The organism is Microbacterium cucumeris (assembly GCF_058349845.2).
Map to the genome: position 1 here is coordinate 224,525 of NZ_JBYRIZ020000001.1, position 55,909 is coordinate 280,433.

Below are 55,909 nucleotides of genomic sequence, written 5' to 3' on the forward strand. Positions count from 1 at the left end.
GACGTTTCATCGAGGGGGAGCGGACGTTCGTCCTCGGGGAGCCGACGGCGCAGCAGAGGCGATACCACGATACGATCCGGCGCGCTCAGCAGGTCGGGCAGGAGACGATCAAGCCCGGCCTCGAGTGCCGCGAGGCCAACCGGCTGTGTCTCGAGGTCATCCGGGAGGCCGGCCTCGGCGAGTTCATCCGCCACCGACAGGGGCACGGCATCGGCCTGGGGATGCACGAGCCTCCCTGGCTGGAGGACGGAGATGCCACGACGTTGGAATCCGGCATGGTCGTGTCCAACGAGCCCGGGATCTACGTGCCGGGGCATGCGGGCTACCGAATCAGCGACAGCATGCTCGTGACCGCCGATGGCGCTGAGGCCCTCACCACCTACCCCCGCAGTCTTGATGACTGCACGATCGCGCTGTGAGCGCTGACGCCTCGAGGAAGGACGCATCATGACAACGACCCCACCGGTCTCTCCGGAGTTCGCCGCCGCGACGAGCGAACACCAGTGGGTGGAGATCAACGGCAATCACCTCGCGGTCGAGGTGCTCGGGCCCGAGGGGGCGCCGGTCATCATCACCCATCACGGCGCGCCGGGACTCGGCTCCCGTGCCGAACCACGGGCGAGCTTCGGTCGGCTGGCCGACGAGTACCGGGTGGTCGTGTTCGACGCCCGCGGCAGCGGGCAGAGCGAGGGGAAGGGCACGTTCAGCCACGAGCAGTGGGCCGCCGACATCGACGGCCTGCGCGCATGGATCGGCGCCGAGAGCGTCATCATGGCCGGAGGGTCTTACGGCGGATTCATGGCGATGGAGTACGCCCTGCGGTATCCCGACCGCGCCCGCGCCGTGGTGCTCCGGGACACCTCGCCGGACAACTCGAACGCCCATCTCGCGCGCGAGAACGCCCTGGCCTCGGACCGCGTCTCGATCGACATGGAGAAGTTCGACCGCATCGACCTCGGACGGGTTCGGGACGATGCGGATCTCAAGGACTGCTGGCGCGAGATCCTGCCCCTGTATGACTTCGTCTACGACCCGGCGGCCGTGGAGCGCAAGGTCGAAGCGACTCCGTATCGTTACGAGGCGCACAACTACGCCTTCTCGGTGAACCTGCCCGCGTACGACCTCAAGCCGCGCCTGCACGAGATCACGGTCCCGACACTCATCACGGTGGGGCGGACGGACTGGATCACGCCAGTATCGTGTAGCCAGGTGATCGCAGATCTCATCCCGAACTCCGAGATGGTGGTGTTCGAGAAGTCCGGGCACTCACCGCAGATCGAGGAGGCAGAGGCGTGGACGAAGACGGTCAGGGAGTTCCTGCACCGAGTGACGCCGCCGACCCGATGAGCAGCGTTCCCCTCGGACGCGAGGTCACCGAACTCGACCGACGCATCGTCGTCGCCCTGCAGCAGGACGGGAGGGCGAGCTGGACCTCGATCGCGGAGTTCGCCGGTGCTTCGGTGTCGACCGTGACACGCCGCGGCCAGCAGCTGCTGGCCGAAGGCGTCGTCCGAGTCGGAATCGTGCCGACGCTGGGCAGCGAAGGACACGTCGAGACCTTCTTCGTCCGCATCAACTGCACACCGGGTTCCCAGCTCTCGGTCGCTGAGAAGCTGATCGAATCGCCTTACGTGCGATTCGTGACGCTGGTCACGGGCAAGTTCGACATCTTCGCGGAAGTGGTGATCCCGGGAGATTCGGCGACCTATGCCCACGTGCTGACCGAACTGCAGGCGATCCCCGGCGTGGAGCGGTGGCGGAGCGACCTGATGATGCACAACTACAAGGTCAGCTTCGACTGGGGTCGCCAGCTCTACGACGCCCACGCGGACGCCACGAGTGATCCGTCCGGGTACATGCCGGCACCGAACACGTGCGACCCGACGCACTTCGATGAGGCCGATCGTGCGATCGTGCGCGAACTGCGGGAGAACGGCCGAGCATCGTTCCTGTCGATCGGCGCCAAGCTCGACATGAACGAGAGCAGTGTGCGGCGCCGCTACGAGCGGATGAAGAACGCGGGCTGCCTGACCACGGTCACCATGGTGCCGGCATCCGCTCTCGGGATGAGCGCCGAGACCCTCCTCATGCTGCGCGTGGAGCCCTCGCGCATCGCTGCCGTGGCGCAGACGCTCGCCCAGCACGTCTCGGTGAGGTTCCTCGCGGCAGCACTGGATGAGAACTCGCTCTACTGCGAGATCATCCTGCCGAGCACTGAATCCCTGCACGACTTCATGACAGGCACCATCGCGCACCTGAAGGGCGTCCGGGGATGGAACGCTTCGATGGAGCTGGTCTTCATGAAGCGGGGTTTCATCGAGACGCCGTGGTGGCGCGCGCAGGTCGCCGCCGGCGTACCGGTGGCGGCGAAGCGCTGACTCCGTCTCAGTGCACGAAGGCCTTCAGGATCACGAAGGCGATCCCGAAGCAGGCGGTCCCCGCGGCTCCGGCGAGGCGGACCGGAAGCGAACTGCCTCGCCGGAGGAACGCGATGTAGCCGAGGAAGGCGAGGATCACGGTCCCCGACCACAGCGCGAGGTCGTTCGCGAGGCCGTCGGGGATCGCCCTCGTCGTCCCGGCCAGAAGGATCGCGGCGGGCACGGCAGCGGAGCTGAGCATCCCGAAGGAGTGCCGCAGGGAGCCGCGCAGTGCCTGACGGACGCCGACGGGGCGTCCGTCCTCGTCGGGTTCCCCGACCCGGGCGACGGTCCCCGCATAGACGTGGGCGGACCAGAACACCAGCACCGTGACCGCGACCGTGATGAGCACCATCGCCGAGGTCTCGCCGTGGGCGGACGACACGGCGACGAGGCCGCTCATCAGAATCGTGCCGTACACGGCTGCTTCTGTGCCGAACCCGGGGCGGAGGACGCGGTGGATCCTCAGCAGATGGTGGTCGGCGTCGGAGCGGGGCGACATGACGTCAGTCTAGGGCGAGGTGCGGCCGAGTCCCGTCGGCGCGATGATTCAATAATTTATGCTTGACTTATATAAGTGCCGATGCAACCATGAGGACATGCACGCGCTCGACGTACTCGGAGACCCGATCCGTCGCCGCATCCTCGAACTGCTCGCGGCGGGGGAGGAGACGGCAGGTGGTCTGGGGACTGTGATCCAGGAGGAGTTCGGCATCAGCCAGCCTGCCGTCTCGCAGCACCTGCGCGTGCTGCGCGAGAACGGGTTCGCGACGGTGCGTCCCGAGGGGACCCGGCGGATGTACGCCGTGAATCCCGCGGGTGTGGCGGCCGCGAATGCCTGGTTGTCGCCGTTCGAGCGCTTCTGGCGCGGGCCGCTGGCTGCGCTGGACACCGAGCTCGCCCGGGGGCCTCTGGAGCGCCGCCGAGACGGGCGGGTCGAACCGAGAGCGGAGGAGTGACGACATGGACATTCAGAAGCAGCTCGACAGCGTCGAGCGAGAACTGCGCACGGAGGAGTTCGCCGGCGCGCCGGCCTACATCCAGAGCATCAGCCAGGCGTACTCCTCGCCGATCGAGGACGTGTGGGATGCCGTGACGAATGCGGACCGCATCGAACGGTGGTTCCTGCCGGTGTCGGGCGAGTTGCGTCAGGGCGGCCGGTACCAGTTCGAGGGGAACGCGGGAGGGCGGATCCTGGCGTGCGATCCGCCGGCGGACGGCCGGGCGGAGTACCGGGTGACATGGGAATACGGCGGCGGGGTGACGTGGCTCACCGTGCGGCTGGCAGCGGTGGAGGCCGGTGGCACCCGCCTGCGTCTCGAGCACGCCGCTCACACGGCCGACGTGCCCACGGAGATGTGGGACGTGTTCGGACCAGGAGCGACCGGGGTCGGCTGGGATCAGGGGCTGTTCGGTCTCGCGCTGCACCTCGGCGCCGTGGACGGGCACCTCGATCCCTCGGAGGCCCAGGCCTGGCAGCTCTCGGAGGAGGGCAAGGCTTTCACTCGCGGCGTGGCCGAAGGGTGGGCGCGAGCGCATGTCGCCTCCGGTGCCGATTCGGCCGTGGCGGCACAGGCGGCGGACGCCACCTACGGGTTCTACACCGGGGAGCAGTGAGCGTCTCCGAAACGACGAAATCCCGCGATCTCTCGCGGGATTCTCGGTGGACCTGAGGGGACTCGAACCCCTGACCCCCTGCATGCCATGCAGGTGCGCTACCAGCTGCGCCACAGGCCCAGATGCCGCCCCGTAGAAGCCCGGGGCAACTTGAAAAGAGTACAACAGAAGCGGCCCCGTGCGCCAATCGGGCGCGGATCTCGGGTGTGTCCGGCCCTCGCCCGGCAGACACCGCTCTGCTACGGTTGCATGCATGTGCTTGGTCTTCTCACGCCTGCGCTCGGAGTAATCCGGCGCACTCCGTCGCGTTTGCCGCGACCTGTCTTACCGACCTTTCCCTGAGGCGGTCGACACGTGATGCCGATGGACCTTCCGCTCCACCGACAGGAAAGCACATGAACAACGCACCGTTCCCTTTCAGCGACCCCCGAAGCACGTTCCTTCTCGTCCACGGTTCCGGCACGAGCTCCCACATGTGGGCGCCGGTGCAACGCGAGCTGGCGCTCCTCGGGAGGCGCTCGTACGCGATCGATCTTCCGGGACACGGTCTGGAGGCGCAGTATCCGGTCGCCTATCAGGCCCCGCAGGATCTCGAAGCACTGCGGATGCATCGGTCGATCCTCGAAGACGTGACTCTCGACGACAACGTCGCCGCGCTGCTCGCGCCTGTCCGTGCGATGCGAGCGCACGGCCCGGTGATCCTCGTGGCGGCCAGCCTCGGGGGAATGACCAGCACGGTGTTCGCGAACCGTCATCCGGATCTCGTGGACGGACTCGCCTACATCTCTGCCTGGGCCTGTGCGTCGAGAGCCAATCCGATCGAGTACATGTCCGAACCCGAGTTCGCCAGGAGCCTGCTTCCGGAGCTGGCCGGCCTGAACATCGAAGTCGACTCCTCGCCCGCGGTCGGGAGAGCGAACTACCGGACGGCGGATGCGGATCTGCTGGAACGGTTGAAGGCGGCGACGATGGCGGACGTCGACGACGACCGGTTCCTGGCGTTCCTGAACCTCATGCAGCCCGACGAGTCGCTGTCCGTCATGCTCGGAAATGCCCGCATTCGGCCGGACGTCTGGGGGCGGATTCCGCACACGTTCGTGCGTCTGCTTCAGGATCGGTCGCTCCCTGTCGAGATGCAGGACCGCCTGATCCGTGAGGCCGATGCGCTCACACCGGAGAATCCGTTCCGTGTGCACTCCCTCGACACGTCGCACGCCGGCTTTCTCTTCCGCAGCGCCGAGGTCGCTCGGTTGCTGATCGGGTCGTGACCAACGGCGGAGGTTCCGGAGTCGCGGGACCTCCGCCGGAACATCCGCGGACCCGCGGGCGTTGGCCACATCGTGGACATCTTCGACAGCATCGTGATCGGCGCGGGACAGGCAGGGCTGTCGGCGTCATATCACCTGCAACGTCTCGGCATCCGGCACCTCGTCCTGGATGCCGACAGCAAGCCCGGAGGCGCCTGGCAGCACCGCTGGGATGCCCTCACGATGACCGATGTCCACGGCGTCGCCGAACTTCCGGGCTCGACTCCGCCGCCGCGTGACGCCCAGCGCGCGAACCGGGCGGTCCCGGCATCCTTCGCCGCCTACGAGCGCCAGCACGGCCTGCCGATCGTCCGCCCCGTGCGGGTCGACCGGGTCACGGATGACGACGGCATCCTCGTCGTCCACGCCGGCGAGCGGACCTGGCGCACCCGCACGATCGTGAACGCGACCGGCACCTGGACCCACCCGTTCCTGCCGCACTACCCGGGGATGGAGACCTTCGTCGGTGAACAGTTGCACACGGTCGACTACCCGGGCCCGGAGCACTTCCGAGGCAAACGGGTGCTCATCGTCGGCGGGGGAGCGTCGGCCGTGCAGTTCCTCGGCGCGCTCGCGCCCCTCACGGACACGATCTGGGCGACCCGCCGTGAACCGGTCTGGCGCACGGACGACTTCACCCCCGAGGCCGGTGCCGCCGCCGTCGCCCTCGTCGAGCGGCGCGTGGCTCAGGGGCTTCCGCCGGAGAGCGTCGTGAGCGTCACGGGTCTCATGCTCCGGGCTCAAGAGCGCGAGGCCGAGCGTCTCGGCGCGTACGCGGCACGCCGCGCGATGTTCTCCCGGATCGAACCGGACGGCGTCCGCTGGGCGGACGGCTCCTTCGAACCCGTCGACGTGATCCTGTGGGCCACCGGTTTCCGTCCCGCCGTCTCGCATCTCGCACCTCTGCACCTGCGCAGCGCGGCCGGCGGCATCCGGCTGGAACGGAACGGCCGCGGCACCACGGCCGTAGCCGACCCCCGCGTGCAGTTGGTCGGCTACGGTCCGTCGGCCAGCACGATCGGCGCCAACCGCGCCGGACGCACCGCGGCGAAGGGCGTTCAGCGGGAGCTGGCCAGGATCGCGGAGAGCGTCCCCGGCTGAGCGGTCCTACGGGCGCATCCGTGATCGGGAGGGGCCGACGCCGATAGCCTGGAAGCGTGTTTCGGATCGTGGTTCTCATCGTCTGGCCCCTGCTCTCGGCCTGGCTGGCCATCTGGGCGGCGGAAGGCCTGTTCGGCGTCGATCAGAGCACCTCGATCCTGCCGTTCAACGACGACGGACCCGGTCCGATCCTGATCGGCGTCGCGTGGGGACTGATCCTCACGATCGGCGGCGGCGTCCTGGGCGTAGGACGCCGCTCCACGCCGCGGGGCGAGACGCGGATCGGCGTCGGCCGGATCGTGGAGGTGGCTCGCACCGGTCTGACGGTCAACGACGTCCCGCAGTACGACATCTTCGTGCGCGTGTCGCCCGTGGACGGCGAGGAGTTCGTCTCCCAGCTGCGGATGCTCGTCCCCGCCACCGATGCGAGCGCACTGCAACCGGGTTCCCCGCTTCCCGTGCGCTACAGCGCGAGCGATCACGATGCGGTCGAGCTCGCCGACATCACCGACCCTCCCGTGCGCGAGGCCATGCTCGACTGGCGCATCGCGCGCGGCCTGATCGACCCGCGGCAGGTGCGTGCTCGGAAGGAGGGGCGGCAGGCCCCGGCATCCGTCCTGTCGGTGCGCCCCACCGGCAGGCGCCGCGAAGGGCAGAGCGAGCTCGCCGTCCGCCTCCTCATCACCCCGGAAGGCGAGACCGGCTGGGAGGCCGACACGACGGTGTTCGTCTATCCGGAGGCCGTCTCGCGCGTGCAGGTCGGCTCACCCGTGTGGGCGCGGTATCTCCGTGACGATCCGCACACCGTCGCCCTGACGATCGAAGAGGAGGCCGCGCGATGAACCTCATGGACACGCTCGTGTGGCTGGTGAACTTCCCCGTGACCCACGGGTACGCAATGGTGTTCATCGCGGGATTCGCGATGCTGGGCCTGCTCTCGCAGGCGACTCGGCCCATCGGAGCACGTTCCCGGCTCTCGACGATCCGCGCGCGGGAAGGCCTCGTGGAATCGGGTTCGGACCGGCGTTCCCGCGTCGTCATCGCCCGCCTCCAGCGCCTCTTCTTCCGCGTGCTCGCCGTCGTGATGGGTGCTGGCCTCGTCCTGGGCATCCTGGGTCTGATCGGCGTCCCGGTGACCTCGGCGTACATCCACGACAACGGCCAGCCGGCCGTCGCGACCGTCGACGGCGACTGGGTGAGGTTCACCACGGCGACGGGCGTGGAGTACACGCTGCCGAACGACTTCTTCACGCCGTCGATGTACCCCGACCGGGACGCCTGGGTGCCCTCAGGCGACATCGTCGTCCGGTACCTGCCCTCGCATCCGCAGGCCTACGTCATCGACACCGAGCAGCTTCCTGAATAGCATCGGAGGCCTCATGTCCCGCATCCTCGTCTTCGGCGGTCACGGCCGCATCGCCCTCCTGCTCGCTCCGCTGCTGGTCGCCCACGGCGACGAGGTCACCGCGGTGATCCGCAATCCCGCCCACGCCGACGAGGTCGCCGCCACGGGCGCGACCCCCGTCGTCTCGGACGTGGAGACAGCGGATGCCGCGACCCTCGCCTCGCTCATCGCCGGCCACGATGCGGTCGTGTGGTCTGCCGGGGCGGGCGGCGGCGATCCGCGCCGCACATACGCAGTGGACCGCGACGCCGCGATCCGAAGCATGGAAGCGGCCGCGTCCGCCGAGGTGCGGCGTTACGTCATGGTGTCGTGGATCGGATCCGCGGCCGATCACGGCGTGGATCCGGAGAGCAGCTTCTTCGCCTACGCGGATGCGAAGTGGGCGGCCGACGCGCACCTGGCGCACACGGACCTGGACTGGACGATCCTGGGTCCGGGCACGCTGACCTTCGACCCGCCCACCGGTCTCATCCAGGTGGACGAGTCGGGGCGCGGATCGGTGGCCAGGGCGGACGTCGCCGCCGTCATCGCCCGGACGCTCGCGGAGCCCGCCACGATCGGGAAGACGATCCGGTTCGGCAACGGTCTGGACGGCACGCCGGCACCGATCGCCGAGGCGCTGCGGGGCTGAGACGCCGGCGGGTCAGACCGGGTCCGCACCCAGCCAGGCCGTCAGGATCCGCTCGCGCAGCACGTTCCCGCGTTCGGCGAATCCGCGCTGGCGGCGCACGTACTCGCTCTTGCCCTCCGGGGTCTCGATGCGCACCGGCGCGATGCCCCAGTCGCTCAGGTCGTAGGGCGCCGCCTGCATGTCGAGCTCCCGGATGTCGCGGGCGAGCTCGAAGCAGTCCAGTAGCAGCTCACCCGGCACGAGGGGGCCGAGCTTCATCGCCCACTTGTAGACGTCCATGCCGGCGTGCAGACAGCCGGGCTGCTCGGCATCCGGCTGGTCCGCCCGCGTGAGCGGAGTGCGGTTGCGCGGGACGGCCTCCGGCGTGAAGAACCGGAAGGCGTCGAAGTGCGTGCACCGCAGTTCGTGCGCGTCGACGACCGCATCCGTCCCGTCCTGGCCGAGCCGCAGCGGAACCGCATGCCGGTGCTCGTCCGCGCGATACACCATCGCCCATTCGTGCAGCCCGAAGCAGCCGAACTGACCGGGCCGTGCGGCGGTGCGCCGCAGCATCCGCTCCACCAGGGCTGCCAACGGCGCCTTCTCGACGGCGAACAGGCCCGCATCCGGCACCGCGGAGCCCGGGGAGCTTCCGGGGGAATACCAGCGCCAGCTCAGACGCTCGGACGCGTCCGCGAGTTCGACACCCGCGCCGGGATGCCAGCGCCGCAGGTGCGACGGCCGGTAGCTGTAATACGTGAACAGGAAGTCCTCGACGGGATGCTTCTCGCTGCGCGCGGCTCGGTCCCGGTGGGCCGCCGTGAGCGCATCCGCCCGATCCCGGTGCGCCTGCTCGCGTGCGCGCCATTCGGCCGGGTGGAGCGCTGCGGACATCAGTGCAGGATCCCCACCTCGCCGAGTCGCTCGCGCAGCCCGGCGCCGTCGGATGCCGACACCCACGGCGCCGCATCCTCGGAGTGGTCGTCCACGGGCGCACGTCCGCCGGCGAGCATGGCCTCGGTGGTGGAGAGCAGGCGGATCGCGACACCGGCGACGGATTCCGGATGCTCCTGCTGGAACTGCGTGTAGATCGCCTCGTCGTGCTGGCCGTCGTCGCCGATCAGCAGCCAGCGCATGGTCGGGAACTCCGCGGCCAGGCGTCGCAGGTTGGTGAGCTTGTGCTCGCGGCCGCTGCGGAACCAGCGGTCGTGCGTCGGCCCCCAGTCCGTGAGCAGCATGGATCCGGCCGGGAACAGATGGCGGCTGAGGAACCGAGTCAACGTGGGGGCGATGTTCCACGCCCCGGTCGACAGGTAGATCATCGGGCACCCGGGGTGCTGGCGCATGATCTGCTCCAGGAGCACCGCCATGCCCGGAACCGGAAGGCGAGCGTGCTCGTCGACGACGAACGAGTTCCACGCGGCGATGAACGGCCGGGGGAGCGCGGTGACCATGACGGTGTCGTCCACGTCGCAGATGACGCCGAAATCGACGCTCTCGTCGACGATGAAAACGGTGCCCTCGACGGGCGGCTGGCCTTCGACCGACATCGTGATCCGCTGCCAGCCCGGTTCCAGGTCCGCCTGGATCACGGTGTCGACGACCCCGCCGCGATCCGCCGCGACGATCTGCGTGCGATCGCCGATCGTGATCTCCACGTTCGAGAAGCCGACCGGGATGCCGACGAAGCTGCGCCAGCCGCGGATGCCGGCGAACTCGCCGTTCGCCTTCCGCCGTTGCGGGGGGACGATGAGCACGCGGCCCACCACGCGGACCCAGCCGGCACCGCCGTATCCGGGGAAGGGCAGGATCGACGCCGTGCGGCCGCGCTTGCGTGCGCGCCCTTCGCGCCACACGTGGAAGCGGTGCTCCAGGCGGGCGAACCAGTGGATCCTGGCCGGGACGGCGGACTGATCGGGCATCCCCCTCAGTCTTTCATGGGCTGACCCGTGCTCCGTTCGGGTTTCTTCCCGGTTCCGTTCATGGGCCGGCCCGTGCTCCGTTCGGGATTCTTCCCGGTTCCGTTCATGGGCTGGCCCGTGCTCCCGCTCTCCGCGGCGGACGAGTCCGCGCCGGCGGGGTGCGCGTGCATGTGCCGCGCCTCCCACGCCCCCAGCGCCTTCTTCCCCAGCAGCACCACGATCAGGAACACGACGATGACGCCGACGAAGATGTAGCCGGCGAAGTGCACGCGGTCGACGAGCTCGCGGAAGCTGCCCGCGGCCAGCGAGGTGACGCTCACGTACGCGGCTGCCCACAGGATGCACGCCGGGGCCGTCCACGCCAGGAAGCGCCGGTAGGAGTATCCGCTCATCCCCACCGTCAACGGCACCAGCGAGTGCAGGACGGGAAGGAACCGCGACAGGAAGATCGCGAGTCCGCCGCGACGGCGCAGGTAGATCTCCGCCCGCACCCAGTGCGCCTCGCCGATCCGCCGCCCCAGCCAGGAGTGCCGGATGTGCGGACCGAGCCATCGGCCGAGGGCGAACCCGATGCTCTCGCCGATGAGGGCTCCGATGACGACCGCGACGCCTAGCGCGATGCCCTCGGGGACGCTCGTGATCCCCATGGAGGCGATGATGACGATGGTGTCGCCGGGGACGATGAGCCCGATGAGGATGCTGGTCTCCAGCAGCACGGCGACGCCCGCGATCAGCGTGCGCGCGACCGGATCGACCGACTGCACGGCATCGAGCAGCCACAGCAGGAAGTCGTCCACGTTGACGAGGATACGCCGAGGCTCCCGGCCCTACGCTGGGAGCGTGCCGCACATCCCCGCCCTCGACGCCCGCGCGCTGTCGGTCGTCGCCGCGCCGGTCGACCTGTTTCCCGGGCTCGAAGCGGGCGGCGGGGACGTCTTCTGGCTGGACGCCGGGGCGGATGCGCGGCAGGGCTGGAGCATCCTCGGAACCGGGACGACGGAGACGGGCGCCGCGGCTCCGGTGTCCGTCCGCATCGATGCGGTGCCCGCGCGCGACGACGTCCGCCCGCCTTTTCTCGGCGGATGGGTCGGCTGGCAGGACTACGAATCCGGCGCAGCTGCGGCCGGCGCGCCGACGGCAGGAGTGGGAACCGGCCAGGGCGGTGCCTGGATGCGCGTGCAGCGGGCGATCGCGTACGACCACGTCGACGACGTCCTGTGGGCCCTCGCCCCGGTCGACGATCTGGATGCCTGGGCCGCCGAGGTCGAGCGCCGCTGCACCGCGGCATCCGGATCCATGCACGGCCCGACCGCCGTCATCGACCGGATGCCGGCGCCGACGGCTCTGGCGCGGCACAGCCCCGACGCCTATGCCGCGCTCATCGAACGATGCCGCGAAGAGATCCGGGCGGGATCCGCGTACCAGCTGTGCCTGACGACCAGGTTCGAGGTCCCGGGTGTGCACGACGCCGTCGCGGTCTATCTGCGACTGCGTGCCGCGACGCCCGCGCACCACGGCGGATTCCTCCGGGTCGGCGGCCGCGTCCTGCTGAGCGCGAGTCCCGAGCAGTTCCTCCTCACCGACCGCGGGCGCGTCATCACTCGGCCGATCAAGGGCACCCGCCCCCGCTCGGCGGACCCGGGGGAGGACGCCGCCCTCGCGGTCGAGCTGCTCGAGAGTGCGAAGGAGCGCGCCGAGAACGTGATGATCGTCGATCTCATGCGCAACGACCTGTCTCAGGTGTGCGCGCCCGGCACGATCCGGGTCGAGGGGCTGTGGGAGGTCGAGAGCTATCCGGCCGTGCACCAGCTGGTGAGCACCGTGAGCGGGGAGCCGGCCCCGCACACGACCGTCGGGGCGCTGCTCGATGCGGCGTTTCCCGCGGGGAGCATGACGGGGGCGCCGAAGCTCTCCGCGATGACGATCCTGCACGGGCTCGAAGACGCTCCGCGCGGTGTGTACAGCGGATGCTTCGGATACGTGGGCCTGGACGGCGCGCTGGATCTCGCCATGGTGATCCGCAGCATCCTCATCGACCGCGAGGGGGCGTACGTCGGCGCCGGCGGCGGCATCACGTGGGGGTCGGAGCCCCGGTCCGAGGTCGCCGAGGTCGCGATCAAGGCACGCGCCCCGCTGGCGGCCCTGGGGGCGCGGCTGCCCGAAGCCTGGCTCGGCGGATGATCCGATAACCTGGAACTTCGCGATTCCGCGCTCCCTGCTTTCCAGATTGGCCGTTCGCTCTTGTCCGAGAACACGTTTGAAGAAGCATCCGCTCTGCCCTCGCCGCACGCCCTCCAGGCGAAGTGGCAGAAGTACTGGGCCGAGAACCAGACGTTCCTCGCCGGCGACCGCGACGACACGCGTCCGCGCAAGTACGTGCTGGCGATGTTCCCGTACCCCTCCGGCGACCTGCACATGGGTCACGCCGAGAACTACCTCTACTCCGACATCGTCGCGCGCTTCTGGCGTCACCGCGGGCACAACGTCCTGAACCCGATCGGGTGGGACTCCTTCGGGCTGCCCGCCGAGAACGCCGCCATCCGTCGCGGAGCCGATCCCCGCGAATGGACCTACAAGAACATCGCGCAGCAGAAGGCCGGCTTCGAGCAGTACGGCGTCTCGTTCGACTGGTCGCGGGTGCTGCACACCTCCGACCCGGACTACTACCGCTGGAACCAGTGGCTGTTCCTGAAGATGCACGAGCGGGGACTCGCGTATCGCAAGAAGAGCCCGGTGAACTGGTGCCCGAACGATCAGACCGTGCTCGCGAACGAACAGGTCGTCGACGGGCGCTGCGAGCGCTGCGGCGCCGAGGTCGTGAAGAAGAAGCTCACGCAGTGGTACTTCAAGATCACCGACTACGCCGACCGTCTGCTGGACGACCTCAACCAGCTCGAGGGCTTCTGGCCGCACAAGGTGCTGCAGATGCAGCGCAACTGGATCGGCCGATCCGTCGGCGCAGACATCGACTTCGTCATCGAAGGACGCTCCGAACCGGTGACGGTGTTCTCGACGCGCCCCGACACGCTGCACGGAGCGACCTTCTTCGTCGTGGCGCCCGATTCGGACCTCGCGTCCGAGATCGCCGCGGAGGCACCGGCCGACGTGCGTCAGCGCTTCGCCGACTACCTGGCCGAGGTGCAGAAGACCACCGACATCGACCGTCAGTCCACGGACCGCCCCAAGACCGGCGTTTTCCTGGAGCGCTACGCGATCAACCCCGTCAACGGCGAGAAGCTGCCGATCTGGGCAGCGGACTACGTGCTCGCCGACTACGGCCACGGCGCGGTCATGGCTGTTCCCGCGCACGATCAGCGAGACCTGGACTTCGCCCGCGCTTTCGATCTGCCGGTCAAGGTCGTCGTGGACACGACCGCACCGGTGACCGGTGCCATGCCTGTGATCGAGGTCGACGAGGACGGCGTCCCGATCGACACCCTGCCGAGCCTCGACGAACAGCACCCTTCGGTCACGGGCACAGCACTGACCGGCGAGGGCCGCCTGATCAACTCGGGTGAGCTGAACGGCCTGTCCAAGCGGAACGCGATCGCGCGGACGATCGAGAAGCTCGAGGCTGCCGGCACCGGCCGTGCGGCGAAGAACTATCGCCTGCGCGACTGGCTGATCTCGCGTCAGCGCTTCTGGGGGACGCCGATCCCCATGCTGCACGCCGAGGACGGGCGCATCATCCCGGTCCCCGAGGACCAGCTGCCCGTGCGCCTGCCCAGCGTCGAGGGGCTGGATCTGTCGCCCAAGGGCGCGTCGCCTCTGGGCGCCGCGGAGAGCTGGGTGCGCACGACCGACCCGGCGACGGGCGACCCGGTGCTGCGCGATCCCGACACCATGGACACGTTCGTCGACAGCTCCTGGTACTTCCTCCGCTTCCTGTCTCCGGGAAACGATGAGGTCGCCTTCGAGCCCGCCGAGGCCGACCGCTGGGCGCCGGTGGACAGCTACATCGGGGGCGTGGAGCACGCGATCCTGCACCTGCTGTATGCACGCTTCATCACGAAGGTGCTGTTCGACATGGGCCTGATCGACTTCACCGAGCCGTTCTCGAGCCTCATCAATCAGGGCATGGTGATCCTCGACGGCGCGAAGATGTCGAAGTCGAAGGGCAACCTCGTCCTGTTCCAGGAGGAGCTGGACGCGCACGGCGCCGACGCGCTGCGTGTCGGTCTGGCGTTCGCCGGACCCGTCGAGGACGACAAGGACTGGGCGGATGTCTCCACGACCGGCGCTCAGAAGTTCCTGGCGCGTGCGCTGCGCATCGCGCACGAGGTCGAGAGCCCGGTCGACGTGATCTTCGCCGGCGGCGACGGCGCGCTCCGCCGCGGCACGCACCGTCTGCTGGCGGATGCGCCCGCGTTGGTGGAGCAGACCAAGTTCAACGTCCTCGTCGCGCGGCTGATGGAGCTCGTGAACCTCACGCGCAAGACGATCGACTCCGGCGGCGGTGCCGCGGACCCGGCCGTGCGCGAAGCGGCGGAGACCATCGCCGTCATGCTCGACCTCATCGCCCCGCACACGGCGGAGGAGATGTGGGAGCTGCTCGGGCACGAGCCCTCCGTCGGGCTCGTTCCGTGGCGTTCGGCGGACCCGGCGCTGCTCGTGGAGGACACGATCACCGCGGTGGTGCAGGTCGGCGGAAAGGTCCGTGCGCAGCTCGAGGTGTCGGCCAAGATCGGTGCCGAGGAGCTCGAGGCGCTCGCGCGCGCGGATGAGCGCGTGATCCGCGCGATCGGCGACAAGGAGATCGTGAAGGTCGTCGTGCGGGCTCCGAAGATCGTCAGCATCGTCGTCAAGGGCTGAGCGAACCTGCCGCGGGTGCGCCGGCGGCACTCGTCCTGCACCGGGGACACCGACGCCCGGGTTCTCCCCGGGTGCCGGCTGAGGGCGGTCCCTGCCCGCTCGCGCGTGCGTAGCGTGGCGGCGTGCCCGAGGAATCCGAACCGCCACCGGCGCGCCGTCCGGCGCGAGGACGCCTCGGCGTCGGTGCGGCCGTGGTGCTCGGACTCGTCGTGGTCTCCGGCGCCGTGGGCCTCGGCATCCTCCGAGGGCAGGCTGCACCCTCGCAGGTGATCGATGTCGCGGACGCCGGGCACGCGACCGTCGCACCCGGCGAGGTGTACGTGCACGTGCTGGGTGAGGTCGCGCATCCGGGGCTGTACGTGCTGGAGCAGGGCGCCAGGGTGGCCGACGCCCTCGCCGCAGCGGGCGGGACGACGGATGACGCAGATCTGGGCGCCGTGAACCTCGCGCGACTGCTCGCGGACGGAGAGCAGATCCTCGTCCCTCGGATCGGCGCGGCGGGGGAGACCTCGCCGCCCGCCGGCAACGGCAACGGCAACGGCACCGGCGCCCTGATCGATCTCAACACGGCCGATCAGACCGCGCTGGAGACCCTGCCGAGGATCGGACCGGCCCTCGCGGAGCGCATCATCCAGTGGCGCGACGAGAACGGCCGCTTCGCCTCCGTGGACGATCTCCTCGCCGTGCCGGGCATCGGGGAGAAGCTCCTCGCCGGGCTGCGTGACAAGGTGCGGGTATGACCGGCCGGGACCTGCGGCTGGTCCCGATCGCCCTTGCGGCGTGGGCGACCGCGCTGTGCTGTGCCTTCCTGCCCGGCGCCGCCTGGCCGTGGTGCGCTGCCGCGGCGGTCGGCTCGATCCTGCTCGTTCTGGCGGGTTCGCGGGGTGCCCGCTGGGCGCCTCTGGCGGCGCTCGTGTGCGCGGTCGGGGCGGCGGTCGCCCTGTCCTGCGCTCTGGCGACGCCGTCCCGGGAGGCGGTTCAGGAGCTGGACGGACGCGTCGTCGCGGTCGTGGCCGACATCAGCTCGTCCTCGTCGACGGGCGCCGACGGACGGCTCTGGTTCGATTCGCAGACCGTGCTGATCGGTCCGCCGGACGCGCCGGAAACGACGTCGGTACCCGTCCGGATCGGTGTTGACGGGCTGGACGGCGCCGATCTCGGGGCTCGGGTGCGCATCGTCGGTGAGGCGATGGCGACGGATGCCGCGGAGAGGGCGGTTCTCGTCGTCTTCGCGAGTTCCGCCGAGGTGGTGACACCGGCCGCGGGCGTCTTCGCGGTCGCCGCCGCGACGCGTGCGGACTTCGTCGAGCGTGCCGTCCGACTGCCCGAGCCGGGAGCGGGGCTCCTGCCCGGACTCGCGGTCGGGGACACGCGCGCCGTGGCGCCGGAGCTCGATGCGGCGATGCTCACGAGCGGGCTGTCGCACCTCACCGCGGTCTCCGGCGCCAACTGCGCCATCGTGGTCGGGGCGGCCTTCTTCGTCGTGGCGCTGTGCGGTGGCGGTCGTCTGCTGCGCGTCGTCGTGGCGCTCTCCGCGCTCGGGGCGTTCGTCGTGCTGGTGACACCCGAACCCAGTGTGATCCGTGCGGCGACCATGGCGGGCCTGGCCATGCTCACGGTGGTGCTCGGCCACCCGAGCGCCGGGGTGAGCGTGCTGTGCCTCGCGGTGACCGGCATCCTGATCGCCGATCCGTGGCTCTCCGCGACGCCCGGATTCGCACTGTCCGCGGCGGCCACGGCCGCTCTGATCCTGCTGGCTCCGCCCCTCGCACGCGGCCTCGAGCGGTGGCTGCCGCATCCGCTCGCGCTGGCCCTCGCGATCCCGGTGGCCGCCCAGTTGGCCTGCGGTCCGATCATCGCGCTGTTCGCCGAACAGCAGTCGCTCGTCGGGATCGTCGCGAACATGGTCGCCGCTCCGGCTGCTCCCATCGCCACCGTCATCGGGCTGCTCGCCTGCCTGGCCGCGCCGCTGCCGGCGCTGGCGGACCTGCTCGCGGCATCCGCCTGGCTCCCCGCCGCCTGGATCGCCGCGACCGCGACCACCACAGCTGCGCTGCCCGGCGCGGAGGTGCTCGTGGTGCCCGGAGTGTTCACGGCTCTGCTCGTTCTCGTCGTGAGCGCGGCCGTCGCCGTCGTGCTCTGGCGGCGCCGCACGGGCGCATCCCCTCCGCGGCTCCTGCGACGCGCAGCGGGCGGTGTCCTGGCGCTCGTCCTGGCGCTGGGCGGCGCGCGCGTGGCGCTGGACGGACCCCTCGCCGCCGTGCAGACCCCGGCCGGATGGTCGATCGCGGCGTGCGATGTGGGGCAGGGGGATGCGCTCGTGGTGCGCTCCGAGGGTCGGATCGCCCTGATCGACACCGGTCCCGAGCCCGACCCGCTCACCCGCTGTCTGGGGGCGCTCGGTGTCGACCGCATCGATCTCCTCGTGCTCACGCACTTCGACCTGGACCACGCCGGTGGTGCGCGGGCTCTGATCGAGCGGGTTTCGACCGTTCTGCACGGTCCGGTCGGCGAGCAGGCCGACGATCAGCTGCTCGCCCGGTTCGAGGCCGCCGGCGCCGAACTCGTCGAGGCCGCCGCCGGACAGCGCGGCTCACTCGGCGATGCACAGTGGAGGGTTCTCTGGCCCCGCGGAGGGCAGGCGGCCTTTCCGGCGGGGAACGACGCGAGCGTCGTGTGGGAGATCGCAGGTCACGACGTGCCGCGCAGCCTGTTCCTCGGCGACCTGTCCGCGACTCCGCAGCGGCTGCTCGCGGCATCCGGGATGCTCGACCCGCCGTACACCGTGGTCAAGGTCGCCCACCACGGCAGCGCGGATCAGGACACGGAGCTCTATGCGATGCTGGAGCCGTCCGTCGCGATCTTCAGCTCGGGAGCCGACAACGACTACGGCCACCCGCGACAGGAGACATTGGACCTCCTGGCTGCGACGGGCGCCGTGTCCGTCCGCACCGACCGGCAGGGACGCGTCCTGCTGGGGACGCGAGACGAGGAGCTGGTCGTCTGGACCGAGCGGTCCGCCGATGTCGGATCCGGGATCGGTGTCGGCGACCCCGGGTAGGCTGGCTGCATGGCAGCTGCTCGCACCCCCGCACGCAAGGCGGCGCCGAAGATCCCGCAGGTTTCCTGGCGAGACCCGCGTCCCGCACCGGTGGTGCTGGTGTCCGGCCCCGAGGAGGTCTGCGCCGAGCGAGCGATCGCCGGCATCCGCGACTATCTGCGCGCGGAGGATCCGGCACTCGAGGTCAGCGACGTCCGGGCCGACGACTACGCAGCCGGCACGCTGCTGGCCCTCACTTCGCCGTCGCTGTTCGGCGAGCCGCGCCTGGTGCGCGTCTCCGGCGTGGAGAAGTGCTCGGACGCGTTCCTCCAGGAGGCCGTCTCGTACCTCGACAACCCGCAGGAAGGCGCCACCGTCGTCCTGCGGCACAGCGGGGCGAGCGTTCGGGGCAAGAAGCTGCTGGACGCGTTGCGCGCGGGAACCGGGGGTGGCATCGAGATCGCGTGCCCGGCGGTCAAGCGGGACTCCGACCGGTTCGACTTCGCGGCGGGGGAGTTCAAGGCGGCCGGCAAGCGCATCCAGCCGCAGGCGCTGCGGGCGCTGGTTTCGGCGTTCGCCGACGACCTCACCGAACTGGCCGCAGCCTGTCAGCAGCTCATCAACGACGTCGACGGGGACATCACCGAGGACGTCGTCACCCGCTACTACGGCGGTCGGGTCGAGGTGTCGGCGTTCGTCGTCGCCGACACGGCGATCGCCGGCCGCTACGGCGAGGCGCTGGTCGCGCTCCGGCATGCGCTGGCCTCCGGCGCCGATCCCGTGCCGATGGTCGCGGCGTTCGCGATGAAGCTGCGCACCATGGCCAGGGTCGCCGGCATCCGCGGATCGAGCCGGGAGATCGCGTCCCGCCTGGGCATGAAGGATTGGCAGATCGATCGAGCCCGACGGGACCTCTCCGGGTGGAACGAGCGGACCCTGGGGCTGGCGATCCAGGCGACGGCCCGGGCGGACGCCGAGGTGAAGGGCGCAGCGCGCGACCCGATCTTCGCTCTCGAGCGCATGGTCACGGTCATCGCGACGCGGGCTCCGTTCGCGGACTAGCGAGTTCGCAGACGAGGAAAGCCCGCCCCGGTACGGGACGGGCTTTCAGAAGCGGAAGCGCGGCTCAGAGAGCGGCGACCTGCTTGGCGATGGCCGACTTGCGGTTCGCCGCCTGGTTCTCGTGGATGACGCCCTTGCTGACGGCCTTGTCGAGCTTCGTGGTCGCCTTCTTCAGCGCGGCCTGCGCAGCGGCCTTGTCGCCGGCGGCGACGGCCTCGCGGGTCTGGCGGACGAGGGTCTTGAGCTCGGACTTGACGGCCTTGTTGCGAGCCGTCGCCTTCTCGTTGGTCTTGATGCGCTTGATCTGCGACTTGATGTTTGCCACGCGTGGAAGCTTTCGTTCAGGGATGGGATTGGGATGTGCCGGGAGCAGTAGAGGGGCTGCCGTCCGGCGATCGTGAGGGGTTCACCCACACGCAAGCCAAGAACCAAGCTTACCAGGTCCACGGCGAAGCCTTGCGCAATGCTGGTGCTGGACGCGCCGGATAGGGCATGCTGAGCGCTATCGACCCGAAGGAGCCGCCGATGACGGACGCCTCATCCGGCCGGGGCCTACGCGTCGGCGGCCGCTGGCTCACGATGTTCGCGCTCGCGTGGCTGGCCGTGTGGACGGTCCAGCTGACTCCGGTGCAGCTGCTGCTTCCGCTGCAGCTCGACACGCCGGGCGGAAGCCGGGACTGGATCGGCGGCGTCGTCTGGTCGGGCCTCGTCCTCTCCGTCGGCGGTCTCGCCGGTGTGATCGCCGGGCCCGTGGCCGGGATGCTGTCCGATCGCACGTCCTCACGTTGGGGCCGGCGTCGCCCGTGGACGATCGGGGGATCAGTCCTGACCGCGGGATCCCTCGTCCTCACCGGGGCCGCAGACGGGCCGCCGGCGGTCGGCCCGGCGTGGATCGGCGTGTCCGTCGGCATCGCCGTGGTGTCGGCCGCATTGACGGCGCTGATCGCCGACCAGGTCGAACAGCAGCGTGGGACCGCCTCCGCCGTCGTCAGTTCGGCGCAGGCGGTCGGCATCGTCGTCGGCGTCGGCGCCGTCGTGCTGCTCGGTCTCGGCATCGCCGAGAGCTACCTCGTGCTCGCCGGCTTCATCCTCGTCGTCGGCATCGCGGCGGCCGTCCTGCTGCCGGACCCGCCCGCCTCCCGGTCTGCCCTGGCGGACGCCGCCGCGACGCACGCCGCGGGGAGGGACCGCTGGGGCGTGCTGCGCCGACGCGACTTCTCGCTCCTGCTGATCGGGCGCCTGACGGTGAACATCGGCAACGCCCTCGGGACGGCGCTCCTGCTGTTCTTCCTGCTGTACGGCATCGGCTCTCCCGCCGAGACCGCGGAGGACGACCTGCTGCTGCTCATCGTCGTCTACACGGTCTTCGTCGTGGCGGCCTCCCTCGTCGCCGGCGCGATCTCCGACCGCACGGGTCGGCGACGAGTGATCGTTGTCGTCGCGGGACTCGTGCAGGCGCTGTCGGCAGCGCTGATCCTGATCATGCCGACCCTGGTCGGCACCGCGGTCGCGGCGGCCTTCATGGGCGTCGGCTACGGCGCGTACATGGCCGTCAGCCTGGCGCTGGCCACCGACCTGCTGCCGGACGATCGCGACAGCGCACGCGATCTCGGTGTGGTGAACGTGTCCGCGAACCTCGGTCAGCTGCTGGGGCCGCTGATCGGCGCGGGGCTCGTCGCCCTCGTCGGAGCGTTCTGGCTGCTGTTCCTCGTCGCCGGCATCCTGTCGGTCATCGGGGCGGTCCTGACGCCGGCTGCGCGTCCCGTTCGAGCGTCGCTGTCGCCAGGTCCAGCAGCGCGTTGAACACGCGCGGACGCATCGCGGTCACGAGGTGCGAGGTCCGCGGCACGACGACGAGCTCGGACTGCGGCGTCAGGCGCTGGAACAGCCGTTCGTGCACCCGCAGCTGATCGAACTGACCGTTGATCCACCACAGCGGGATGCGGATGCGGGGGAGCGCCGCGGCGAGATCCAGCGCTGAGAGGCTGCCCAGGGCGATGTCCTGCGCGTCCAGCGCATAGCCGCCGGCCTCGAAATCTGCACGCGTGTCCAGCGGCAGGGTCGCCGCGAGCACACGTCCGCTCAGCCACAGGCCGCGATCGGGAAGCGCGTCGAAGCGCTGGGCGAGGAACCGGTAGGCGGCGAGGGCGGCGCCGCGGGGGAGTGCGGTGCAGGAGGCCCCGATGAGACCCGCCACAGGCGGAGGATCCTCCTGGCCGGCGTACGCGACCGAGAGCAGCCCGCCCATCGAGTGCCCGACCAGCAGGACGGGCGCGTCCGCGGCGGCCGTCCGCACAGCGCGGTCGATCGTGGCGAAGGCCTCGGTCAGCGTGAACGGCTCGTCGATGCGCGTTCCGTGCCCGGGCAGATCCACGGCCTCGGCCTCGACCCGGCGGGAGGCGAGGTGCGCGAGCTGCCCGCGCCACATCGTGCGCGACGTGCGGATGCCGTGGACGAGGACGACGCGGGGCTTCACGGTGCCAGCATAGGCACGCCCTCGCGGAAAAGCGGAAGCGGGGCCGGTGGCGAACCACCGACCCCGCTCTCACAGGTGCAGAAGAAGTGCTTACTTCTCCCAGCCCACGTTCTCGACCGGCAGCACGCCGAACAGGTCGAGGCCGACGTAGCTCTCGGGGGTCAGGTTGGCCAGACCCTCCTTGGCGGTCACGATGAACGGACCGTTGTACATCGGGATGATGCCCCACGACTGGAAGATCTCGGTCTCGAGCTCCATCGCGGCAGCCGTCTGCTCCTCGGCCGTCGGCAGCGACTCGACCTCGGAGTGGATGCGCTCATCCATCTCCGGGGTGCCGGTGCCCGACAGGTTCAGACCGCTGTCCGAGCAGTACAGCTGGCAGAACCAGGCCGCACCGAACGGGTCGGAGGAGGTGAAGGCCAGGAACATCATGTCCCAGTTCTTCGAGGTGTAGTCGTCCGAGAAGTCGGCCGACGGGCGGATCTCCAGCTGGACGTCGAAGCCGACCTCGTTGAGCTGCTGCTGGATGACCTTGCCGCGGTTCTCGACCGTGGCGCTGTCGCCGTGCACAGGGAAGACGACGGTGAGCTTCTCGCCGTCCTTCTCGCGCACGCCGTCCTCGCCCTCGACCCAGCCGGCCTCGTCGAGCAGCTCCTTGGCCTTCTCGACGTTGCCGTCCTCACGGCCGGTCTCAGCGAGAGCGTCCACGTAGCCGGGCTGGAACGAGAACAGAGTGAGCGAGCCTGCGGGCTCCTCGGTGTAGTCGAGGCCGTTCCAGACGACCTCCTTGACCTGCTCGCGGTTCAGCGCGGTGAACAGCGCCTCGCGGACCTTGACGTCCGAGAGGTTGGGCTTCTCGGAGTCGACCTCGAGCAGCGCGGTCGCGGTCGACTGCGCGCGGTACGTGACGACGCCCTCCATGTCGGCGACCTGCGCGAGCGAGTCGGCGCTCTGGGTCTCGACCTGGTCGATCTCACCGTTCTTGAAGGCGTTGATCGCGGCCGTGGTGTCGAGCTGACGCCACGTCACCTTGTCGAGCAGCGGCGCGTTGCCCCACCACTCCGGGTTCGGCTCGAGAGTGACCTCGCCGCCGTTGAGGTCGAAGTCGGTGACCGTGTAGGGACCGGCACCGTACTGCGGGTTCAGGTTGTCGATGAACGCCTCGTTGAAGACGGCCGGGTCCGCCAGCGCCGGGTGCACGATTCCGGTGAGGAACGGCATCTCGGGCCACGCGAAGATGCCGTCGAATGTCACGATGGCGGTCTTCGGGGTGTCGCCCTGCTCGACCGAGGTGATGGACTTGTATCCGTCGGTCGCGTTCGGGGTGAAGCCCTCGTCGTAGGAGCGGTTGGCGAGCCACGTGGCCTCGATGGACTTCCAGTCCATGTCGGTGCCGTCGTTCCAGTGCGCCTCTTCCGTGAACGTGAAGGTGATCTGCGTGTTGCCGTCGACCTCCTCGATCTTCCACTCGTCGAGGTAGGCGTCGTTCTTGTACGGCGTACCGTCGACGTCCTGCAGCATGACCTGCGGCATGTACCAGGCCGCGATGCGCGCGGTGTTCGACGAGCCGTCGCCGTGGAACGCGTTCAGCTGCGTGGGGATGTCGCTGATCGGGAAGATGACCTCGCCACCCTCCTGCAGGTTCTCGCGGGGCTGGGGGTTGTAGTCCGCGCCCGTGACGGTGCTGGCTCCGTCGCCTTCGCCTTCTCCGCCGTTGTTGCCGGAGTCGGACGCACACCCGGCCAATGCGAGTGCGAGGGCTCCGCTGAACGCGATCGCCCCCATCAGCTTGTGCTGCTTCATGGTGCTCCTTTCGCCTTTCGGCGTGTCATAAAGGCGAGAATAGTTCGCCGGTCGCACAAAAGGGGCGCCGCGAAAGTGAATCCCGCCTAACTGTTATCGGACGGTGACCGACCGTTACCGGCTGGTAACAATCGGGCACCGTCCGATGGAGGAAAACGCGTTCCGGACTCAGACCGTGGCGGCCTCGGTCTGCATCGTCTCCGGGTTGAAGACGAGCCTCTGACGCGTGCGCTCGATGTCCGGATCCGGCACCGGGATGGCCGACAGCAGGGCCTTCGTGTAGGGGTGCTGAGGGTTGTCGAACACCTCGTCGACGTCCCCGTGCTCGACGAAGTCGCCGAGGTACATCACCGCGACACGGTCGGCGATGTGGCGGACGACCGACAGGTCGTGGGCGACGAACAGGTACGACAGCCCGAGCTTCACCTTCAGATCGTCGAGCAGGTTGATCACGCCGGCCTGGATCGAGACGTCCAGGGCCGACACCGGCTCGTCGAGCACCACGATCTTCGGGTTGGTCGACAGCGCGCGGGCGATGCCGATGCGCTGCCGCTGACCGCCGGAGAAGGCCTGCGGGAAGCGGTCGCTGTGCGTGGGGTCGAGACCGACGAGGTCCATCAGTTCGTCCACGCGGGCGTGCGCCTCGTCCTTGGGCGTCCCGATCGCGAGCAACGGCTCGGCGATCACGTCCGCCACCGTCATGCGCGGGTCCAGGGCGCCCATCGGGTCCTGGAAGACGATCTGGATGTCGCGTCGGACGCGGCGCTCGATCTTGCGGCTCGTGATGTCGTTGACGCTCGTGCCGTTGATCACGATGTCGCCGTCCTGCTGCTTGATCAGATCCATGATCTGCAGCAGGGTCGTCGTCTTGCCGCTGCCGGATTCGCCGACGATCGCCATCGTCTCGCCCTCGCGGACGTCGAAGCTGATGCCCTTGACCGCGTGGACCTCGCCGACCTTGCGCTTGAAGAGCGCGCCCTTCATGAGCGGGAAGGTCTTGGTCATGTTCTTCACGTCGAGCGTGATCGGGCGCTGCTCGCGGGGAGTGCGGGTCAGGTCGCTCTCGGGGATCTCGCGCACCGGGTAGACGGGCAGGCCGCCCAGCATCCCGTCGTCGTCGATCTCGTGCGCGCGGATGCACGCGGCCTCGTGACGGACGCCGGGCTCGGCGGACACGTCGAGCAGCGGGGGTTCGCCGTCGCGGCACGCGTCGATCGCGATCGGGCAGCGGTCGGCGAACGGGCAGGCGTCCGGCAGGTTGATCAGGAGCGGGGGATTGCCCTTGATCGGGGTCAGCGGCTCCTTCTCGGCCTTGTCGACCCGGGGGATCGCGCCGAGCAGGCCGATGGAGTAGGGCATCCGCGTGCGATGGAACAGCTCGCCCACCGGAGCGTGCTCGACCGGCTTGCCGGCGTACATGACCATGACGTCGTCGGCCGTGCGGGCGACGACTCCCATGTCGTGGGTGATCATGATGACGGCAGCGCCCGTCTCCTGCTGCGCCTTGCCGATCAGGTCCAGGATCTGCGCCTGGATGGTGACGTCGAGCGCCGTGGTCGGCTCGTCCGCGATGATCAGCTTCGGGTTGTTCGCCATCGCGATGGCGATGACGACGCGCTGACGCATACCGCCGGAGAACTCGTGGGGGAAGGCCTTCATGCGCTTCTCGGGCTGCGTGATGCCGACCAGGCGCAGCAGCTCGAGCGAGCGGTCCCACGCCTCCTTCTTCGACAGGTTGCGGTGAACCGTGAGCGCCTCGATCAGCTGATCGCCGATCGTGAACACCGGCGTGAGCGAGGTCAGGGGATCCTGGAAGACCATGGACAGGCCGTTGCCGCGGATCGCGGACAGCTGCTTGTCGCTCTGGCCGATCAGCTCCTGGCCGTCGAAGATGATCGAGCCGCCGACCCGGGCGTTCTCGTCGAGCAGGCCCATGATCGCGAGCGACGTGACGGACTTCCCGGAGCCGGACTCGCCGACGATGCTGAGGGTCTTTCCCGCTTCGAGGTCGAAGGAGACGCCGCGGACGGCGTCGACGCGCCCCGCCTCGGAGGGGAAGCTGACGGTGAGGTCGCGGACGGAGAGAACAGTGCTCATGCGCGGCCTCCTGCCGCCGAGGTGGGATCGAGGGCGTCGCGCAGGCCGTCGGCGATGAGCGCCATCGAGACGGTCAGCAGCGTCAGGGCCGCGGCGGGGAAGTAGAACAGCCAGGGGGCGCTCGTGATCGTGCCCGCGCCGGAGCCGATCAGCGATCCCAGCGACACGTCCGGCGCCTTCACGCCGAAGCCGAGGAACGACAGGCCGGTCTCGGTCATGACCGCGGTCACGAGGCCGAGGGTGAAGTTCACCACGAGCAGCGAGCCGATGTTGGGCAGCATGTGCCGCAGCACGATCTTCATTCCGCCGATGCCGGCGTACCGCGCGGCGTGGATGTACTCCCGCTCGCGCAGGGAGAGCGACAGCGTCCAGATCACGCGGGCCGGGAAGAACCAGCCCGTGAGGATCATGATGACCGAGATGACCCGCCAGTCGCCGCCGGCGCTGTTGGAGATCATCGCCAGCAGGAGGAACGTCGGCACCACCATGAGGAAGTGGATGACCAGCAGGGTGGCCCGCTCGACGAAACCACCGAAGTACGCCGCCGCCGCGCCGACGACCGCGGACAGCACGACCGTCCCGATCGACACCGTGAGCGCGATCATGAGCGAGCGCTGCAGGCCGACCGCGACCTGGGCGAACGTGTCGTTGCCCGCGCCGTTCGTGCCGAACCAGTGCTCGGAGGACGGCGGGGTGGTGATGTTGAGGAAGTCGCTCTCGATGTGGTCCCACTGCGCGATGAGGGGGCCGACGATCGCGAACACCACCAGGACGGCGAACACGATGATGCCACCGACGGCGGGCTTGTTGCGCAGGAACCGCTTGGTGTAGAGCTCCATCTTGGACATCCGCTTGCGCGGCGTCCGGCGGATGGTCGTCTCTTCGACCGTGTCGTTGATGATCTCCGTGGTCATGTCAGCTCACCCGCACTCGAGGATCGAGGATCACGACGGCGATGTCGGCGAGCATGGCGCCGATGGCCGTCATCAGGGCTCCGAAGGCGGCGATCGCCACGGTGCCGTGGATGTCGTTGGTGGACAGCGTCTGCATGAAGTACTGCCCCATGCCCTTCCACGCGAAGATCGACTCCGTCAGGATCGCGCCGGTGAAGGCCGCGGGGATCATGAACGCGACCTGCGTGGTCACGGGGATCAGCGAGGTGCGCAGCGCGTGCTTGCGGACGGCCTGCGCCTTCGTGAGGCCCTTGGCGCGCGCGGTGCGGACGTAGTCGGCCTTGATGTTGTCGAGCAGGAGGGAGCGCTGCAGGAAGTGGATCGAGGCGTAGCCGGTGATCACGAGCGCCGCGACCGGCAGGATCATATGTTGCAAGCTGTCTATGATCACCGGGAAGAACCCGGTCACCCCCGATGATGAGGAGCCGGTGACGTAGAACACCGTCGTGCCGACCCAGCGGTTGAAGCTGATCGCCAGCAGCACGAGAGCGAGCGCCGCGACGACGACGGGGATGTTCAGGGTGATGATCGAGGTCGCCTGTCCGATTCGGTCGGCGAGCTTGTACTGGCGGGACGCGGTGTAGACGCCGAGGGCGATGCCCAGGATCGTCATGATGAGGATCGCGCCGAGCACGAGCTGCCCGCTGACCCAGACGCGGTAGGACAGCTGACCGTTGACGGACTGCCCGACCGGGCTCTCGCCCCAGTCCCAGCGGAAGATGATGCCCGAGAACCAGTTCCACCAGCGCTCGTACAGCGGCATCTCGTCGCTGAGGTTGCGCGGATAGAGCGAGTTGTAGATCTGCTCCTCCGTCGCCGGTGGACGCCGCCCGACGTAGTTGCTTCGCGGATCGAGGTACGCCCAGGCCAGGAAATAGGTCAGGTTGGTCGCGACCACGATCATGAGCAGCCAGCCCAGGATTCGGCGCAGGAGATACTTGATCAAGGTGTCGAGTCTTTCTCTATTACAGCCGCGCGCGGGATCTTCCGACGCAACGCTGGGTCGGGATGATATTCAAGCACCATCCGCAGTCTTGCGCGATGCAACACCGCCACGAGGTCTGTTACGGAGTCGTATCGCCCGTGGGACTCAGTGTCACTGAGACGAACAGGGCAACTTCGCGAGACTATCACTGGTTTCGGGGAATCGGGGATTAGGGGCTCCTGACCGTAGAATCGTCGAGACATGTCACCACGCGCTCTCACTCCGCTCTCGCCTGCCGCGACGCCGCCCGCGCAGATCCGGAACTTCTGCATCATCGCCCACATCGATCACGGCAAGTCGACGCTCGCCGACCGGATGCTCCAGATCACCGGAGTCGTCGCCGAGCGCGACATGCGCGCCCAGTACCTGGACCGCATGGACATCGAGCGCGAGCGCGGCATCACGATCAAGAGCCAGGCCGTGCGGATGCCGTGGCAGCTGGGGTCGGAGACCTTCGCGCTGAACATGATCGACACCCCCGGCCACGTGGACTTCACCTATGAGGTGTCCCGGTCGCTGGCCGCCTGCGAGGGGGCGATCCTGCTCGTCGACGCCGCGCAGGGCATCGAGGCGCAGACGCTCGCCAATCTGTACCTGGCGCTGGAGAACGACCTCCACATCATCCCGGTCCTGAACAAGATCGACCTTCCCGCCGCCGACCCCGACAAGTACGCGAAGGAGCTCGCCTCACTGATCGGCGGAGACCCGGACGACGTGCTGCGTGTCTCCGGCAAGACGGGTGCAGGCGTCGAGGACCTGCTCGACCGGCTCGTGCAGGAGATCCCCGCCCCGGTCGGCGATGCCGAGGCCCCCGCCAGGGCCATGATCTTCGACTCGGTCTACGACGCCTACCGCGGCGTCGTCACGTACGTCCGGATGGTCGACGGCAAGCTGAGCCCGCGAGAGCGCATCCAGATGATGTCGACGGGCGCGCATCACGAGCTGCTGGAGATCGGCGTCTCCAGCCCCGAGCCGATCCCGTCCAAGGGGCTCGGGGTCGGCGAGGTGGGCTATCTCATCACCGGGGTGAAGGACGTCCGCCAGTCCAAGGTCGGCGACACCGTCACGACGGCGCGCAAGCCGGCGTCCGAACCGCTCGCCGGCTACACGGACCCGAAGCCCATGGTGTTCTCGGGCATCTATCCGATCGACGGCAGCGACTACGCGGAGCTGCGCGAGGCGCTGGACAAACTGAAGCTGTCGGATGCCTCGCTGCAGTACGAGCCGGAGACCTCCGTCGCCCTCGGCTTCGGCTTCCGCTGCGGATTCCTCGGGCTGCTGCACCTGGAGATCATCACCGAGCGGCTCTCGCGGGAGTTCGGCCTCGACCTGATCACGACTGCGCCCAGCGTCATCTACGAGGTGCTCACCAGCGACACCGGCGAGACCGTCATCGTGACCAACCCGAGCGAATACCCGGACGGGCGCATCGGCTCGGTCTCGGAGCCGATGGTGAAGGCCGCGATCCTGCTGCCGAAGGACTACGTGGGCACCGTGATGGAGCTCTGCCAGTCCCGCCGTGGGTCACTGCTCGGGATGGAGTACTTCTCCGAGGAGCGCGTCGAGCTGCGCTACAACATGCCGCTCGGTGAGATCGTCTTCGACTTCTTCGACCAGCTGAAGTCGAAGACGCAGGGCTATGCCTCGCTGGACTACGAGCCGTCTGGCCAGCAGGAGGCGGACCTCGTGAAGGTCGACATCCTCCTGCAGGGCGAGAAGGTCGACGCGTTCAGCTCGATCGTGCACCGCGACAAGGCGTACGCCTACGGCACGATGATGGCCGAGCGGCTGCGCAAGCTCATCCCGCGTCAGCAGTTCGAGGTGCCGATCCAGGCCGCGATCGGGGCGCGCATCATCGCGCGCGAGACCATCCGCGCGATCCGCAAGGACGTGCTCGCCAAGTGCTACGGCGGTGACATCACGCGCAAGCGCAAGCTGCTCGAGAAGCAGAAGGAGGGCAAGAAGCGCATGAAGATGGTCGGCCGCGTCGAGGTCCCGCAGGAGGCGTTCATCGCCGCCCTGAGCGGGGACGTCGAGGGCAAGGACAAGAAGTAGCGGATGCCGCACCCGCCGTACTCGCGAGGCATCACCCGGGAATCCGTTCCTGCTGCGCCGTCCGGGTACCGCGTCGAGGAGCGCTCCGTGCGCGTTCCGGTCTCGGCGCGAGCGAGAGTCCTCGACCTCATCGGCGGGTGGGAGTTCAAACGCCGCGCGGGCTTCGAGACGCCTTCCGGCGCGCCGGAGCCGGGGGTAGAGGGTACCCTCGCGAAGCGGATCCTCGGCGTCCGCTTCGTCGAGCCGATCCGCATCGTCTGGGCGGATCCGACCGGATTCGGCTATGAGACGAGACCGGGGCACCCGCTGCACGGCGAGGAGTCGTTCCGCCTCGGAGAGGACGGCCTCTTCGTCGCCCGATCGCTGTCCCGCCCTGCGACAGCGCTCTGGTGGATCGTGTCGCCCGTCCTGCGGATGCTGCAGCTCGCGACGCACCGCCGGTACATCCGGATCGTCCGCGACTGCGTGGGTCGCCAGGGCCCTCTCAGGCAGGATGGGTAGGCTGGACCCCATGCGGCGCGGTACCTTCCGAGACGACACGGTGGACTATGCGGCCGTGGGGGCGACGCATGCGCCCGACCTCATGCAGTATCCGCCGGAGCGCAGCATTCCGGCGGAGGACGCCTGGCGCATCGGCAGCGGGGCGGAGCGTTTCCGCACAGCGGGCGACTCCCTGCTCTCCTGGACTGCTCAGCGCGCCGCAGGTCTCTCGGTCGAGGATGTGCGCCCCGCGTCGGGTCCGTCGTATGCCGGGGTCAGCTTCGATGCCGAGGGCAACGCGATCGCGCCCAGCAAGCGCGAGGTCGAGCAGCGCTTCGACTCCGAGGGGCTGCCGTACGCGGGGGCGGGCATGACCCTTCATCTGCGCGGTCGCGTCGGGGGCATGCGCGCGGATGCCGAACTGCGCGTCATCTCCGTCACCGAAGAGGCGCGTCGGATCGGCTTCGTGCTCGGGACGGTCGGCGGCTCGGTCGTCAGCGGCGAGGAGTCGTTCGACATCGAGTGGCGCGAGGACAACGACGAGGTGTGGTTCACGGTGCGGGCGTTCGACGCCCCGAACGCCGTCCTGTACCGGACGCTGCCCGCGCTGGTCAAGCGGCGCCGTCGCGAGCTGTTCGCCCGCTACCTGCGCGCGATCTCGCCGCTGTACGCGACGCCGCTCTGATGGCCGGACCGCTTCCGATCGGGGATCCCGCCCCGGTGGACGGGCGCCTGCCCGCGGACCTGCCGATCGATCCGTCCGTCCCGTTCTCGGCGTACCTGCACATCCCGTTCTGCCGGGTGCGCTGCGGCTACTGTGACTTCAACACCTACACGTCCGGGGAGCTGCGGGGTGCGAAGCAGGAGGACTACGCGGCGACGCTGATCGGCGAGATCGACCTCGCCCGCCGCGTGCTCTCGGATGCCGGAGCGCTGCGTCCGATGGACACCGTGTTCTTCGGCGGCGGGACGCCGACGCTGCTTCCGGCCGGCGATCTGGCGCGCATGCTCGGCGCCGCCACTGAGGCCTTCGGCCTGCGGGACGGCGCCGAGGTGACGGTCGAGGCGAATCCCGACACGGTCACTCCGGAGGTGGCGCGCACGCTCGCCTCGGCAGGCGTCACGCGGCTGTCCATCGGCATGCAGTCCGCCGTGCCGCATGTGTTGGCAGCCCTTGACCGCACGCATGATCCGGACAACGTGCGCACGGCGGTCTCGGCCGCTCGCGACGCCGGGCTCGCGGTCAGCGTCGATCTCATCTACGGCGCGCCGGGGGAGTCGCTGACCGACTGGGAGGCGTCTCTGGACGCGGCGCTGGCGCTGGATCCCGACCACGTCTCCGCCTACGCGCTCATCATCGAGGACGGCACGAAGCTGGCGAGGCAGATCCGTCGAGGCGAGGTCCCCGCGCCGTCGGACGATCTTCAGGCGGACATGTACGAGCTCGCGGACACCCGCCTCGCCGGTGCCGGCTTCGACTGGTACGAGGTGAGCAACTGGTCGCGCACGGCGGACCAGCGGTCGCGGCACAACCTGGCCTACTGGCGCGGAACGGACTGGTGGGGCTTCGGTCCAGGGGCGCACAGTCACATCGCGGGCCTGCGGTGGTGGAACGTCAAGCATCCGGCGGCGTATGCGCAGCGGCTCGCCGCCGCGGAGTCGCCGGCGGCGGGCACGGAGCGTCCGGACGAGTCGTCGCGGATGCTGGAGCGCGTGCTGCTGCTCAGCCGCATCCGTGAAGGCATCCCGGTGGACGACCTGCCCGAAGCGAATCGCACGCGTGTCGCCGAGCTCATCGCCGACGGGCTCGTGGAGCCGGCCGCGGCGATCCGGGGCCGCGTGCAGCTGACCCTGCAGGGTCGATTGCTGGCGGATGCCGTGGTGCGCGCACTGACCGACTGAGCGCCGCCGGGGGCCGATCGTCAGGGGAGCAGATCCAATCCCCTCGTCCGGCGCTGCGGCAGATCCTCCACCTGCTCGTCGTACACCCGCGTGATGCGCCGCGCCTCGAAGGCGGGCCATCCGGGGTCCCCGGTGGAGATGAACCGCACCCAGTCGGCGTTCATCCTCTCGGCGAGCAGCTGCGGAGCATCCGGTCCCGCGAGGCGCTGCGACTCGGCATCCGCCAGCGTGTCGAACACGAAGCCGAGCTCGAGCGCGTGCGCGGCGCGCAGGTCGCGGACCGGGCTCTGCCACGCGAACTCGTAGACGAAGGTCGGAGAGGGCTTGTCCGCTGCGACCCGTGTGGCCGGGGCGCGCAGCATGACGTCGGTGGCGAGCTGGCCGAAGATCTCGCCCGTGCCGGCACCGGGCCAGGCCGCGCGGTACGCGCGCTCCGCGCGACCGGGGATGCGCAGCGCGAGGCGCGCGGCGAACAGTTTCGCGCGGCTGATCCCCGCCAGCGCTTCGGGCGGGAACCAGAGCCGGTACTCGTCGGTGTTGGTGCCGATCAGCAGCGGCGTCGTGAGGGAGCGCAGCGCCTCGTGCGGCGATCGCGGAAGGGAATCCGGGTCGATCGCGAGCTGAAATCCCGGAGCTCCGCCCAGGGGCGAGCTTCCGGTGGCCTGGGCCCTCCGCGCCTGAAGCAGCTCGTCCGGAGGGAGTGCGGCGAACGCGCTGCGTTCAGCGGGCACGTCCAGGCGCTTCGCGAGCTGCGTCGTGACGCGGGCGGCCTTCGCCTCCGGCTGCGCCTGGAGAGGACCGGACTGGATGATGGCGCGGGCGATCAGCGCGCGGGAGTCGTCTCTCGCGAGCAGGGCGGCGGTGAGGCCGCCTCCCGCGGATTCGCCCATCACGGTGATCCGGTGCGGGTCGCCGCCGAACGCGGGGATCTCGCGGTGCACCCATTCCAGCCCTGCGGCCGCGTCGCGAAGGCCGAGATTGCGCGGGGCGCCGTCCAGTACCGAGAACCCCTCGGACCCCAGGCGGTAGCCGATGGACGCGAAGACGATCCCGGCCCGCGCGAAGGACGTGCCGTCGTAAGCCGGCAGGGCGGCGGTCCCGCGCTCCAGGGCGCCGCCGTGGATCCACAGCACGACGGGCGCGCCGTCGGCGCCCTCCGGCGCCCACACGTTGACGGTGAGGATGTCCTCGCCGGGGATGCGGACCGAACCGAGGAGCTCGCCGATCGCGCCCGGATAGGGGAGCTGGGGCGCCGTCGGACCGAACGCCGTCGCGTCGCGCACACCGTCCCACGGAGCCGGCGGCTGCGGCTCGCGGAACCGGTTCTCCCCGAACGGCGGTGCCGCGTAGGGGATGCCGAGGAAGCGCCGGATGCCGTCCGCGGTCGTGCCCTGCAGGACGCCGGTGGAGATCGAGACGCGCGGTTCCTGGCCCATGCTCCCTCATCGTACGGGGGCGCCTCACGCGCGCCGTGGACGCGCGGAGCCCGTCGGCGGGTAGAATTGGCACTCGGAAGCATCGAGTGCCAGCGGGAGGGAGAGCGGACATGGTCACCGAGCGCGGACTCCAGGTCCTGCGAGCCATCGTGCAGGACTACGTCGCGACCCACGAGCCCGTCGGCAGCAAGTCGATCGTGGACCGCTACTCGTTCGGGGTCTCCGCCGCGACGATCCGCAACGACATGGCGCTGCTAGAGGACGAGGAGCTCATCACGGCTCCGCACACCTCGTCCGGTCGCGTGCCCACGGACAAGGGCTACCGGGTCTTCGTCAATCACCTGGCGCAGCTGCGTCCGCTCTCGACCGCGCAGCGCAGCGCGATCGAGACCTTCCTCGCCGACCCTGCCGACCTCGACGACCTCATGGCACGCACGGTCCGCGTGCTCACGCAGCTCACCGGCCAGGTCGCCCTCGCGCAGTATCCCTCCTTCGCACGCGCCCACCTCACGCATCTCGAGCTCGTGGCCCTCGCACCCAACCGGCTGCTCGTCGTGCTCGTCACGGACGCGGGAGGCGTGTCGCAGCGGATCGCGGTGCTGCCGGTGGATCTCGACGAGGCCGACGTCGCGGTGCTGCGCGCGCGGCTGTCCGCGACGATCACGGGGCGCGCCGTGAGCGAAGCGCGGGAGCTCGTCGGAGCCCTCGCGGAACCCGGCAGATCCGGGCGCTCGGACGTCGCGCAGCGCGTTCTGGCGGGCGCCATCGCGGAGGAGCTGGACGAGTTCCGTCAGGAGAAGCTCGTCATGGCCGGAGCCGCGACCCTGGCGCGGCGGGAGCAGGACTTCCGCGGCAGCATCCATCCGCTTCTCGAGGCCATCGAGGAGCAGGTGACGCTGCTGCGGCTGATGAGTGAGATGGTGACCGACGAGCAGGGCCTGGCGGCCAGCATCGGCACCGAGAACGAGCCGTTCGGGCTGGGTGAGGCGTCGATCGTCGCGAGCAACTACGCCGCCCCGGGCGGCATGGCGCGGGTCGGCGTGATGGGCCCCACCCGGATGGACTACCCGAGCAATCTGGCGGCGGCGCGGGCGGTGGCCCGCTACCTGTCCCGGCTGCTGGACGAAGACGAGAGGTGACTGTGGCGGACCACTACGAGGTCCTCGGGGTGGCGCGAGACGCGTCCCAGGATGAGATCAAGAAGGCCTATCGGCGCCTGGCGCGTCAGCTGCACCCGGATGTGAATCCTGGTGAGGACGCGGCTGAGCGCTTCAAGCTCGTGACGCACGCCTATGACGTGCTCAGCGACGAGGATTCGCGTCGACGCTATGACATGGGCGGCGACGAGAACGGCGGTTTCGGCGGCGGGTTCGGCGGCTTCGGCGACATCTTCGAGACGTTCTTCGGCGCCGCGGGCGGCGGGCGCGGCGCCCGCCCGCGGTCGCGCCGCGAGCGCGGACAGGACGCGCTCGTGCGCGTCACGCTCGATCTCGGCGACGTCGTCTTCGGCGTCCACCGGGACATCGAGGTCGACACCGCGGTGCTGTGCGAGACGTGCCAGGGGTCGTGCTGCCAGGAGGGCACGTCTCCCGTCACCTGCGACATCTGCGGCGGAACCGGGCACGTGCAGCGGCAGGTGCGCAGCCTGCTCGGCAACGTCGTCACCTCGCAGCCGTGCGGCACGTGCGAGGGATACGGCACGACGATCCCCTACCCGTGCGCGACGTGCGCGGGTCAGGGCCGTGTACGCTCGCGTCGCACCGTGTCGCTCGACATCCCGGCCGGTGTCGAGACGGGGTTGCGGCTGCAGCTTCCCGGCTCGGGCGAGGTCGGCCGCGCGGGCGGTCCGAACGGCGACCTGTACGTCGAGGTCACCGTCGCCACCCATCCCACGTTCAGCCGGGAGGGCGACGACCTGCTGGCGACGCTCGAGGTCGCGATGACCGACGCGATTCTCGGCACGGAGACGACCATCGAGGGCCTCGACGGTCCGGTCGAGCTGGAGATCCGCCCTGGTGTGCAGTCCGGGGACGTCCTGACGATCAAGGGGCGCGGGATCACCCCGCTGCGAGGCACGCAGCGGGGCGACCTCCGGGTCGGCGTTCAGGTGCTGACGCCGACCAAGCTCGATTCCGCCCAGCGTCGTCTGATCGAGGACTTCGCCAAGAAGGCCAAGGCACCGGCTCCGCAACTGGCGCAGTTCCAACAGGGACTGTTCTCGAAGCTGCGCGACCGGTTCCGCGGGCACTGACCGATGGCGCTGCACTTCGTCGTCGAATCCGCGACGGACGCCGTCGCGGGCGACGTCGTCTCGCTCACGGGCGCTGAGGCGAAGCACGCCGCGGTGGTGCGACGCGTCCGCGTCGGCGAGACGATCACGATCGGCGACGGGGCGGGGGTCTGGCTCGAGGGCAGGGCCGTCGATGTCGCGGCGACGCGGGTCGACGTCGAAGTGACGCGGCGTGATGTCGTCGAGGCACCCGCGCCTCGCCTGGTCCTGGTGCAGGCTCTGGCGAAGGGCGACCGCGACGAACTGGCCGTGCAGGCGTCGTGCGAGCTCGGTGTCGACGAGATCGTCCCCTGGCAGGCGGCGCGCAGCGTCTCCCGCTGGGAGGGGCAGAAGGCCGTCAAGGGCCGAGAGCGCTGGGCGTCGATCGTGCGCGAGGCGGCGAAGCAGGCGCACCGGGCATGGATCCCCGACGTCGCCGCGGTGACCTCCACGGCTCAGCTGACCCGGCGCGCGCAGGATCAGCGGGTGTTCGTGCTCGATCCGGCGGCGGAGCGCCGGTTGTCGGCCGTGGAGCCCGACGGGCGCGATCTCGTGCTGGTCGTCGGGCCGGAGGGCGGGATCACCGCCGAGGAGCTCGAACGGCTCGACGAAGCCGGAGCCGAGCGCGTGCGTCTCGGCGACACCGTGCTGCGCACCTCGACCGCAGGTCCTGCGGCCATCGCCGTCCTGTCGGCCGCGCTCGGGCGCTGGTAGCCGGCGACAGGGTCGCCGACCCCGAGACGGCACCGTGGATAGACTGGAGACATGACGTCGCCCTCGATCTTCACGCGCATTCTCACCGGGGACATCCCCGGCGAGATCCTGCTCGACACCGAGCGGGTGTTCGCGATCCGCGACATCAATCCGCAGGCGCCGCTGCACGCCCTGGTGATCCCCAAGACCGAGCAGTACCGCGACGTGACCGAACTCGCGGCTGGGGACCCTGGGCTGCTGGCCGAGATGGTCGCCGCGGCGAAGCGGCTCGCCGACGAGCACTCCGATGGCGAATACCGACTGATCTTCAACAACGGCGCCCGCGCAGGCCAGTCCGTCTTCCACGTGCACGCTCATGTGCTCGGCGATCTCGAAGAGGGCGACCTCGTTGGCCTCTGACGATCACACCGGCGCCACCGAGCGCATCTACGCGGACGGCGTCGCCATGGTGCAGCTGCTCGGTCCGCAGGACCGTCTGCTCCGGATGCTCGAGAAGGAGCATCCGGACGTGCAGGTGCTCGTGCGCGGAAATGAGATCACCCTGTCCGGCGACCCTGCGCGCGTCGCCGCGGCCAAGACCCTCGTGGAGGAACTGCTCACGATGACCAGAGAAGGTCACGATCTCGCGCCCAGCGACGTCACCAGCTCGGCGCGGATGCTGCGCCAGGAGGGCGGTCCGCGCCCGAGCGAGGTCCTCGGCGAGGCCATCCTGTCCACTCGCGGCAAGGTGATCCGCCCCAAGACGCTCGGCCAGAAGGAGTACGTCGACGCGATCGAGGAGAACACGATCGTGTTCGGAATCGGCCCCGCCGGCACCGGCAAGACCTACCTCGCGATGGCCAAGGCCGTCCAGGCGCTGCAGCGCAAGGAGGTCACCCGCATCATCCTGACCCGTCCGGCAGTGGAGGCGGGGGAGCGCCTGGGATTCCTGCCCGGGACGCTCACAGACAAGATCGACCCGTATCTGCGCCCGCTGTACGACGCGCTCAACGAGATGATGGACCCCGAGATCGTCCCGCGCCTCATGGCCACGGGGACGATCGAGGTCGCGCCGCTGGCCTATATGCGCGGACGCACCCTGAACGACTCGTTCGTCGTGCTCGACGAGGCGCAGAACACCACGCCGGAGCAGATGAAGATGTTCCTGACCCGCCTGGGCTTCGGGACCAAGATGGTCGTCACGGGCGACATCACCCAGGTCGACCTCCCGCAGGGGGCCTCCGGCCTCCGCCTGGTCACGCGGGTGCTGAAGGACATCGACGACATCCACTTCTCGCGGCTCACGAGCGACGACGTGGTACGGCACTCGCTGGTCGGGCGCATCGTCGACGCCTACAGCGAGTATGACGAGCAGCGGACCGCGGCCAAGGTCGAGCGGGACCAGGCGCACGAGTTCGCCAACCGCGCCGAGCGTCGGGCGGGTATGCGTCCCGGTCCTCGTGATCGGATGCCCAAGCGAGGATTGTCCTGATCGAGCGAGGATTGTCATGATCGAGATCAACAACGAATCCGCCATCGACGTCGACGAGGCCGTGCTGCAGAGGCTGACCGACTTCAACCTCGCGCAGCTGCACGTCAGCCCGGACGCCGAGGTCGCTATCGTCCTCGTCGACGAGGGAGCGATGGAAGCCCTGCACGTGCAGTGGATGGATGAACCCGGCCCCACCGACGTCCTGAGCTTCCCGATGGACGAGCTGCGCCCCGGCACCGAGGACCGGCCGACCCCGCCCGGACTGCTCGGCGACATCGTGCTCTGCCCGCAGGTGGCGGAGACCCAGGCGCAGGCTGCGGGTCACACGCTGCTGGACGAGCTGATCCTGCTCACCACCCACGGCCTGCTGCACCTTCTCGGATTCGACCACGCGGAACCCGATGAGGAGCGTGAGATGTTCGGGCTGCAGAAGGAGCTGATCGCCGGTTTCGGCCGCGCCGAGCGCGCCCGATGACCGAGACCCTGCTGCTGATCGCCGCCGTCCTGCTGGTGGCCTTCGGCGGCCTCATGTCCGCGATCGATGCGGCGTTCGGCGTGACGAGTCGCTCCGACCTCGAGGAACTCGGCGTCGAGGGACGCAATGCGCCGGAGCTGCGCAGGATCGCTGCCGACCCCGACGTGCATGCCAACGCCGTCGCGTTCATCCGCGTCCTCGCCGAGACGACCGCGGCGGTGCTCGTGACCGTCGCCTTCATGATGCTGTTCGACAACATCTGGTGGGCGATGCTCGCGGCCGCCGTCCTCATGACGGGGATCACCTTCGTCCTCGTGGGCGCGAGCCCCCGCTCTGTCGGACGTCATCGCGCTCCGGGGCTGCTGCGCGCATGCGCACCCGTCGTGCGCTTCCTGCGCCTCATCCTGGGCCCGCTCGCGCAGGGTCTCGTCGTGCTCGGCAACCGCGTGACGCCGGGGACCGGCCGCAGCTCGTTCACGAGCGAGGACCAGCTGCTGAGCATGGTCGACGAAGCGGCCTCCAATGACCTCATCGAGGAGGACGACCGGGACCTGATCCACTCCGTGTTCGACTTCACCGACCAGTTCGTCCGCGCGGTCATGGTGCCCCGTACCGAGATGCTGGCCGTAGACGCGTCGGCGACCACGAGCGACGCCATGGAGCTGTTCCTCCGCCGCGGCGTCTCACGCATGCCCGTGGTGGACGACGAGGCGGACGACGTCGTCGGAGTGCTGTACCTGAAGGACCTGGTGCAGTTCGCCTACCGCGACGAGAACGCCTGGCGCGGTGTCCCGGTGCGGCCGATCGCACGTCCGGCGACGTTCGTGCCGGAGTCGATGCGCGCCGAGACGCTGCTGCAGCAGATGAAGCGCGACGCGGTGCATGTCTGCATCGTGATCGACGAGCACGGCGGCATCTCGGGTCTCGTGACGCTGGAGGATCTCATCGAGGAGCTGGTCGGAGAGATCGCCGACGAATACGATCACGGCCCCGCCGAGGTCGTGGCGCTCGGCGACGGAGGGTATCGTGTGAGCGCCCGGCTTCCTCTCGAGGACGTCGGCGACCTGTTCGGCCTCGAACTCGAAGACGAGGACGTCGACTCGATCGGCGGTCTGCTCGGCAAGGCGCTCGGGCAGATCCCGCAGCCGGGCGCGACGGCGGTGCTGAAAGGCCTGGTCCTGACCGGCGGCGCCTCCCGAGGCCGCGGGCGCGGGATCGCGACGGTGTTCGTGGAGCGCGCTGAGGAATCCGATCAAGGAGAAGACGATGACTGACACGTCCCGCAGCGGTTTCGCCACCTTCGTCGGACGCCCGAACGTCGGAAAGTCCACGCTCACCAACGCACTCGTGGGCGAGAAGATCGCCATCACCAGCGAGAAGCCCCAGACCACGCGACGCGCGATCCGCGGCATCCTGAACCGACCGGACGGCCAGCTCGTGATCGTGGACACCCCGGGGATCCACAAGCCGCGCACCCTTCTCGGAGAGCGCCTCAACGACCTGGTCGAGCAGGTTCTCGGCGACGTCGATGTGATCGGGTTCTGCGTGCCGGCCACCGAGAAGGTCGGCCCTGGCGACCGGCGCATCGCCGCCTGGCTGGACGGGTACCCGCGGGCGCAGAAGATCGCGATCGTCACCAAGACGGATGCCGCGACGCGCGACGAGATCACGGAGCGCCTCATGGAGGTCGACGCGCTGCGCGAGGACTGGGCGGCCGTCATCCCGCTGTCCGCCTTCACGCGCGAGCAGCTCGACGTGCTCGCCGACGAGATCCTGTTGCTGATGCCGAAGGGCCCGGCGCTGTATCCCGAAGGTGTCACGACCGACGAGTCCGTCGAGGACCGCGTCGCCGAGATCATCCGCGAGGCCGCCCTGGAGGGGGTCCGCGACGAACTGCCGCATTCGATCGCCGTCGTCGTCGACGACATCTCCGAGCGCGAGAGCGGCGATCTCACGGACGTGCACGCGCAGATCGTCGTGGAGCGCGACAGCCAGAAGGCCATCATCATCGGCCGCAAGGGCTCACGACTCAAGGACGTCGGGGCCAGAGCACGCGCCGGGATCGAGGAGCTCCTGGGGACCAGGATCTTCCTCGGACTGCACGTGAAGGTCGCGAAGGAGTGGCAGCGCGATCCGAAACAGCTGGGACGGCTGGGATTCTGAACACCCGGTCGGAGCAGCGTCAAGCGGAGAAACGGCGCGTCTTCGACCCGCTCTTCTCCCGCTACTGGCTGCCCGTCACCCGCCACGTCGAGTGCTATCTCGACGTGGATGCCGAGGTGTACGAGGTCGTGGCGCAGGTCTTCCAGATCGCCTGGGAACGTCTGCGTCCTGCGCGGCCCGGCGGCCTGACCTGGTTGCTGCGGATCGCCGAGGGCGTGCTGCGCGATCGACGGCGCCGCGGCGGGCTCCGGGAGCCCGTGCTGGATGCCGTCCACAAGAATGTCGTGACCAATCCCGCCGAAGCGAGTACTCTCGATCGGCGGGACGTCCTCCAGGCGATGGCGCGGCTGAACGAGCGCGAGCGCAGGGTCGTCGTCCTGACGTATTGGGACGGTCTCTCGACGGGGGAGGCCGCAGAGGTCATGCGCAGCAGACCGGGGGCGGTACGTGCCACGTTGCGACGGGCGCGAGAGAAGCTGCGTGATGCACTGGAGGGTGGATCGCAGTGGTGACGGTGCTGGACGACGACGCGCTGACGCGTCTGCTGATCGAGGCGAACCCGGCGAGGACGCCGCAGGGCGCTGAACCCGACGCCGCGGCGCTGCGCATGCGCGAACGCATCATCTCGGGTGCGGTGAGGCCGGAGCGTGCGGTCACGCGGCGTCCGGTTCGCGTGGCGTGGGCGTCCGCGGCGGCCGCCGCAGTCGCTGCGGGCGTGGTCGTCTTCGGGCTGGTGACGCCCGCGGGCCAGGCCGTCGCCGTGACCCCGCAGCCGCTGACGTTCACGGACGCGGGAAGCACGCAGCAGATCATCGAGCGATCGCGTGCCCTCCTCGCCGAAGGCACGGGCCCCGATCTTCCGCAGCGCGAGGTCGAGTCCGCGATCTGGGCGCTGTCGGTGGACGTCGACGAACAGCAGATGGCGGTGACCCCGCAGATCTCGACGCTGACGTGGAACGAGGACCTGTCCGGGAGCCTGTTGATCGTCGGCGCCGAGCCCTACTGGCCGGATGGCGCGCCGGACGACTCCGCTGAGATCGTGCGCGGCGAAGAGGTGCTCGTCGACCTCGACATGGCGCCGGGGGAGTTCAACACTCCTGCGGTCGCACCGCCGGGTGACGACGAGACCGGGGTCCGGGACATGCTCACGGCGTACGGGATGCCGGAGGACCCGAACGCGTCCGAGCTCGTCGGCGCGATGGTCACGGCGCTCGACCAGTGGACGTTGACCGACGCCCAACACGCGGCGATGCTGGAGATGCTCCGGGAGGAGGACGGCGTGCGCGGGCTCGGGGCGAGCACCGACCGCCTGGGACGACCGGTGTACGCTCTGAACGTGCCGGATTCGGGCGACGGGACGGAGGAGACCGTCCTGATCAGCACGGAGACGGGACGGATCGTGGGGGTCGAGTCCGAACAGGGCGCGACGGACGGCATCATCCCGGAGGGCGCTGTCGTCATGTACAACCTGTGGTTCTGACACTGGAGGATTTCCCGATGAAGCGATCGATCACGACCGTCCTCGTGGGCGCCGCGCTGCTCGTGGCCGGCGCCGTCGCCGCGCCGATGTCGGCAGCTGCCGACGACAGGATCGAACCGGACCCCCAGATCGCCGCCATGCTCGAAGCCGTCCCCGGCGGGGTGGTTCTGGATGCGTACAACGCCGTGTGGCCGGAGCTCGACATGGAGATGACGGTCGAGCCTGCGCGACCGAGCGGTCTCGCGGAGCGCTCGTCTGTGACGGCGCTGTCATCGGTCGGCGCCTGCGCGAGCGGCAAGGTCTGCGCGTTCTCGCTCTCGGGCACGAACGGCTCGAAGCTGAGCTGGGGGACCTGCAACACCTCGTTCCCGGTGGGCACGTTCACGGTCCGCTCGATCGCGGATGCGCGTTCCAGCGGCTACGCGCAGGCCAAGTACGGCACGACGGTACGCGCCACCGCATATGCCGGAGGCTGGAAGAACGTGTACGGCTCGGTGAGCCGCATCACGTGCGTCTCCTGAACGGTCGTGGCAGGCATACCGCCCTGCTACCATGGCAGCATGCCTTTCGGCGGTCTGCTTCTTCTTAGCTGCCGCGACGAGTCCTGAAGCTAGGGCCTTCCTCGTCGCGGCGCTTGTGTTGGCCCGATCACATCGACGAAGAGAAGAAGCCCATCATGCAGAACACTCAGCGCTCCACCTCGATGCCGGTCCACAAGTACCGGCCGTTCCACGAGCAGATCCGGGTCGATCTCCCGGACCGGACCTGGCCGGACGCCCGCATCACCCGCGCACCGCGCTGGTGCGCCGTCGATCTCCGCGACGGCAACCAGGCGCTGATCGACCCGATGTCCCCCGAGCGCAAGCGCATCATGTTCGAGCTGCTCGTGAACATGGGTTACAAGGAGATCGAGGTCGGGTTCCCCTCGGCCAGCCAGACGGACTTCGACTTCGTCCGTCAGCTGATCGAAGAGGACCTGATCCCGGACGACGTCACGATCCAGGTCCTGACGCAGTGCCGTGAGCACCTCATCGAGCGCACCTACGAGGCGATCGCCGGTGCGAAGCAGGCCATCGTGCACTTCTACAACTCGACGAGCGTGCTCCAGCGCGAGGTCGTCTTCCGCTCCGACCGCGAGGGTGTCAAGCAGATCGCTCTCGAGGGCGCGCGCCTGTGCCGCGAGTTCGAGAAGCGCATCCCCGAGACGCAGGTCTACTACGAGTACTCCCCGGAGAGCTACACCGGCACCGAGCTCGAGTACGCCGTCGACGTCTGCAACGCCGTCATCGAGGTGCTCCAGCCCACGCCCGAGCGCAAGGTGATCATCAACCTGCCCGCCACGGTCGAGATGGCGACGCCCAACGTGTACGCCGACTCCATCGAGTGGATGAACCGTCACCTCGCGCAGCGGGAGAACGTCATCCTGTCGCTGCACCCGCACAACGACCGCGGCACGGCGGTGGCCGCGGCCGAGCTCGGATACATGGCCGGTGCCGACCGCATCGAGGGATGCCTTTTCGGCAACGGCGAGCGCACCGGCAACGTCGACCTCGTGGCGCTGGGGATCAACCTGTTCACCCAGGGGATCAACCCGCAGATCGACTTCAGCGACATCGACCAGGTCAAGCGCACCGTCGAGTACTGCAACCAGCTGCCTGTGCCCGAGCGCAGCCCGTGGGCCGGAGACCTGGTCTTCACGGCGTTCAGCGGTTCGCACCAGGACGCCATCAAGAAGGGCTTCGAGGCCATGGCCGCGAAGGCCGAGGAGCAGGGTGTCTCCGTCGACGAGATCGAATGGGCCGTGCCCTATCTGCCCGTCGACCCCAAGGACCTGGGCCGTTCCTACGAGGCCGTGATCCGCGTGAACTCCCAGTCCGGAAAGGGCGGCGTCGCCTACCTCCTCAAGGCGGATCACTCCCTGGACCTGCCGCGCAAGCTGCAGATCGAGTTCTCGGGCGTCGTGCAGGCCAAGACGGATGCCGAGGGCGGTGAGGTCACCAGCGACGCGATCTGGTCGATCTTCAGCGACGAGTACCTTCCGTCGGCCGACGTCGCCGACAAGTGGGGCCGGTTCGAGCTGCTCGCGACGCGGACCGCGAGCGAGATGACCGGCGACGTCGAGCTCAGCGTGCGACTGCGCGACGGCGAGGCGGCCAGCGACGAGATCGGGCACGGGAACGGCCCGATCGCCGCATTCCTCGAGATCATCCGGGCGCGCGGGTTCGACATCTCGCTGTACGACTACGTCGAGCACACGCTGTCGACGGGCGGCGACGCGCAGGCGGCCGCGTACGTCGAACTGCAGGTCGAGGGCGATCGCCTGTGGGGCGTCGGCATCGACGGCGACATCTCCACCGCATCCCTCAAGGCGGTCGTGTCGGCCGTGAACCGTTCGATCCGCGCGCGGGAGTCGGTGTCCGAACTCGCGGCGGTGTGACGGGCGTCAGGGTTTGACGATCGGGATCGTGCCGGTCTCCGCCGCCACCTTGCGACGGTAGAGACGGCGCTGCTCCGGCAGTGAGAGATCGAAGATCACCGCGAGCACGCGGATGATCGCCGTGACGACGATCCCGATCACGCCGGCCGTGACGATGCCGACGCCGAGGGCGTGCAGGACGACGATCACCGTGCATCCGACGCCGGCGGCGACCGCGTACAGCGAGCCGACGTGCATGATCGCGACCGGCAGGCCCATGATCACGTCACGCAGGATGCTGCCGCCGACGGCGGCGCACACCCCAATGAAGACCGCGGGCACCGGGGGAACCCCCAGCCCCAGTGCCTTGCTCGTGCCAAAAGCACCGAACATGCCGATGACCACGGCGTCGAGACCCACGATGACCGCGTTCGCCCGGCTCAGCAGGCCTGCCAAGAGCATGCCGATGATGGCGGCCCCGGCGGCGGTGACCAGATACCAGTTGTTCTGGAGCGTCGCCGGGGGCTGCCCCAGCAGCAGGTCGCGGATGAGTCCGCCGCCCATCCCGATGAGGATGCCGATGATCGTGACCCCGAGCAGGTCGAGCCGCCGCTGTCCCTGGAAGCCCGAGGCGAACATGGCTCCCTGGATGCCGCCGAGCCCGACGCCGAGCAGATCGGCCCAGAGCGGAATGGTGAAGAGCGGTTCGGTCACGCATCCATTCTCGCGTGAGCGGAGGATAATCGGACAGTGCCCACCTATCGAGACGAAGCGGTGATCCTGCGCACCCACAAGCTCGGGGAGGCGGATCGCATCGTCACCATGCTGTCCCGTCGGCATGGCAAGATCCGGGCGGTCGCGAAAGGCGTGCGGCGCACGTCGTCGAAGTTCGGAGCACGGCTCGAGCCGTTCATGGTCGCCGACGTCCAGCTCTACGAGGGACGCTCGCTCGACATCGTGCAGCAGGCGGAATCCCTCGGCCACTACGGCACCGACATCGCGGTCCACTACGACCGGTTCACCTCGGCGAGCGCCATGGTCGAGACGGCGGACCGGCTGAGCGACGCCGAGGCGACCCCCGATCAGTACCTCCTGCTCGTCGGCGGGCTGCGCGCCCTGTCTCGGGGCGAGCACCAGCCCCGCAGCATCCTGGACTCGTACCTGCTGCGCGTGATGGCGCTGTCCGGCTGGGCGCCGTCGCTGTCGGACTGCGCCCGATGCGCGAAGCCGGGACCGCACTCCTCGTTCGTGGCGCAGCTGGGCGGCACGATCTGCGTCGATTGCGCGCCGGCGGGAAGCCCCCGCATCGCCGATTCCACGCTTCGTCTGCTGCGGGCGCTTCTGGCGGGGGAGTGGGACGTCATCGACGCCGCCCCCGCTGCCGACGGCGCTGCCGCGTCGGGCGTCATCGCGGCCTATGCCCAATGGCATCTCGAGCGCGGCATCCGCTCGCTCGCCCACGTCAGCTCGACGCCTTCGGAAGGAGCACGGTGAGTCCGAAGCCGTACACGCACAAGGATGCGGTCGCGTACCGCCCGCTGGACTGGACCGGGAAGCACCCGCCGGTCTTCGCGAAGGTCCCCGAGCACGTCGCGATCGTCATGGACGGCAACGGCCGCTGGGCCAATCGCCGGGGTCTCAACCGCATCGAGGGGCACAAGGCGGGCGAGGAGGTGCTGCTCGACGTCGTCGCCGGAGCGATCCAGGCCGGTGTGAAGCATCTCTCCGTCTACGCGTTCTCGACCGAGAACTGGGCCCGCTCGCCCGAGGAGGTCCGCTTCCTGATGGGCTACAACCGCGACGTCCTGCACCGTCGTAGGGATCAGCTCAACGAATGGGGCGTGCGCGTCCGCTGGGCCGGTCGGAAGCCGCGCCTGTGGGGTTCCGTGATCAAGGAGCTGCAGTACGCCGAGCAGCTGACGCGCGGCAACGACGTGCTGACCCTGACGATGTGCGTCAACTACGGCGGACGCGTGGAGCTCGTGGACGCCATGCGCGAGATCGCCGCCGACGTCGCCGCCGGACGGGTGAAGGCGTCGGCGATCAGCGAGAAGACGATCCGCCGCCATCTGTACGTTCCGGACATGCCGGACGTCGACCTGTTCCTGCGCAGCTCGGGGGAGCAGCGCACGTCGAACTTCCTCTTGTGGCAGTCGGCCTACGCCGAGATGGTCTTCCTCGACACGCTGTGGCCCGACTTCTCGCGCGAGGAGCTGTGGCGGGCGATCGGCGTCTACGTCTCGCGCGACCGCCGCTTCGGCGGTGCGGTGGACGCGCCGGATGCCGCGGGTTAGAACCCTGGCCGAAGCGCGCCGATGCCCACCGTTCGGGGGCTGACACGCCAGATGTCGGACCGATCCGCCGAGACCGTCCTACTTCTGGTGGGTCGGCCCCCGAAGTGATGCCAACCAGGCTTCCGTCTCCCGCGGATGCCGCAGTCGCACGATCGTCAGATGCGGGAAGCGTTCGGCGATCCCCGGCATCCGCTCGTCCCACTTGTAGCGCGTGTTCGTCTGCCAGCGCAGGATGTCGTTCTCGCCGGTCCAGGCGCCGCGGGTCCAGATCGCCGGCTCGACGTTCCCGTTCCAGAGCCGGGTGCGCAGGATTCGGCGCCGCATCGTCCGACGCAGCAGTCGCCTGCGCACGAGCGACCACGGATAGTCGAGCCAGATCAGCAGCTCGGCGCGCGGAGCGAGGATCTCGTCCGTGCCTTTGCTCGTGTACTGCCACTCGGTGACCCAGCGCTCCTCGGCCGCGAAGGCGCGCACGTCATCGAGGAACTCCGGCCTCGGCGTCCAATCCGGCCCGTGGAACAGCGCATCGATCTCGACGTGACGCAGTCCCCACGCCGTCGCCAGACGCGCGGCGAACGTGGTCTTCCCCGACCCGGTCACTCCGGCGATCAGCACCCGCTCGACGCCGTCGGGCACCGGGTCGTCGTACGAGAGCATCCGAAGATCTTAGCAACGCGCCTGCCTCCGCCGATCGTCCATACCGTCGCAGGAATATCCGGCGCGGACGGGCGGTTGCATGCAGTGTGACTGAACCCATCGCCATCGACATCTGGTCCGACATCGCCTGCCCCTGGTGCTATATCGGCAAGCGCAATCTCGAGACGGGCCTCGCGGCCGTCGCCGGCGATGAGGACGCCCCCGAGGTGCGCATCACCTTCCACTCCTTCGAGCTGTCGCCGGACACGCCTGTCGACTTCGACGGTGACGAGATCGACTTCCTCTCCGGTCACAAGGGCATGCCGCGCGAGCAGGTCGAGCAGATGCTCACCCGCGTGACGGGAGTCGCGAAGGAGGCCGGTCTGGAGTACCGCTTCGACCTGCTGCAGCACACCAACACCGTCAAGGCGCACGAGCTGCTCCATCACGCGAAGGAGAACGGGCTGCAGCACGAGATGGAGGAGCGGCTGATGTCTGCGTACTTCACCGAGGGCAAGCACGTCGGACGCATCGACGACCTCGTCGAGCTCGCGGTAGAGGTCGGCCTGGACGCCGACGAGACACGGGATGCCCTCACGAGCGAGAGGCATCTGCCCGCGGTCCGCCAGGACCAGGCGCAGGCGCAGGCCTACGGCATCCAGGGCGTGCCGTTCTTCGTGATCGACGGGCAGTACGGGATCTCCGGGGCCCAGCCCCCGAGCACCTTCGAAAGCGTGCTGCGGGATCTGTGGGCGAAGCGCGCGCAGACCGAGCCGGAGGCCGAGCCCGCCGCCTGAGCTCAGCGGGTGAGGGCGGCCTCGATCGCCCCGACGATCTCGGGATCGTCCGGCTTCTGCTTCGGACGGAAGCGCTGGACCGATCCGTCAGCGCGGACCAGGAACTTCTCGAAGTTCCACTCCACGCGGCCGGCCTTGCCGCCGGCATCCTGCGTCTGCTTCAGTTGCTTGTACAGATCGGCAGCGCCACGGCCGTTGACCTTGATCTTGTCGTTGATCGGGAAGCTGATGCCGTAGGTGGTGGAGCAGAACTCCAGGATCTTCTCGATCGACCCTGGTTCCTGCCCCATGAACTGGTTGCAGGGGAATCCGACCACGCTGAACCCGCGCTCCCCATAGGTGCGCTGCAGCTGCTCGAGCTGCTCGTACTGCGGCGTGAGGCCGCACTTGGAGGCGACGTTGACCACGAGCAGGACGTCCGCGTCGTAGTCGTCGAGTGTCTTCGTGGCCCCCTGAGCATCCGTGAAGGGGATCTGGCGCAGGTTCTCGTCGGTCATATCCACAGCCTAGGCCGCCCTGCGCCGTGCCGGGCCGGGAGGATGGGAGAATGGAGGGGATATGACTCTCGCCACTGCCCCCGCGCGCCCGCTGCGCATCGGTCCGCTCGACATCGACGTGCCCGTCGTCCTCGCCCCCATGGCAGGGATCACGAACACGGCCTTCCGTCGACTGTGCCGCGAGTACGGTGCGGGACTGTACGTGAGCGAGATGATCACCTCGCGCGCGCTCGTCGAGCGCAACGACGTCACGATGCGACTCATCCGTCACCACGAGTCCGAGACGCCGCGGTCGATCCAGCTGTACGGCGTGGATCCGGCGACGATCGCCGAGGCCGTGCGCATCATCGTCGCGGAGGACCACGCGGACCACATCGATCTGAACTTCGGATGCCCCGTCCCCAAGGTGACCCGCAAGGGCGGGGGAGCGGCGCTGCCGTGGAAGACGAAGCTGTTCGCCGACATCGTGGACCAGGCGGTGAAGGCCGCGGGACCCATCCCGCTGACCGTGAAGATGCGCAAGGGCATCGACCGCGACCACCTCACGTTCCTGGAGGCCGGCCGCGCCGCAGAGGACGCCGGAGCGGCCGCAGTCGCGCTGCACGCGCGGACGGCGAGCGAGTTCTACTCCGGCCACGCCGACTGGAACGCCATCGGCGAGCTGAAGCAGGCCGTCACGAGCATCCCGGTCCTCGGGAACGGCGACATCTGGTCGGCCGACGACGCCGTGCGGATGATGGCCGAGACCGACTGCGACGGAGTGGTCGTCGGGCGCGGCTGCCTCGGACGACCCTGGCTCTTCGGAGACCTCGCAGCCGCCTTCGGCGCGGAATCCCGCCCCGTCGACGCCACGCTGGGCTTCGTCTCGGACGCCTTCCGCCGCCACGCCGACCTGCTCGTGGAGTTCTTCGAGGACGAGGACCGCGGATGCCGCGACATCCGCAAGCACGTGTCCTGGTACTTTAAGGGCTACCCGGTCGGGGGCGAGCTGCGCACGGCGCTGGCCAAGGTCGAGAGCCTGGCTCAGATGGACGACCTGCTCGGGCAGCTCGACCGCGACGCTCCCTACCCCGGGGCGGATGCCGAGGGGCAGCGCGGCCGGGCCGGACACCCGAAGCGCCCGGCGCTTCCGGAGAAGTGGCTGGACTCCCGCGACGTCGCCGGCGACACGCAGGAGATGCTGCGGGGAGCGGAGATCGAGAACAGTGGCGGCTGACCCGCGGGAAGCGGCGAGCCCCGATCGTCTCGGCCTCGTCGCCGGCTACGACGCGCACGACACCGAGCGCTTCTTCGCCGAGACGCACCGTTCGGAACGCGATGACTTCGCCCGCGACCGCGCCCGGGTGCTGCACTCCGCCGCGCTGCGCCGACTCGCTGCGAAGACGCAGGTGCTGAGTCCGGCCAGCACGGCCGACTTCGCCCGCAATCGGCTCACGCACTCGCTCGAGGTCGCGCAGGTGGGCCGTGAACTCGCGATCGCCCTCGGCGTCTCGGCCGACGTGGTCGACACCGCCTGCCTCAGCCACGACCTCGGCCACCCGCCGTTCGGGCACAACGGCGAGCGGGCGCTGAACGAATGGGCCGAGCCCATCGGAGGCTTCGAGGGGAACGCCCAGTCGCTGCGCATCCTCACCCGGCTCGAAGCCAAGGTGCTCGACGACGACGACCGCTCGGTCGGACTCAACCTGACCAGAGCGAGCCTCGACGCCACCTGCAAGTACCCGTGGACGGTCGACAATCCGCTGCCGGACCCGGGCGGGCGGCTGAAGTTCGGGGTCTACCCGGAGGACGAAGCCGTGTTCCGCTGGATGCGCGAGGGGGCGCCGGGGCGCCTGCGCTGCATCGAAGCCGAGATCATGGATCTGTCCGACGACATCGGATACTCGGTGCACGATTTCGAGGACGCGATCGTGAACGGCTACCTGGATGTGGCGCGGCTGTCCGACCCCGCCGAGCACCACGCGCTCATCGGTCGCATCCAGCAGTGGGTGGGGTACGACTACACGCGCGAGGAGCTCGCCGACGGGCTGTACCGCCTGACGCGGCAGCCGATGTGGCTGCGCTCCTTCGACCGTTCGCGGCGCGATCTGGCGCGGTTGAAGAACCTCACGAGCGACCTGATCGGCCGGTTCGCCCGCGCCGCCGTGGCGGCGACGAGAGAGGCCTACGCCGGTCCTGCCCTCGCGCGGTACAACGCCCACGTCGTGGTGCCCCGCGTGATCGAGGTCGAGATCGCCGTGCTCAAGGGCATCATGGGGCAGGCGATCGTCACGATCGACGCCCGGCGCGGTGTCTACAAGGAGCAGCGCCGCGTTCTCAAGCGCCTCGCCGACGCGCTGTGGTCGACCCATGCGCTGTGGACGGCCGGCGCCGATGTGCTCGAGCCCGCCTTCGCCGCGGACTTCCTGGACGCCGACACGGATGCCGCGCGCGCCAGGGTCGTCGTCGACCAGATCGCGAGCCTCACGGATCAGACCGCGCTGGACTGGCATTCCCGTCTGGTGGGCGACATCGACCCCGCCGAGGTCGGGATCTGGACGCCGCGTCATGCGCGCCCGCGGTCGCACGGGCGTTCCGAGGCATCACCGGTCGCCGAAGGGGCGCGCTGATGCCGCGGATCCGTCAGGCCGACGTCGACGAGGTCAAGGCGCGCACGAACATCGCGGACATCGTGGGCGAGCGGGTCTCCCTGAAGTCCGCCGGCGTCGGATCGCTCAAGGGCCTGTGCCCCTTCCATGACGAGAAGAGCCCGAGCTTCCATGTCCGCCCGCAGGTGGGCTACTACCACTGCTTCGGCTGCGGCGCGTCCGGGGACGTGTACTCGTTCCTGCGCGAGATGGACCACGTCAGCTTCACCGAGGCCGTGGAGCGCCTCGCCGGTCGGGTGGGATACACGCTGCACTACGAGGACGGCGGAGCAGCACCGGAGACGAGCGGCCGCAGCCGGCTGTACGCCGCGAACACGGCGGCCGCGGAGTTCTTCCGCGCGCAGCTGCTCAGCCCCGACGCGGAGACCGGTCGACGCTTCCTCGGCGAGCGCGGCTTCGACGCCGGCGCAGCGGCCCACTTCGGTGTCGGCTTCGCGCCGCGCGGGTGGGACGGGATGCTGAAGGCCCTGACCGCACAGGGGTTCACGCGCGAGGAACTGCTGGCCGCCGGGCTCGTCTCGCAGGGACAGCGGGGCGTCTACGACCGTTTCCGTGGCCGCCTGGTCTGGCCGATCCGCGACGTCACGGGTCAGACGATCGGGTTCGGCGCCCGCAAGCTCTTCGACGACGACCAGGGACCGAAGTACCTGAACACCCCGGAGACACCGATCTACAAGAAGGCGCAGGTGCTGTACGGCCTCGACCTCGCCAAGCGCGACATCTCCCGCGGCGATCCGCGTCGCGTCGTGGTCGTCGAAGGCTACACCGACGTCATGGCGTGCCATCTCGCCGGGCTCACGACCGCGATCGCGACGTGCGGCACGGCGTTCGGCACCGAGCACATCAAGGTGCTGCGCCGCGTCATGGGGGACGACTCGGCCTCCGGTGAGGTCGTCTTCACATTCGACGGCGACGAGGCCGGTCAGAAGGCCGCGCTGCGCGCGTTCAGCGAGGACGACCGGTTCAACGCACAGACCTTCGTGGCGGTCGCGCCGGATGGCCTCGACCCGTGCGATCTGCGCCTGCAGCGCGGGGACGCCGCGGTGCGCGGCCTCATGGACGCCAAGCAGCCCATGTTCGAGTTCGCGATCGACCGCAAGCTCGCGGGCTTCGATCTCGCGACCGTCGAGGGACAGGTGGGGGCGCTGCGGGCGGCGTCCCCGATCGTCGCCGAGATCCGCGACCGCCTGCTGCGCCCGGGCTACGAGCGCGTCCTCGCGCGGCGTCTCGGCATGGATCCCACCGAGGTGCACGCCGAGGTCGAACGGGCCGCGCGGGGGAACTCCCACCCGCCCCAGCGGCGCGAGGCAGCGCCCGCGGTGTCCGAGACCCCCGGAGCACCCGTCGTCTCCGCTGTGACGATCGCGAGCCTCCCGCGCAGCGCCGAGGTCTCCCTGGAGCGCGACGCGCTGATCGGCGCTCTGCAGTACGGCCATCGGGTCGACGGGGAGCTGCTGCGCCGCGCTCTGCAGCAGCCGTTCCGGCATCCGGCGCTGGAAGCCGTCCGGGAGGCCACCGCCGAGGCAGACTGGGGCCGCCCCGGCTGGTCGATGGAGGCGGTGAACGCCGTCCGAGAGCCGTATCGTTCCCTGGCCGGGGAGCTGCTGATGACCGCGTTCCCGGCGAAGGACGAAGAGGGGGCGGTGGCGTCCACGACCGATCTCGCCCGGCGCCTGATCGTCCGGGGGATCGAGCACGAGAAGCAGGAACTGCTCGGAGCAGTCCAGCGGGTGCCGGCCGATTCCGATGGCGGTCGCGCACTGCGCGTACGGCTGCGCGACCTGGATCTGGAACGTCAGCGTTTCACCGAGTCGTAACGGCGCGGTATACCGAAACCGGGAGAGGATGGGAGCATGTCTCGCAGGCCGCCTTCTCCGAACGTGATCGACTGCTCGGACCTGGTGATCGACCGGATCGGACACGGCGGGGCCACCCGCGCCGTGGACGGCGTGACCTTCCAGATCCCTCCCGGAGGACTGCTGTGCGTCGCCGGCCCGACGGGGTCGGGCAAGTCGACGCTGGTCGCCGCGCTCGCGGGTTCGACCGACTCGTCCGTGAAGATCGTCGGCGGCAGCGCCGAGGTCTGCGGCGTGAACGTCCGAAAGCCCGGGCGGCGACACCGCGAGCTGACCTACCAGAGCGGCTTCGTGCCCCAGGGCGCGGGCGCCGACCTGCCGCCGAGCCTCACCGTGAACGAGGTGATCGCGGAGCCGATCCTCATTCGTGAGAAGCGCGTCAACGCCAAGGCGCTGTCGATCCGGATCGCCACGCTGCTGGATGAGCTCCACCTCCCGCTGGGCACCGCGGCGAAGTTCCCGTACGAGCTCAGCGCCGGCATGCGCCAGCGGGTCGCGATCGCGCGCGCCTTCGTGCTCGAACCGAAGGTGCTCATCGCCGACGAGGTGCTCGCCAACCTCGACCTCGAGGTCCGTCCCGTCGTGTTCGACGCCATCACGCGCCGTCGCACCGAGCAGGGCATGGGGGCCCTGCTGGTCACCAACGACGCCGCATTCATCCGGGAGCTGAAGGCCGAGACGCTGATGCTGCGCGCCGGGCACGTCGTCGCGCGCGGCGTCGGGGACGACCTGCTGTGGGTGCCGAATGCCGAGGCCGACTCGAAGCGCTGAGCGCGACACACCCGGCGGTGCGGAAACACCCGCCGATGTCATTCGCACCCCTGGACGTTTGCTAAGCTTGGGGAGTTGCTTCGGCAGCGAGCCTGATCCTCGATAGCTCAATTGGCAGAGCAGCCGGCTGTTAACCGGCAGGTTGTTGGTTCGAGTCCAACTCGGGGAGCGACATGACCCCCATCCGATTCGTCGGATGGGGGTTCTTCGTTCCCTCGGAGCTCAGGGCGCCTCGGGCGCGATCAGCGGCGGCGCAGCCGCGGCATCCGTCACGACTCCGGCGATTCCGGCGCGTTCCAGTGCCGCGGCGACGCCGACGACGACGGCGGACGTGACCGTCGCGGCGTGCAGCGGATGATGCCAGAACTGCAGACGGAGGATCCATCGGCCGTCGGAGACCTCCTGGACGAGGACGCCGACGGACTCCCGTGCGTGGACGCCCTCCGTCCCCGCGGCCGCGTCGGCGAGGATGCCGGTGAGCGCTTCCAGGTCGCCGGAGCCCGTCCGTGTCACGCGCACCTGCACCTCGCTGCGCCTCGCGCCATGGCGCGAATCGTTCACGAGGATGTCGGACAGCAGGCGCGCGTTCGGCACGTGCGCCGTGCGGCCATCCGCCGTCACGACGATCACGGAGCGTCCGTTGAGCTCCCTGACCACGCCCGTCAGAGGCCCGTCCGGCCCCTCGAAGAGGATCTCCTCGCCGAGCCTGACCGGCTGGCGGGACTGCACGAGGACACCCGCGGCGAAGTTGTCCGCGACGCCGCGCAGCACGAGGACCACGACGACGACCGCGATGATCGTCACGGCCAGCAGGGGCTGGATGCTGGCGCCGAGGAAGCCGAGGCCGATGCCGATTCCGAGGAAGATCAGGACGTACTGCACGAGTCGCGCGGCGACGTCGACCATCGTGTCGGAGACCCCCGGCGCCCTTCGTCCGAGGGCGAGGATGCCCTTGCGCGCGTACCGGGAGCCGATCCAGCCGGCGATCACCGACAGCGCGGCGAACACGAGCTGCCACACCGTGACGTTCGTCGGGATGAACTGCGTCAAGTCCACGGCCGCTCCGATTCTGGGCGTGGCCTCGTCCGCACGCCCGTCTCGCTCCGACGATGGTAGTGCGCGCTCCTCCTGCACCGCATCCGCGGCGCACCCGATCCGCCGATTCACCCGCTTCGGGTGACCCTCTTCCGACGAGACGGAGCCTCTGCAAGACTCGCGGTCATGCGGCCGCGCGCTCTGGTGGCCGCAGGGATCGGAGCGGGTGGGATGAGCACGACGAGCAGACCTCACGGATGGCGGCGCCGGATCGCGGCGGGGGCGACGGCGGTTGTACTGGGGATCAGCACCGTTCTCGCGGGCTTCGCGCCGGCGGCCTACGCGGCGGACGGCGACGTCGAGGTGGACAAGATCGCGAGCGTCGAGACCGTCGCTCCCGGCGAGTCGTTCAGTTACACGATCACGGTCGCCTGCACCTCGATCACGACCGGCTGCGTCAACGCGGTGCTGGACGACGTCGTCCCGAGCGAGCTCGAGGTCCTCAGCGCCGCCGTCGGCACGGGGCTGGAGGGCGACCTCACGATCGACGGGCAGTCCGTTCACGTGGACTTCACGATGCCCATCCTCGCGGGCGGACAGGGGCTTCCCGGCGGGACGACCGGCACGGTGACGATCCAGGTGCGCCTGCCCGAGGACGCGCCGTACGAGCTCAACGGCTTGCCGATCACGAACACGGCGATCACGAACGCGGACACGCAGACCTCGGGGCCCCTCGACGCCTCGGACGTCGTGACGCCGGTCATCCCGCTCGAGCTCGAGCCCGTGGTGGCGAAGTCGATGGATCCGGCGAGCGCCGTCGCCGCCGCGGGCACGCCGGTGATTGCCACGGTCAGTACGGAGAACGCGTCCAACGCCCAGCTCGACCAGATCGTGATCACCGACCCTG

General features: G+C 69.4%; 54 protein-coding genes, 2 tRNA genes and 1 pseudogene (2 of these 57 cut by a window edge). 41 read left to right on the plus strand and 16 right to left on the minus strand.

Annotated features, from left to right (window positions below; translation table 11 throughout):
• The 3 genes in view from AC3RXZ_RS01125 to AC3RXZ_RS01135 are tightly spaced (at most 28 nt apart) and all read left to right on the plus strand, a layout consistent with a single transcriptional unit that may run on beyond the window.
• Window positions 1–419 carry the 3' portion of a M24 family metallopeptidase gene (locus AC3RXZ_RS01125; RefSeq protein ID WP_491492913.1) on the plus strand. Its footprint begins 760 nt before the window's first position, so the window shows 419 of its 1,179 coding nt (coding positions 761–1,179); its start codon lies off the left edge, out of view; it ends in the stop codon at window positions 417–419.
• 28 nt (window positions 420–447) lie between these two features.
• Window positions 448–1,347 (plus strand): alpha/beta fold hydrolase, encoded by a 900-nt coding sequence (locus AC3RXZ_RS01130; protein WP_491492914.1) that lies wholly within the window; start codon window positions 448–450, stop codon window positions 1,345–1,347.
• Window positions 1,344–2,378 (plus strand): Lrp/AsnC family transcriptional regulator, encoded by a 1,035-nt coding sequence (locus AC3RXZ_RS01135; protein ID WP_243225872.1) that lies wholly within the window; start codon window positions 1,344–1,346, stop codon window positions 2,376–2,378. The genes AC3RXZ_RS01130 and AC3RXZ_RS01135 overlap by 4 nt, the downstream gene beginning before the upstream one ends.
• 7 nt (window positions 2,379–2,385) lie before the next feature.
• On the opposite strand, the gene AC3RXZ_RS01140 is transcribed toward AC3RXZ_RS01135, so the two are convergent.
• On the minus strand, window positions 2,386–2,919 hold the full coding sequence (locus tag AC3RXZ_RS01140; RefSeq protein ID WP_243225871.1) for a hypothetical protein: 534 nt from the start codon (window positions 2,917–2,919) through the stop codon (window positions 2,386–2,388).
• Window positions 2,920–3,016: 97 nt separating this feature from the next.
• Between AC3RXZ_RS01140 and AC3RXZ_RS01145 the strand changes: the two genes are divergently transcribed.
• Together AC3RXZ_RS01145 and AC3RXZ_RS01150 are read left to right on the plus strand one after the other, a co-directional pair.
• Complete coding sequence (locus AC3RXZ_RS01145) at window positions 3,017–3,376, plus strand: ArsR/SmtB family transcription factor (protein ID WP_491492915.1); 360 nt, start codon at window positions 3,017–3,019, stop codon at window positions 3,374–3,376.
• A 4-nt stretch (window positions 3,377–3,380) separates the two neighbouring features.
• A complete protein-coding gene (locus AC3RXZ_RS01150) occupies window positions 3,381–4,034 on the plus strand; it encodes an SRPBCC family protein (RefSeq protein ID WP_491492916.1) in 654 nt (217 codons plus the stop codon).
• 47 nt (window positions 4,035–4,081) lie between these two features.
• Here the strand turns inward: AC3RXZ_RS01150 and AC3RXZ_RS01155 are convergent.
• Window positions 4,082–4,154: transfer RNA gene (locus AC3RXZ_RS01155), tRNA-Ala, on the minus strand.
• 275 nt (window positions 4,155–4,429) lie between these two features.
• On the opposite strand from AC3RXZ_RS01155, the gene AC3RXZ_RS01160 reads away from it, so the two are divergent.
• The 5 genes from AC3RXZ_RS01160 (at window position 4,430) to AC3RXZ_RS01180 (ending at window position 8,478) form a co-directional block, all read left to right on the plus strand.
• Complete coding sequence (locus tag AC3RXZ_RS01160) at window positions 4,430–5,302, plus strand: alpha/beta hydrolase (protein ID WP_491492917.1); 873 nt, start codon at window positions 4,430–4,432, stop codon at window positions 5,300–5,302.
• A gap of 72 nt (window positions 5,303–5,374) precedes the next feature.
• Window positions 5,375–6,442: an NAD(P)-binding domain-containing protein gene (locus AC3RXZ_RS01165; RefSeq protein WP_491492918.1), complete on the plus strand. Its 1,068-nt coding sequence runs from the start codon at window positions 5,375–5,377 to the stop codon at window positions 6,440–6,442.
• A gap of 56 nt (window positions 6,443–6,498) precedes the next feature.
• On the plus strand, window positions 6,499–7,284 hold the full coding sequence (locus AC3RXZ_RS01170; RefSeq protein ID WP_491492919.1) for a hypothetical protein: 786 nt from the start codon (window positions 6,499–6,501) through the stop codon (window positions 7,282–7,284).
• Window positions 7,281–7,808 (plus strand): hypothetical protein, encoded by a 528-nt coding sequence (locus tag AC3RXZ_RS01175; protein ID WP_491492920.1) that lies wholly within the window; start codon window positions 7,281–7,283, stop codon window positions 7,806–7,808. Before AC3RXZ_RS01170 ends, AC3RXZ_RS01175 begins: the two co-directional genes overlap by 4 nt.
• Before the next feature lie 13 nt (window positions 7,809–7,821).
• Complete coding sequence (locus AC3RXZ_RS01180; protein ID WP_243225864.1) at window positions 7,822–8,478, plus strand: SDR family oxidoreductase; 657 nt, start codon at window positions 7,822–7,824, stop codon at window positions 8,476–8,478.
• Between the two features lie 12 nt (window positions 8,479–8,490).
• Here AC3RXZ_RS01180 and AC3RXZ_RS01185 read toward each other — a convergent pair whose 3' ends face one another.
• The 3 genes and pseudogenes from AC3RXZ_RS01185 to AC3RXZ_RS01195 all read right to left on the minus strand — a co-directional run.
• On the minus strand, window positions 8,491–9,351 hold the full coding sequence (locus AC3RXZ_RS01185) for an NUDIX hydrolase (RefSeq protein WP_491492921.1): 861 nt from the start codon (window positions 9,349–9,351) through the stop codon (window positions 8,491–8,493).
• Window positions 9,351–10,379, minus strand: coding sequence for an App1 family protein phosphatidate phosphatase (locus AC3RXZ_RS01190; RefSeq protein WP_243225862.1), 1,029 nt, complete (start codon window positions 10,377–10,379; stop codon window positions 9,351–9,353). The genes AC3RXZ_RS01185 and AC3RXZ_RS01190 overlap by 1 nt, the downstream gene beginning before the upstream one ends.
• Before the next feature lie 155 nt (window positions 10,380–10,534).
• Window positions 10,535–11,176, minus strand: a pseudogene (locus tag AC3RXZ_RS01195) (DedA family protein); the annotation flags it as partial.
• Window positions 11,177–11,219: 43 nt separating this feature from the next.
• Between AC3RXZ_RS01195 and AC3RXZ_RS01200 the strand changes: the two are divergent.
• The 5 genes from AC3RXZ_RS01200 to holA all read left to right on the plus strand — a co-directional run bounded on the left by AC3RXZ_RS01200 (window position 11,220) and on the right by holA (window position 19,293).
• Complete coding sequence (locus AC3RXZ_RS01200; RefSeq protein WP_491492922.1) at window positions 11,220–12,560, plus strand: anthranilate synthase component I family protein; 1,341 nt, start codon at window positions 11,220–11,222, stop codon at window positions 12,558–12,560.
• A gap of 60 nt (window positions 12,561–12,620) precedes the next feature.
• Window positions 12,621–15,191, plus strand: a complete 2,571-nt coding sequence (gene leuS / locus AC3RXZ_RS01205) for a leucine--tRNA ligase (protein ID WP_491492923.1) — start codon at window positions 12,621–12,623, stop codon at window positions 15,189–15,191.
• A gap of 122 nt (window positions 15,192–15,313) precedes the next feature.
• Complete coding sequence (locus AC3RXZ_RS01210; RefSeq protein ID WP_491492924.1) at window positions 15,314–15,931, plus strand: helix-hairpin-helix domain-containing protein; 618 nt, start codon at window positions 15,314–15,316, stop codon at window positions 15,929–15,931.
• The gene (locus AC3RXZ_RS01215) at window positions 15,928–18,252 is read left to right on the plus strand and encodes a ComEC/Rec2 family competence protein (RefSeq protein ID WP_491492925.1); all 2,325 of its coding nucleotides are present in this window, start codon (window positions 15,928–15,930) and stop codon (window positions 18,250–18,252) included. The genes AC3RXZ_RS01210 and AC3RXZ_RS01215 overlap by 4 nt, the downstream gene beginning before the upstream one ends.
• A gap of 9 nt (window positions 18,253–18,261) precedes the next feature.
• The gene (gene holA, locus AC3RXZ_RS01220) at window positions 18,262–19,293 is read left to right on the plus strand and encodes a DNA polymerase III subunit delta (RefSeq protein WP_491492926.1); all 1,032 of its coding nucleotides are present in this window, start codon (window positions 18,262–18,264) and stop codon (window positions 19,291–19,293) included.
• Between the two features lie 64 nt (window positions 19,294–19,357).
• Here the strand turns inward: holA and rpsT are convergent, their stop codons facing one another.
• Window positions 19,358–19,618 carry a 30S ribosomal protein S20 gene (rpsT, locus tag AC3RXZ_RS01225; RefSeq protein ID WP_491492927.1) on the minus strand — a complete coding sequence of 87 codons (261 nt, stop codon included), beginning with the start codon at window positions 19,616–19,618 and terminating at the stop codon, window positions 19,358–19,360.
• 200 nt (window positions 19,619–19,818) lie between these two features.
• Here rpsT and AC3RXZ_RS01230 point away from each other — a divergent pair, with 200 nt between their 5' ends.
• A complete protein-coding gene (locus AC3RXZ_RS01230; protein ID WP_491492928.1) occupies window positions 19,819–21,096 on the plus strand; it encodes an MFS transporter in 1,278 nt (425 codons plus the stop codon).
• Here AC3RXZ_RS01230 and AC3RXZ_RS01235 read toward each other — a convergent pair.
• The 5 genes from AC3RXZ_RS01235 to AC3RXZ_RS01255 form a co-directional block, all read right to left on the minus strand.
• Window positions 21,023–21,769 (minus strand): alpha/beta fold hydrolase, encoded by a 747-nt coding sequence (locus AC3RXZ_RS01235; protein ID WP_491492929.1) that lies wholly within the window; start codon window positions 21,767–21,769, stop codon window positions 21,023–21,025. The genes AC3RXZ_RS01230 and AC3RXZ_RS01235 overlap by 74 nt on opposite strands.
• Before the next feature lie 90 nt (window positions 21,770–21,859).
• Window positions 21,860–23,572 carry an ABC transporter family substrate-binding protein gene (locus AC3RXZ_RS01240; protein ID WP_243225853.1) on the minus strand — a complete coding sequence of 571 codons (1,713 nt, stop codon included), beginning with the start codon at window positions 23,570–23,572 and terminating at the stop codon, window positions 21,860–21,862.
• Between the two features lie 168 nt (window positions 23,573–23,740).
• A complete protein-coding gene (locus AC3RXZ_RS01245) occupies window positions 23,741–25,669 on the minus strand; it encodes an ABC transporter ATP-binding protein (RefSeq protein WP_491492930.1) in 1,929 nt (642 codons plus the stop codon).
• Window positions 25,666–26,583: an ABC transporter permease gene (locus AC3RXZ_RS01250; protein WP_491492931.1), complete on the minus strand. Its 918-nt coding sequence runs from the start codon at window positions 26,581–26,583 to the stop codon at window positions 25,666–25,668. Before AC3RXZ_RS01250 ends, AC3RXZ_RS01245 begins: the two co-directional genes overlap by 4 nt.
• Window position 26,584: 1 nt before the next feature.
• Window positions 26,585–27,568 carry an ABC transporter permease gene (locus AC3RXZ_RS01255; protein WP_491492932.1) on the minus strand — a complete coding sequence of 328 codons (984 nt, stop codon included), beginning with the start codon at window positions 27,566–27,568 and terminating at the stop codon, window positions 26,585–26,587.
• A 240-nt stretch (window positions 27,569–27,808) separates the two neighbouring features.
• Between AC3RXZ_RS01255 and lepA the strand changes: the two genes are divergently transcribed.
• From lepA to hemW, 4 genes are read left to right on the plus strand one after another with little or no spacing between them, the layout of a single operon-like run.
• Window positions 27,809–29,662: a translation elongation factor 4 gene (gene lepA / locus AC3RXZ_RS01260; RefSeq protein ID WP_243225849.1), complete on the plus strand. Its 1,854-nt coding sequence runs from the start codon at window positions 27,809–27,811 to the stop codon at window positions 29,660–29,662.
• A gap of 3 nt (window positions 29,663–29,665) precedes the next feature.
• Window positions 29,666–30,163, plus strand: a complete 498-nt coding sequence (locus AC3RXZ_RS01265) for a DUF1990 family protein (protein ID WP_491492933.1) — start codon at window positions 29,666–29,668, stop codon at window positions 30,161–30,163.
• Between the two features lie 10 nt (window positions 30,164–30,173).
• Window positions 30,174–30,827: a DUF1990 domain-containing protein gene (locus tag AC3RXZ_RS01270; protein ID WP_243225847.1), complete on the plus strand. Its 654-nt coding sequence runs from the start codon at window positions 30,174–30,176 to the stop codon at window positions 30,825–30,827.
• The gene (gene hemW, locus AC3RXZ_RS01275) at window positions 30,827–32,044 is read left to right on the plus strand and encodes a radical SAM family heme chaperone HemW (protein WP_491492934.1); all 1,218 of its coding nucleotides are present in this window, start codon (window positions 30,827–30,829) and stop codon (window positions 32,042–32,044) included. The genes AC3RXZ_RS01270 and hemW overlap by 1 nt, the downstream gene beginning before the upstream one ends.
• Window positions 32,045–32,064: 20 nt before the next feature.
• On the opposite strand, the gene AC3RXZ_RS01280 is transcribed toward hemW, so the two are convergent.
• The gene (locus AC3RXZ_RS01280; protein ID WP_491492935.1) at window positions 32,065–33,480 is read right to left on the minus strand and encodes a carboxylesterase/lipase family protein; all 1,416 of its coding nucleotides are present in this window, start codon (window positions 33,478–33,480) and stop codon (window positions 32,065–32,067) included.
• Window positions 33,481–33,590: 110 nt separating this feature from the next.
• Between AC3RXZ_RS01280 and hrcA the strand changes: the two genes are divergently transcribed.
• The 12 genes from hrcA (at window position 33,591) to leuA (ending at window position 44,489) form a co-directional block, all read left to right on the plus strand.
• Complete coding sequence (gene hrcA / locus AC3RXZ_RS01285) at window positions 33,591–34,619, plus strand: heat-inducible transcriptional repressor HrcA (protein WP_243225844.1); 1,029 nt, start codon at window positions 33,591–33,593, stop codon at window positions 34,617–34,619.
• 2 nt (window positions 34,620–34,621) lie between these two features.
• Window positions 34,622–35,731, plus strand: a complete 1,110-nt coding sequence (gene dnaJ, locus AC3RXZ_RS01290) for a molecular chaperone DnaJ (protein ID WP_243226190.1) — start codon at window positions 34,622–34,624, stop codon at window positions 35,729–35,731.
• A 3-nt stretch (window positions 35,732–35,734) separates the two neighbouring features.
• Window positions 35,735–36,463, plus strand: a complete 729-nt coding sequence (locus AC3RXZ_RS01295; RefSeq protein WP_491492936.1) for a 16S rRNA (uracil(1498)-N(3))-methyltransferase — start codon at window positions 35,735–35,737, stop codon at window positions 36,461–36,463.
• 51 nt (window positions 36,464–36,514) lie between these two features.
• Entirely contained in the window at window positions 36,515–36,862 is a 348-nt protein-coding gene (locus AC3RXZ_RS01300; RefSeq protein ID WP_491492937.1) for an HIT domain-containing protein, read from the plus strand.
• A gap of 46 nt (window positions 36,863–36,908) precedes the next feature.
• Window positions 36,909–37,934 (plus strand): PhoH family protein, encoded by a 1,026-nt coding sequence (locus AC3RXZ_RS01305; RefSeq protein ID WP_491493486.1) that lies wholly within the window; start codon window positions 36,909–36,911, stop codon window positions 37,932–37,934.
• A gap of 16 nt (window positions 37,935–37,950) precedes the next feature.
• Window positions 37,951–38,409, plus strand: a complete 459-nt coding sequence (gene ybeY, locus AC3RXZ_RS01310) for an rRNA maturation RNase YbeY (protein WP_491492938.1) — start codon at window positions 37,951–37,953, stop codon at window positions 38,407–38,409.
• Entirely contained in the window at window positions 38,406–39,683 is a 1,278-nt protein-coding gene (locus AC3RXZ_RS01315) for a hemolysin family protein (RefSeq protein WP_491492939.1), read from the plus strand. Before ybeY ends, AC3RXZ_RS01315 begins: the two co-directional genes overlap by 4 nt.
• Entirely contained in the window at window positions 39,676–40,572 is an 897-nt protein-coding gene (gene era, locus AC3RXZ_RS01320; RefSeq protein WP_491492940.1) for a GTPase Era, read from the plus strand. The genes AC3RXZ_RS01315 and era overlap by 8 nt, the downstream gene beginning before the upstream one ends.
• On the plus strand, window positions 40,530–41,084 hold the full coding sequence (locus AC3RXZ_RS01325) for an RNA polymerase sigma factor (protein WP_491492941.1): 555 nt from the start codon (window positions 40,530–40,532) through the stop codon (window positions 41,082–41,084). Before era ends, AC3RXZ_RS01325 begins: the two co-directional genes overlap by 43 nt.
• Entirely contained in the window at window positions 41,081–42,052 is a 972-nt protein-coding gene (locus tag AC3RXZ_RS01330) for a hypothetical protein (RefSeq protein WP_491492942.1), read from the plus strand. Before AC3RXZ_RS01325 ends, AC3RXZ_RS01330 begins: the two co-directional genes overlap by 4 nt.
• Before the next feature lie 17 nt (window positions 42,053–42,069).
• Window positions 42,070–42,573, plus strand: a complete 504-nt coding sequence (locus AC3RXZ_RS01335; RefSeq protein ID WP_491492943.1) for a hypothetical protein — start codon at window positions 42,070–42,072, stop codon at window positions 42,571–42,573.
• Between the two features lie 155 nt (window positions 42,574–42,728).
• The gene (gene leuA, locus AC3RXZ_RS01340) at window positions 42,729–44,489 is read left to right on the plus strand and encodes a 2-isopropylmalate synthase (protein ID WP_491492944.1); all 1,761 of its coding nucleotides are present in this window, start codon (window positions 42,729–42,731) and stop codon (window positions 44,487–44,489) included.
• 6 nt (window positions 44,490–44,495) lie between these two features.
• Here the strand turns inward: leuA and AC3RXZ_RS01345 are convergent, their stop codons facing one another.
• A complete protein-coding gene (locus AC3RXZ_RS01345) occupies window positions 44,496–45,182 on the minus strand; it encodes a trimeric intracellular cation channel family protein (RefSeq protein ID WP_243225831.1) in 687 nt (228 codons plus the stop codon).
• A gap of 36 nt (window positions 45,183–45,218) precedes the next feature.
• On the opposite strand from AC3RXZ_RS01345, the gene recO reads away from it, so the two are divergent.
• Complete coding sequence (gene recO / locus AC3RXZ_RS01350; RefSeq protein WP_491492945.1) at window positions 45,219–45,962, plus strand: DNA repair protein RecO; 744 nt, start codon at window positions 45,219–45,221, stop codon at window positions 45,960–45,962.
• Window positions 45,959–46,762, plus strand: coding sequence for an isoprenyl transferase (locus AC3RXZ_RS01355; RefSeq protein WP_491492946.1), 804 nt, complete (start codon window positions 45,959–45,961; stop codon window positions 46,760–46,762). The genes recO and AC3RXZ_RS01355 overlap by 4 nt, the downstream gene beginning before the upstream one ends.
• A 78-nt stretch (window positions 46,763–46,840) precedes the next feature.
• Here the strand turns inward: AC3RXZ_RS01355 and AC3RXZ_RS01360 are convergent, their stop codons facing one another.
• Complete coding sequence (locus tag AC3RXZ_RS01360; protein WP_491492947.1) at window positions 46,841–47,419, minus strand: P-loop NTPase family protein; 579 nt, start codon at window positions 47,417–47,419, stop codon at window positions 46,841–46,843.
• Between the two features lie 86 nt (window positions 47,420–47,505).
• On the opposite strand from AC3RXZ_RS01360, the gene AC3RXZ_RS01365 reads away from it, so the two are divergent.
• Window positions 47,506–48,195: a DsbA family oxidoreductase gene (locus AC3RXZ_RS01365; protein ID WP_243225826.1), complete on the plus strand. Its 690-nt coding sequence runs from the start codon at window positions 47,506–47,508 to the stop codon at window positions 48,193–48,195.
• A gap of 2 nt (window positions 48,196–48,197) precedes the next feature.
• Here AC3RXZ_RS01365 and AC3RXZ_RS01370 read toward each other — a convergent pair whose 3' ends face one another.
• Window positions 48,198–48,692 (minus strand): glutathione peroxidase, encoded by a 495-nt coding sequence (locus AC3RXZ_RS01370; RefSeq protein ID WP_243225825.1) that lies wholly within the window; start codon window positions 48,690–48,692, stop codon window positions 48,198–48,200.
• A gap of 61 nt (window positions 48,693–48,753) precedes the next feature.
• Here AC3RXZ_RS01370 and dusB point away from each other — a divergent pair, with 61 nt between their 5' ends.
• The 5 genes from dusB to AC3RXZ_RS01395 all read left to right on the plus strand — a co-directional run bounded on the left by dusB (window position 48,754) and on the right by AC3RXZ_RS01395 (window position 54,136).
• Window positions 48,754–49,908 (plus strand): tRNA dihydrouridine synthase DusB, encoded by a 1,155-nt coding sequence (gene dusB / locus AC3RXZ_RS01375; RefSeq protein WP_243225823.1) that lies wholly within the window; start codon window positions 48,754–48,756, stop codon window positions 49,906–49,908.
• The gene (locus AC3RXZ_RS01380) at window positions 49,898–51,301 is read left to right on the plus strand and encodes a deoxyguanosinetriphosphate triphosphohydrolase (protein WP_243225821.1); all 1,404 of its coding nucleotides are present in this window, start codon (window positions 49,898–49,900) and stop codon (window positions 51,299–51,301) included. Before dusB ends, AC3RXZ_RS01380 begins: the two co-directional genes overlap by 11 nt.
• Window positions 51,301–53,157 (plus strand): DNA primase, encoded by a 1,857-nt coding sequence (dnaG, locus tag AC3RXZ_RS01385; protein ID WP_243225819.1) that lies wholly within the window; start codon window positions 51,301–51,303, stop codon window positions 53,155–53,157. The genes AC3RXZ_RS01380 and dnaG overlap by 1 nt, the downstream gene beginning before the upstream one ends.
• A gap of 36 nt (window positions 53,158–53,193) precedes the next feature.
• A complete protein-coding gene (locus tag AC3RXZ_RS01390; protein ID WP_491492948.1) occupies window positions 53,194–53,967 on the plus strand; it encodes an ATP-binding cassette domain-containing protein in 774 nt (257 codons plus the stop codon).
• Between the two features lie 96 nt (window positions 53,968–54,063).
• A tRNA-Asn gene (locus AC3RXZ_RS01395) sits at window positions 54,064–54,136 on the plus strand.
• Window positions 54,137–54,189: 53 nt separating this feature from the next.
• Here AC3RXZ_RS01395 and AC3RXZ_RS01400 read toward each other — a convergent pair.
• A complete protein-coding gene (locus tag AC3RXZ_RS01400) occupies window positions 54,190–55,023 on the minus strand; it encodes a mechanosensitive ion channel domain-containing protein (protein WP_491492949.1) in 834 nt (277 codons plus the stop codon).
• A 210-nt stretch (window positions 55,024–55,233) separates the two neighbouring features.
• Between AC3RXZ_RS01400 and AC3RXZ_RS01405 the strand changes: the two genes are divergently transcribed.
• A protein-coding gene (locus tag AC3RXZ_RS01405; protein WP_498265576.1) for a DUF5979 domain-containing protein crosses the window boundary here: on the plus strand, window positions 55,234–55,909 show its start. Its footprint extends 7,748 nt past the window's final position; only the first 676 of its 8,424 coding nucleotides appear in the window; it begins with the start codon at window positions 55,234–55,236; its stop codon lies beyond the right edge, outside the window.

Bases quoted from the DNA above. Each gene is read 5' to 3' on its own strand.
- AC3RXZ_RS01300 (WP_491492937.1), top strand. From the start codon at position 36,515: ATGACGTCGCCCTCGATCTTCACGCGCATTCTCACCGGGGACATCCCC.
- AC3RXZ_RS01130 (WP_491492914.1), top strand. From the start codon at position 448: ATGACAACGACCCCACCGGTCTCTCCGGAGTTCGCCGCCGCGACGAGC.
- era (WP_491492940.1), top strand. From the start codon at position 39,676: ATGACTGACACGTCCCGCAGCGGTTTCGCCACCTTCGTCGGACGCCCG.
- AC3RXZ_RS01360 (WP_491492947.1), bottom strand. From the start codon at position 47,419: ATGCTCTCGTACGACGACCCGGTGCCCGACGGCGTCGAGCGGGTGCTG.
- AC3RXZ_RS01140 (WP_243225871.1), bottom strand. From the start codon at position 2,919: ATGTCGCCCCGCTCCGACGCCGACCACCATCTGCTGAGGATCCACCGC.
- AC3RXZ_RS01280 (WP_491492935.1), bottom strand. From the start codon at position 33,480: ATGGGCCAGGAACCGCGCGTCTCGATCTCCACCGGCGTCCTGCAGGGC.
- AC3RXZ_RS01215 (WP_491492925.1), top strand. From the start codon at position 15,928: ATGACCGGCCGGGACCTGCGGCTGGTCCCGATCGCCCTTGCGGCGTGG.
- AC3RXZ_RS01150 (WP_491492916.1), top strand. From the start codon at position 3,381: ATGGACATTCAGAAGCAGCTCGACAGCGTCGAGCGAGAACTGCGCACG.
- dusB (WP_243225823.1), top strand. From the start codon at position 48,754: ATGACTCTCGCCACTGCCCCCGCGCGCCCGCTGCGCATCGGTCCGCTC.
- AC3RXZ_RS01230 (WP_491492928.1), top strand. From the start codon at position 19,819: ATGACGGACGCCTCATCCGGCCGGGGCCTACGCGTCGGCGGCCGCTGG.
- AC3RXZ_RS01160 (WP_491492917.1), top strand. From the start codon at position 4,430: ATGAACAACGCACCGTTCCCTTTCAGCGACCCCCGAAGCACGTTCCTT.
- AC3RXZ_RS01175 (WP_491492920.1), top strand. From the start codon at position 7,281: ATGAACCTCATGGACACGCTCGTGTGGCTGGTGAACTTCCCCGTGACC.
- AC3RXZ_RS01180 (WP_243225864.1), top strand. From the start codon at position 7,822: ATGTCCCGCATCCTCGTCTTCGGCGGTCACGGCCGCATCGCCCTCCTG.
- AC3RXZ_RS01305 (WP_491493486.1), top strand. From the start codon at position 36,909: ATGGTGCAGCTGCTCGGTCCGCAGGACCGTCTGCTCCGGATGCTCGAG.
- AC3RXZ_RS01145 (WP_491492915.1), top strand. From the start codon at position 3,017: ATGCACGCGCTCGACGTACTCGGAGACCCGATCCGTCGCCGCATCCTC.
- AC3RXZ_RS01295 (WP_491492936.1), top strand. From the start codon at position 35,735: ATGGCGCTGCACTTCGTCGTCGAATCCGCGACGGACGCCGTCGCGGGC.
- hrcA (WP_243225844.1), top strand. From the start codon at position 33,591: ATGGTCACCGAGCGCGGACTCCAGGTCCTGCGAGCCATCGTGCAGGAC.
- leuA (WP_491492944.1), top strand. From the start codon at position 42,729: ATGCAGAACACTCAGCGCTCCACCTCGATGCCGGTCCACAAGTACCGG.
- AC3RXZ_RS01270 (WP_243225847.1), top strand. From the start codon at position 30,174: ATGCGGCGCGGTACCTTCCGAGACGACACGGTGGACTATGCGGCCGTG.
- AC3RXZ_RS01135 (WP_243225872.1), top strand. From the start codon at position 1,344: ATGAGCAGCGTTCCCCTCGGACGCGAGGTCACCGAACTCGACCGACGC.
- AC3RXZ_RS01390 (WP_491492948.1), top strand. From the start codon at position 53,194: ATGTCTCGCAGGCCGCCTTCTCCGAACGTGATCGACTGCTCGGACCTG.
- AC3RXZ_RS01245 (WP_491492930.1), bottom strand. From the start codon at position 25,669: ATGAGCACTGTTCTCTCCGTCCGCGACCTCACCGTCAGCTTCCCCTCC.
- AC3RXZ_RS01250 (WP_491492931.1), bottom strand. From the start codon at position 26,583: ATGACCACGGAGATCATCAACGACACGGTCGAAGAGACGACCATCCGC.
- AC3RXZ_RS01370 (WP_243225825.1), bottom strand. From the start codon at position 48,692: ATGACCGACGAGAACCTGCGCCAGATCCCCTTCACGGATGCTCAGGGG.
- dnaG (WP_243225819.1), top strand. From the start codon at position 51,301: ATGCCGCGGATCCGTCAGGCCGACGTCGACGAGGTCAAGGCGCGCACG.
- AC3RXZ_RS01240 (WP_243225853.1), bottom strand. From the start codon at position 23,572: ATGAAGCAGCACAAGCTGATGGGGGCGATCGCGTTCAGCGGAGCCCTC.
- hemW (WP_491492934.1), top strand. From the start codon at position 30,827: ATGGCCGGACCGCTTCCGATCGGGGATCCCGCCCCGGTGGACGGGCGC.
- AC3RXZ_RS01315 (WP_491492939.1), top strand. From the start codon at position 38,406: ATGACCGAGACCCTGCTGCTGATCGCCGCCGTCCTGCTGGTGGCCTTC.
- ybeY (WP_491492938.1), top strand. From the start codon at position 37,951: ATGATCGAGATCAACAACGAATCCGCCATCGACGTCGACGAGGCCGTG.
- AC3RXZ_RS01335 (WP_491492943.1), top strand. From the start codon at position 42,070: ATGAAGCGATCGATCACGACCGTCCTCGTGGGCGCCGCGCTGCTCGTG.
- holA (WP_491492926.1), top strand. From the start codon at position 18,262: ATGGCAGCTGCTCGCACCCCCGCACGCAAGGCGGCGCCGAAGATCCCG.
- AC3RXZ_RS01265 (WP_491492933.1), top strand. From the start codon at position 29,666: ATGCCGCACCCGCCGTACTCGCGAGGCATCACCCGGGAATCCGTTCCT.
- lepA (WP_243225849.1), top strand. From the start codon at position 27,809: ATGTCACCACGCGCTCTCACTCCGCTCTCGCCTGCCGCGACGCCGCCC.
- AC3RXZ_RS01190 (WP_243225862.1), bottom strand. From the start codon at position 10,379: ATGCCCGATCAGTCCGCCGTCCCGGCCAGGATCCACTGGTTCGCCCGC.
- AC3RXZ_RS01185 (WP_491492921.1), bottom strand. From the start codon at position 9,351: ATGTCCGCAGCGCTCCACCCGGCCGAATGGCGCGCACGCGAGCAGGCG.